Origin of the sequence: Methanosarcina sp. 2.H.A.1B.4, from assembly GCF_000979385.1 — an archaeon.
GTDB lineage: Archaea > Halobacteriota > Methanosarcinia > Methanosarcinales > Methanosarcinaceae > Methanosarcina.
Genome location: NZ_JJOV01000008.1, coordinates 1 through 57671, shown reverse-complemented (window position 1 = coordinate 57671; position 57671 = coordinate 1). Strand labels below are relative to the sequence as shown.

At 42.4% G+C, this 57671-nt stretch carries 51 protein-coding genes and 1 pseudogene (1 of these 52 running past the window's edge); 26 read left to right on the top strand and 26 right to left on the bottom strand.

Annotated features, from left to right (window positions below; genetic code table 11):
* Together EO92_RS01955 and EO92_RS01945 are read left to right on the top strand one after the other, a co-directional pair.
* Positions 1-117: the end of an iron-sulfur cluster assembly scaffold protein gene (locus tag EO92_RS01955; RefSeq protein ID WP_048136057.1), read on the top strand. It extends 546 nt beyond the left edge of the window; 117 of the gene's 663 nt are visible here — the last part of the coding sequence; the start codon falls outside the window, past its left edge; it ends in the stop codon at positions 115-117.
* 1111 nt (positions 118-1228) lie between these two features.
* Entirely contained in the window at positions 1229-1924 is a 696-nt protein-coding gene (locus tag EO92_RS01945; protein WP_048168905.1) for a class I SAM-dependent methyltransferase, read from the top strand.
* A 161-nt stretch (positions 1925-2085) separates the two neighbouring features.
* Here the strand turns inward: EO92_RS01945 and EO92_RS01940 are convergent, their stop codons facing one another.
* Positions 2086-2955: a winged helix-turn-helix domain-containing protein gene (locus tag EO92_RS01940; protein ID WP_048168904.1), complete on the bottom strand. Its 870-nt coding sequence runs from the start codon at positions 2953-2955 to the stop codon at positions 2086-2088.
* 1007 nt (positions 2956-3962) lie between these two features.
* Between EO92_RS01940 and EO92_RS01930 the strand changes: the two genes are divergently transcribed.
* A complete protein-coding gene (locus tag EO92_RS01930) occupies positions 3963-4295 on the top strand; it encodes a carboxymuconolactone decarboxylase family protein (RefSeq protein ID WP_048143026.1) in 333 nt (110 codons plus the stop codon).
* 168 nt (positions 4296-4463) lie between these two features.
* Here EO92_RS01930 and EO92_RS01925 read toward each other — a convergent pair whose 3' ends face one another.
* A complete protein-coding gene (locus EO92_RS01925; protein WP_048168902.1) occupies positions 4464-5408 on the bottom strand; it encodes a radical SAM protein in 945 nt (314 codons plus the stop codon).
* 234 nt (positions 5409-5642) lie between these two features.
* Between EO92_RS01925 and EO92_RS01920 the strand changes: the two genes are divergently transcribed.
* From EO92_RS01920 to EO92_RS01910, 3 genes are all read left to right on the top strand, one after another.
* Positions 5643-6788, top strand: a complete 1146-nt coding sequence (locus EO92_RS01920; RefSeq protein WP_048168901.1) for a radical SAM protein — start codon at positions 5643-5645, stop codon at positions 6786-6788.
* 96 nt (positions 6789-6884) lie between these two features.
* Positions 6885-7916 (top strand): L-histidine N(alpha)-methyltransferase, encoded by a 1032-nt coding sequence (locus tag EO92_RS01915; RefSeq protein WP_048168900.1) that lies wholly within the window; start codon positions 6885-6887, stop codon positions 7914-7916.
* A gap of 33 nt (positions 7917-7949) precedes the next feature.
* Positions 7950-8963 carry a dimethylarginine dimethylaminohydrolase family protein gene (locus EO92_RS01910; protein WP_048168899.1) on the top strand — a complete coding sequence of 338 codons (1014 nt, stop codon included), beginning with the start codon at positions 7950-7952 and terminating at the stop codon, positions 8961-8963.
* Positions 8964-8978: 15 nt separating this feature from the next.
* On the opposite strand, the gene EO92_RS01905 is transcribed toward EO92_RS01910, so the two are convergent.
* The 4 genes from EO92_RS01905 to EO92_RS18190 form a co-directional block, all read right to left on the bottom strand.
* Positions 8979-9872: a prenyltransferase gene (locus EO92_RS01905; protein WP_048168898.1), complete on the bottom strand. Its 894-nt coding sequence runs from the start codon at positions 9870-9872 to the stop codon at positions 8979-8981.
* 263 nt (positions 9873-10135) lie between these two features.
* Entirely contained in the window at positions 10136-10858 is a 723-nt protein-coding gene (locus EO92_RS01900) for an amino acid ABC transporter ATP-binding protein (RefSeq protein WP_048162624.1), read from the bottom strand.
* Entirely contained in the window at positions 10842-11360 is a 519-nt protein-coding gene (locus EO92_RS01895) for an amino acid ABC transporter permease (protein ID WP_235283124.1), read from the bottom strand. Before EO92_RS01895 ends, EO92_RS01900 begins: the two co-directional genes overlap by 17 nt.
* A 610-nt stretch (positions 11361-11970) precedes the next feature.
* Positions 11971-12306, bottom strand: a complete 336-nt coding sequence (locus EO92_RS18190; protein ID WP_048135860.1) for a hypothetical protein — start codon at positions 12304-12306, stop codon at positions 11971-11973.
* 377 nt (positions 12307-12683) lie between these two features.
* Between EO92_RS18190 and EO92_RS01885 the strand changes: the two genes are divergently transcribed.
* The 3 genes from EO92_RS01885 to EO92_RS01875 all read left to right on the top strand — a co-directional run bounded on the left by EO92_RS01885 (position 12684) and on the right by EO92_RS01875 (position 15678).
* Positions 12684-13313, top strand: coding sequence for a YigZ family protein (locus EO92_RS01885; RefSeq protein ID WP_369793105.1), 630 nt, complete (start codon positions 12684-12686; stop codon positions 13311-13313).
* 333 nt (positions 13314-13646) lie between these two features.
* Entirely contained in the window at positions 13647-14732 is a 1086-nt protein-coding gene (locus tag EO92_RS01880; protein ID WP_235283123.1) for a DUF5050 domain-containing protein, read from the top strand.
* A gap of 85 nt (positions 14733-14817) precedes the next feature.
* Positions 14818-15678 carry a GNAT family N-acetyltransferase gene (locus tag EO92_RS01875; protein WP_048168897.1) on the top strand — a complete coding sequence of 287 codons (861 nt, stop codon included), beginning with the start codon at positions 14818-14820 and terminating at the stop codon, positions 15676-15678.
* A 6-nt stretch (positions 15679-15684) separates the two neighbouring features.
* Here EO92_RS01875 and EO92_RS01870 read toward each other — a convergent pair whose 3' ends face one another.
* Complete coding sequence (locus EO92_RS01870) at positions 15685-15996, bottom strand: nucleoside triphosphate pyrophosphohydrolase (protein WP_048168896.1); 312 nt, start codon at positions 15994-15996, stop codon at positions 15685-15687.
* A gap of 115 nt (positions 15997-16111) precedes the next feature.
* Between EO92_RS01870 and EO92_RS01865 the strand changes: the two genes are divergently transcribed.
* The gene (locus EO92_RS01865) at positions 16112-17005 is read left to right on the top strand and encodes a DMT family transporter (RefSeq protein WP_048168895.1); all 894 of its coding nucleotides are present in this window, start codon (positions 16112-16114) and stop codon (positions 17003-17005) included.
* Positions 17006-17076: 71 nt separating this feature from the next.
* Here EO92_RS01865 and mtaA read toward each other — a convergent pair whose 3' ends face one another.
* Positions 17077-18102: a methylcobamide:CoM methyltransferase MtaA gene (gene mtaA, locus EO92_RS01860; protein ID WP_048168894.1), complete on the bottom strand. Its 1026-nt coding sequence runs from the start codon at positions 18100-18102 to the stop codon at positions 17077-17079.
* 168 nt (positions 18103-18270) lie between these two features.
* Between mtaA and EO92_RS01855 the strand changes: the two genes are divergently transcribed.
* Positions 18271-18579: a hypothetical protein gene (locus EO92_RS01855; protein WP_048168893.1), complete on the top strand. Its 309-nt coding sequence runs from the start codon at positions 18271-18273 to the stop codon at positions 18577-18579.
* A 99-nt stretch (positions 18580-18678) separates the two neighbouring features.
* On the opposite strand, the gene EO92_RS01850 is transcribed toward EO92_RS01855, so the two are convergent.
* From EO92_RS01850 to EO92_RS01835, 4 genes are all read right to left on the bottom strand, one after another.
* A complete protein-coding gene (locus EO92_RS01850; RefSeq protein WP_048168892.1) occupies positions 18679-20373 on the bottom strand; it encodes a histidine kinase N-terminal 7TM domain-containing protein in 1695 nt (564 codons plus the stop codon).
* A 314-nt stretch (positions 20374-20687) separates the two neighbouring features.
* Positions 20688-21806 (bottom strand): hypothetical protein, encoded by a 1119-nt coding sequence (locus EO92_RS01845; RefSeq protein ID WP_235283122.1) that lies wholly within the window; start codon positions 21804-21806, stop codon positions 20688-20690.
* A gap of 731 nt (positions 21807-22537) precedes the next feature.
* On the bottom strand, positions 22538-24292 hold the full coding sequence (locus EO92_RS01840) for a hypothetical protein (RefSeq protein ID WP_235283121.1): 1755 nt from the start codon (positions 24290-24292) through the stop codon (positions 22538-22540).
* Positions 24293-24937: 645 nt separating this feature from the next.
* Entirely contained in the window at positions 24938-25999 is a 1062-nt protein-coding gene (locus tag EO92_RS01835; RefSeq protein WP_048162635.1) for a hypothetical protein, read from the bottom strand.
* 475 nt (positions 26000-26474) lie between these two features.
* Between EO92_RS01835 and EO92_RS01830 the strand changes: the two genes are divergently transcribed.
* Positions 26475-27014, top strand: a complete 540-nt coding sequence (locus EO92_RS01830) for a GNAT family N-acetyltransferase (RefSeq protein ID WP_048168889.1) — start codon at positions 26475-26477, stop codon at positions 27012-27014.
* Positions 27015-27088: 74 nt separating this feature from the next.
* Here EO92_RS01830 and EO92_RS01825 read toward each other — a convergent pair whose 3' ends face one another.
* A complete protein-coding gene (locus EO92_RS01825; protein WP_048168888.1) occupies positions 27089-29671 on the bottom strand; it encodes a NosD domain-containing protein in 2583 nt (860 codons plus the stop codon).
* A gap of 465 nt (positions 29672-30136) precedes the next feature.
* Between EO92_RS01825 and EO92_RS17385 the strand changes: the two genes are divergently transcribed.
* Both EO92_RS17385 and EO92_RS18040 read left to right on the top strand, forming a co-directional pair.
* Positions 30137-30397, top strand: coding sequence for a hypothetical protein (locus EO92_RS17385; protein ID WP_235283120.1), 261 nt, complete (start codon positions 30137-30139; stop codon positions 30395-30397).
* A 14-nt stretch (positions 30398-30411) separates the two neighbouring features.
* A complete protein-coding gene (locus tag EO92_RS18040) occupies positions 30412-30570 on the top strand; it encodes a hypothetical protein (protein WP_162197435.1) in 159 nt (52 codons plus the stop codon).
* Positions 30571-31046: 476 nt separating this feature from the next.
* Here EO92_RS18040 and EO92_RS01820 read toward each other — a convergent pair whose 3' ends face one another.
* Positions 31047-32360: an NAD(P)/FAD-dependent oxidoreductase gene (locus EO92_RS01820; protein WP_048168887.1), complete on the bottom strand. Its 1314-nt coding sequence runs from the start codon at positions 32358-32360 to the stop codon at positions 31047-31049.
* 280 nt (positions 32361-32640) lie between these two features.
* Between EO92_RS01820 and EO92_RS01815 the strand changes: the two genes are divergently transcribed.
* Complete coding sequence (locus EO92_RS01815) at positions 32641-35355, top strand: calcium-translocating P-type ATPase, SERCA-type (protein WP_048168886.1); 2715 nt, start codon at positions 32641-32643, stop codon at positions 35353-35355.
* A gap of 132 nt (positions 35356-35487) precedes the next feature.
* Here the strand turns inward: EO92_RS01815 and EO92_RS01810 are convergent, their stop codons facing one another.
* The 3 genes from EO92_RS01810 to EO92_RS01800 all read right to left on the bottom strand — a co-directional run bounded on the left by EO92_RS01810 (position 35488) and on the right by EO92_RS01800 (position 39301).
* Positions 35488-36669: a cation:proton antiporter gene (locus tag EO92_RS01810; RefSeq protein WP_048168885.1), complete on the bottom strand. Its 1182-nt coding sequence runs from the start codon at positions 36667-36669 to the stop codon at positions 35488-35490.
* 250 nt (positions 36670-36919) lie between these two features.
* Positions 36920-37585, bottom strand: a complete 666-nt coding sequence (locus tag EO92_RS01805; RefSeq protein WP_048168884.1) for an HPP family protein — start codon at positions 37583-37585, stop codon at positions 36920-36922.
* 81 nt (positions 37586-37666) lie between these two features.
* Positions 37667-39301, bottom strand: coding sequence for a flippase activity-associated protein Agl23 (locus tag EO92_RS01800; protein WP_048168883.1), 1635 nt, complete (start codon positions 39299-39301; stop codon positions 37667-37669).
* A gap of 80 nt (positions 39302-39381) precedes the next feature.
* Between EO92_RS01800 and EO92_RS01795 the strand changes: the two genes are divergently transcribed.
* From EO92_RS01795 to crcB (EO92_RS01780), 4 genes are all read left to right on the top strand, one after another.
* Positions 39382-39687 carry a ubiquitin-like small modifier protein 1 gene (locus tag EO92_RS01795; protein ID WP_048162644.1) on the top strand — a complete coding sequence of 102 codons (306 nt, stop codon included), beginning with the start codon at positions 39382-39384 and terminating at the stop codon, positions 39685-39687.
* Between the two features lie 20 nt (positions 39688-39707).
* The gene (glp, locus tag EO92_RS01790) at positions 39708-40898 is read left to right on the top strand and encodes a gephyrin-like molybdotransferase Glp (RefSeq protein ID WP_048168882.1); all 1191 of its coding nucleotides are present in this window, start codon (positions 39708-39710) and stop codon (positions 40896-40898) included.
* Positions 40899-41069: 171 nt separating this feature from the next.
* A complete protein-coding gene (gene crcB / locus EO92_RS01785) occupies positions 41070-41450 on the top strand; it encodes a fluoride efflux transporter CrcB (RefSeq protein WP_048162646.1) in 381 nt (126 codons plus the stop codon).
* Between the two features lie 3 nt (positions 41451-41453).
* Complete coding sequence (gene crcB / locus EO92_RS01780; protein ID WP_048162647.1) at positions 41454-41822, top strand: fluoride efflux transporter CrcB; 369 nt, start codon at positions 41454-41456, stop codon at positions 41820-41822.
* 272 nt (positions 41823-42094) lie between these two features.
* Here the strand turns inward: crcB (EO92_RS01780) and EO92_RS18035 are convergent, their stop codons facing one another.
* Positions 42095-42268: a DUF5350 domain-containing protein gene (locus EO92_RS18035; protein ID WP_162197436.1), complete on the bottom strand. Its 174-nt coding sequence runs from the start codon at positions 42266-42268 to the stop codon at positions 42095-42097.
* A 545-nt stretch (positions 42269-42813) separates the two neighbouring features.
* Here EO92_RS18035 and EO92_RS01775 point away from each other — a divergent pair.
* A complete protein-coding gene (locus EO92_RS01775) occupies positions 42814-43533 on the top strand; it encodes a YkgJ family cysteine cluster protein (RefSeq protein ID WP_048162648.1) in 720 nt (239 codons plus the stop codon).
* Positions 43534-43762: 229 nt separating this feature from the next.
* Here EO92_RS01775 and EO92_RS01770 read toward each other — a convergent pair whose 3' ends face one another.
* From EO92_RS01770 to EO92_RS01755, 4 genes are all read right to left on the bottom strand, one after another.
* A complete protein-coding gene (locus EO92_RS01770) occupies positions 43763-44449 on the bottom strand; it encodes a 2,5-diamino-6-(ribosylamino)-4(3H)-pyrimidinone 5'-phosphate reductase (RefSeq protein WP_048168881.1) in 687 nt (228 codons plus the stop codon).
* A 223-nt stretch (positions 44450-44672) separates the two neighbouring features.
* Positions 44673-45527: a CBS domain-containing protein gene (locus tag EO92_RS01765; protein WP_048162658.1), complete on the bottom strand. Its 855-nt coding sequence runs from the start codon at positions 45525-45527 to the stop codon at positions 44673-44675.
* An 85-nt stretch (positions 45528-45612) separates the two neighbouring features.
* Entirely contained in the window at positions 45613-46065 is a 453-nt protein-coding gene (locus EO92_RS01760) for a universal stress protein (RefSeq protein ID WP_048135910.1), read from the bottom strand.
* A gap of 19 nt (positions 46066-46084) precedes the next feature.
* Positions 46085-47194 (bottom strand): amidohydrolase family protein, encoded by a 1110-nt coding sequence (locus EO92_RS01755; RefSeq protein ID WP_048168880.1) that lies wholly within the window; start codon positions 47192-47194, stop codon positions 46085-46087.
* An 831-nt stretch (positions 47195-48025) separates the two neighbouring features.
* Between EO92_RS01755 and EO92_RS01750 the strand changes: the two genes are divergently transcribed.
* Both EO92_RS01750 and EO92_RS01745 read left to right on the top strand, forming a co-directional pair.
* On the top strand, positions 48026-48352 hold the full coding sequence (locus EO92_RS01750; RefSeq protein ID WP_048168913.1) for a DUF167 domain-containing protein: 327 nt from the start codon (positions 48026-48028) through the stop codon (positions 48350-48352).
* Between the two features lie 67 nt (positions 48353-48419).
* Positions 48420-48854: a toprim domain-containing protein gene (locus EO92_RS01745; protein WP_048168879.1), complete on the top strand. Its 435-nt coding sequence runs from the start codon at positions 48420-48422 to the stop codon at positions 48852-48854.
* A gap of 286 nt (positions 48855-49140) precedes the next feature.
* Here the strand turns inward: EO92_RS01745 and EO92_RS01740 are convergent, their stop codons facing one another.
* Positions 49141-49557 carry a DUF356 domain-containing protein gene (locus EO92_RS01740; protein WP_048135917.1) on the bottom strand — a complete coding sequence of 139 codons (417 nt, stop codon included), beginning with the start codon at positions 49555-49557 and terminating at the stop codon, positions 49141-49143.
* 923 nt (positions 49558-50480) lie between these two features.
* Between EO92_RS01740 and EO92_RS01735 the strand changes: the two genes are divergently transcribed.
* From EO92_RS01735 to proC, 3 genes are all read left to right on the top strand, one after another.
* Positions 50481-51824 (top strand): glutamate-5-semialdehyde dehydrogenase, encoded by a 1344-nt coding sequence (locus tag EO92_RS01735; RefSeq protein WP_048168878.1) that lies wholly within the window; start codon positions 50481-50483, stop codon positions 51822-51824.
* A 138-nt stretch (positions 51825-51962) separates the two neighbouring features.
* Positions 51963-53120 carry a glutamate 5-kinase gene (proB, locus tag EO92_RS01730; protein ID WP_048168877.1) on the top strand — a complete coding sequence of 386 codons (1158 nt, stop codon included), beginning with the start codon at positions 51963-51965 and terminating at the stop codon, positions 53118-53120.
* A 222-nt stretch (positions 53121-53342) separates the two neighbouring features.
* A complete protein-coding gene (gene proC / locus EO92_RS01725; protein ID WP_048140838.1) occupies positions 53343-54155 on the top strand; it encodes a pyrroline-5-carboxylate reductase in 813 nt (270 codons plus the stop codon).
* 709 nt (positions 54156-54864) lie between these two features.
* On the opposite strand, the gene EO92_RS01720 is transcribed toward proC, so the two are convergent.
* From EO92_RS01720 to EO92_RS01710, 3 genes are all read right to left on the bottom strand, one after another.
* Positions 54865-55293 carry a hypothetical protein gene (locus EO92_RS01720; protein ID WP_048136071.1) on the bottom strand — a complete coding sequence of 143 codons (429 nt, stop codon included), beginning with the start codon at positions 55291-55293 and terminating at the stop codon, positions 54865-54867.
* Between the two features lie 80 nt (positions 55294-55373).
* Positions 55374-55721, bottom strand: a complete 348-nt coding sequence (locus tag EO92_RS01715; RefSeq protein WP_048135925.1) for a P-II family nitrogen regulator — start codon at positions 55719-55721, stop codon at positions 55374-55376.
* A gap of 1 nt (position 55722) precedes the next feature.
* Positions 55723-57132: an ammonium transporter gene (locus tag EO92_RS01710; RefSeq protein WP_048162653.1), complete on the bottom strand. Its 1410-nt coding sequence runs from the start codon at positions 57130-57132 to the stop codon at positions 55723-55725.
* Between the two features lie 370 nt (positions 57133-57502).
* Here EO92_RS01710 and EO92_RS17380 point away from each other — a divergent pair.
* Positions 57503-57671: pseudogene (locus EO92_RS17380) on the top strand (IS1634 family transposase); the annotation flags it as partial.

Sequence of the window (57671 nt, the reverse complement as noted above, 5' to 3'; positions counted from 1 at the left end):
GTGGTTGTTGACCTGCCTGCGGACCACCAGTTTGCTCCGGCAATAAAAGAGGATGTAATGGAAAAACTGGGAGCTTTGTGGGATGTGGAAAGAGTGGACGTAGTGTTTACAGCCTGAATAGGCTCTGCATTACACCTGTAGAAACACCAGTTGAAACACCAGTTGGGACGCCGGCCCAAATGGAAACCTTTGTTGGAGAAAGAAAAAATAAAGGGTACATGAGAGGAAGAAAGCAAAGCCACTTCCTGGAGGGTCTGGTTCCGAAAACACAGAAATTTAGTTCTTCCCGACTCAAAAAATGAATGGATATAAAGCCTTATTTTTTCTTTGCCCGGATAGGACTCACAAATCAGGACGTTAGAGATAAATCAGGATATTAGAGATAAAAACCAGATAGCTTGAGCTCATTATCTTCATAACTAAGACCTGTTACCCAAATCCGTACCCTTACGTAGTTTTCGAGTTTTAAATAAAGTGGATAGAAATTAATTCTCTATCCTGCAAAGCAAACAGACCTTCAATCAGCTGGCGCTTATCCCGGGAAGTGTGCAGCCCCGGGAGATGTCCATCAGGAGAGAAAAAAGAACAAACTCTTAAAACCGAGAGGTGAACCAGGGAGGAATAAGATAATTCAAGCTAAAGGAATAACTAGAGAACCGGAGATAATGTGGAATCTCAATATCAGCAAAGATGGAAAGTTTTACCAGGAAAATTACATGCTCTTATTTCCCAGGTATGTCAGTGCCATAGATGAAGAGTGAGAAAGTTTTCTCCTTTAAAAAAGAACTCAAAAACCAAACCAGTTTCAATATCCAATATAAAATGTCGCTCGAGGGAGAGATTTTCTCTCGGGTAAACCTCCATTTCATTTTATTCTGAAGTAGTGAGAAATAGGTTTACGTCCGTGAAAGCCTGAATGATTTACCTTTTTTATCAGGAATGGGTTTACATCCGCGAAAGCCTGAATGATTTACCTTTTTTATCAGGATAACTTAACCATCATTTAGTTCATTATAACTGAATCCTTTTTTCAGTTCAGAACAATTCACTCTTTTTTAGTTGAGAATACCTTAAGCCGTTCTGATTAGAATGATTATTAGAATGATTAACCCTTTCCGATTCGCTTTCTGTCCACTTGATAATAAAATAGACAGTTATATTAAAAGTCCGCGTATAAAATAGTAATAATGAAGATCAAAGGGAGCTCAACCAGAAGGAAGTGCATGAGATGACTCTGGAAGACACGGGTAGTGAAAAAATAGAATACGGCACGGAAAAAGAGATCCTTAACGAGCAGCAGCCTCACTGGGAGAAAGTGTTTTCAAACACCTGCTCGAGATTTGGGGACAAGCCAAGTTATCCTGCCAGAAAAGCGGCATATGTTTTTGAAAAAGAAGGAAAAAAGAAAATCCTGGAACTTGGAGGAGGTCAGGGAAGAGATACCTGCTTTTTTGCCAGCCGGGGTTTTTCAGTCCATTCGCTCGATTATACTGAAAGCGGGCCAAAAGCGATAAAAGAAAAAGCTGAAGAAGCGGGATTAGGGGAATATGTTACAGCCCTCAGGCATGATGTAAGAAATCCTCTTCCTTTTGAAGATGGGACTTTTGATGCGTGCTATTCTCATATGCTTTACTGCATGGCCCTGACCACAGAGGAACTGGAATTTCTCTGCAAGGAGATTAAAAGGGTACTCAAGCCAGGTGGAATAAATATCTATACAGCCAGGCACACCGGAGATGCCCATTACGGGACCGGAAAACACAGGGGAGAAGACATGTACGAAATTGCAGGCGGCTTTATAGTGCACTTTTTCAGCAGAGAAAAGGTTGAACACCTTGCAAAAGGTTACGGGAGCTTCGAGCTGGAAGAATTTGAAGAAGGCGAGCTCCCAAGAAAACTGTACCGGGTAACAATGCGAAAATAAGGGCAAAGAAAGACAGGCGGGGAAAAGGGGTAGAAGAACTCGATAAGACTGCCGAACACGGAAGGACTTTCTGCTATACCTTCTTTAAAGGCAGGAGAACAAAATCAAAAAACAGAGTTTCAAAGACGTCCCAGCCTTAAAAAAGAGCGAATCGAGAAAACTCAGAGAGAAAAAACCTGCCTGGAATTCTTTTTGTAATATGTAAAAAGTTCTTCTCCCCATTTTAGAGCACCGGGCTCAAAGCTTACAATGTATTGACGGTCAATTCGTTCATTTTTATCAAGCAGAGAAAGCGCAAAGACCTTATCGGTTACTACCAACATCATCGGTTTTTCTTCGCCCTCAGATACAAAAAAATGAGAATTTTCACAGTTCAAAAGAAGCTGTACCTTCTTCTTGTATTCCGGAAGAGCCATGTTAAGAACCGAACTGTCACTGAAAGGTGTGGCTGATTCAGAGAGGCACTCGTCCCGGATACTCTCGAAAACCGATTCCGTAAGGATAATTGTAACATCAATACCCATTTCAATTAATTCCAGACAGAGTAGATGATAAGCGGGATGAATGGCAGAAACAAATACCATAATGCGGGAAGAGGCCAGCATACATTTTACAATATCTTCCTGAACTTTGAATATATGAGATAGATCGGGTTTCAGGACCTTACACTGCCCCAATTCTCCGATTCTTGTGAGAAAATGAAAAGGAATTGAACTCAAATCATGTTCAGACCAGAAATCCCTGTTTTCCTCATATATCTTAAGGGTGTTTAGCAAAAACTGTGCATTTGTGGCTATAACTATCCCCATTTCAGAAAGAGAATATACCCCATCTGTCTGGATAACCAGACCCAAATCAACCAGTTTTTTGATCTGGGGAATCATTGACTTCCAGGGAAAATCAAATACATTTTTGATCTCGTCACTGCTTTTAGGACCCTCCTCTTTTAACAGCAGAAGAAGGTTCTTTCTTTTTTCAGAAAGGAAAATTGCGTCAAGCAACGAAGAACTGGTACCAGAAACTTGGCTCATGGGTTTGTCTCACTTAGAATATATTATAACAAAAAGTTATAAGTTCGCTGGAAAATCCTCAATAAATTCAGGATAAATCCCATACTATTCGAAACTCATAACAAAATGGATAGTTTCCAAGGGGAGTTGTCATGTCCAATGCCATTGGAATATTCTAATCGCAAAGTAAAAATCTTCATCGTTTTGGTTATATATGAATAGGAATTATATAAACTAGACAGATAGAAATATTATTCTATTGTCGTTTCGATTGGGTGAATTTTAAGATGTGGTAGATACGCTGTGGTTTTCTTCAAGAGCTGTCGAAAAGCAATATACTCCCTCCAAGGAAGATGCTGTTGATGAAAACGCCTTATCATCAATATAGTTCTAGAAGCTCTGAGGTAAAACCTACAGCTAATACACTTCCGATTTTAATACAATTCCGATTTTAATACAATTCCGATTTTAATACAATTCCGATTTTTAAGAGGGCTGGTAACTAGTCATCGGAATTGTCTCATGTAAAACATGAGGATTCAGAAATATAACAATAAAACAGACGAAATTCGGAACCTTTTTTCCAAATAAGATCATTTCCCGAATAAGTTAACAACTTCTGTTAACATTTCTCCGACAGGAGTTTTCTGTGGGCACTTATCTTCACATTACCCGCATTCCGTACAATTTGAAGCCTGGACTTCAAGACCACTGTACAGAACCTTTTCCCCTTCTGCATTATCAACCTGCTCACCAGTCCAGCGACGAGGGGTTCGGGATTCCAATTCTTGAAGCGATTTCAAAAAAGGTCCCTTTTATAGCAATGAACCACACGGAGTTTCGGACATTATTGAGCAAGGCGTAAATGGCTACCTTGCAGATAACCTCACTGAGTAGAAGAACGATTAAAGAGAGAATGATTTCAAAAAATTTTGAACTAATACTTAAATATAAAAAAATATCATAGTATATGTACCGTCTTAACAGTGTGAACCTGCAAGTTTGCAGGTAAAAAAGGAGCCGTATAAATGAAAATGCTGGAAGAATTTTTCCCTGAATTCACCCAGAAGCTGGACGAAATTGACCAGCTCTATGCCGAAAAACGGATGATCGATGAAAAGACCTACCAGTTCATCTGCTTTGCCCTCTCCATCAAAGGCAGGTCAAAGCCCTGCGTCCTGAAGCACTTCAAGGGTGCCCTCGAAGCAGGAGCTACGGTCAAGGAACTCTCATACATCTTTGCCCTGGTCATGAGGGAAGCCGCAGGAGCCGACGACTGCTGGACCCACGACGTGATAGGCGACTGGAAAGAGATCCTGAAAGGCAACATTTCCTGCAGCTGCGCAGGAGATGAAAAATAAATACTCAAACTCAAGATTTTTTTGGATATAACTTCCAACAGGGACATGATTTCAGGAATGCAGCTCTTATATCTCACCCCTAATCTTTTCAGGCTCAGAAATATGGAATGGGAAAAATCAAGAGCTTCATTTTCCTGTATTCGGATTCCCTAATTTAATAAATGAAGCTTAAAAATCATCTTTGGAAAAATCCGTGAGCTTGAGCTGTCTGGGGCGTAAAAGTTTTGCTCGCATTGGTTTCATGTAATCTCCTGAGAGCTGGTATTTTTCCATGAGAGGCCTGAGCACCCCGTAAAGCTCAGCCTGATAGGCCCCGTCAACCACTCCTTTTGCATACAAACGGCGGTAAGGAGCAGAAAGTTCAGGAAAATTGCAGGCAAGGAAATTGAAAAAATGCTTTCTGGTTTCACCCCTGAGGTAAAGGATACCCGTAAGAGCATAATCTACCTTACAGTCGGCTGCAAGAGAGAGAATTTGCTCAAGGTTCTGAGGGCTGTCCGTAAGAAAAGGAAGAACAGGCATCATATGAAGCCCGGTAACAGCGGCTGTATCTTTAAAAGCCCGAAGGACTGAGAAGCGCTTTTCCGGAGAAGAAGCCAGGGGTTCCAGCAGAGAGCTTAGCTTATCATCCATTGTAGTGACCGTGACTGCGACGTTTACATACGTCAGTTCAGAAAGTTCTTCAAGCAGGTCATAGTCTCTCAGGATAAGATCGGATTTTGTGGATATAATAACAGGGTTTTTGTATTCGATCATCAGCGCCAGGACTTTCCGCATCAAGCCGTACCTTGCCTCAGCGGGCTGGTAGCTGTCGCACACTCCACCTATGTTGATTACATCTCTTTTCCAGGACCGGGCTCCAAGCTGTTTTTCAAGGGCTTCTGCAATGTTGGTCTTTACGCAGATCCTCCGGAAAAAAGCACAGTTTTCCTTCCCTGTAGAAGAATAACTCTCCTCTTTTTCCAGATAGTTGTGAGAATACATTGCATAACAGTAATTGCAGCCGTGTTCGCACCCCCTGTAAATATTCAGGTCCCAGCCGAAAGGTAATTTGAGCCTGCTAGTTTCCTTTATATTATTCAAAGCTTTTTTAACCCGGATTTCCTCAAACATCTGGGAATAAGATTGGGTTGAAAGCTATAAGAAACTTGAGAACAGAGTATATTAGAAAAAAATCAGTAGAAAAAATAGGCAATTTCAATGAAAAAGGGGAAAAACATTGAAACAAAACTAAAACAAATAAGAAATAGAAAATCAAAAACATCAGAACAAAATAAACCATCAGATCTCGAAAATATCACTTAGTTTCTTGTAACTTGATAAAGGGTGATATATATACCTTTTAATATGTTGGGGGAAGAGTTAAAGAATTTCGATGCGTTGAGCCTGTTTTCACCTCCTCCGGTACTGAGGGGATACATGTACGGGGCACAGGAAGCCTATGAAGCGAGGAACTCAAACAGGCTTTTAGCCATACGACTTGAAACAAACACATCATGTAACCTCCGCTGTCGCTACTGCTATGCACAGAGTGGAGAGGATTCGGTAAAAATAGCTGATTTTAATGTCCTTAAACGCATAATATCCGAGGCAAAAGAACTCGGGATCAGGTCTGTGGTTGTGATAGGGGGAGGAGAGCCGACCCTGTACCCGAACTTCAGAGAATTGATTGCCTGCATTGATTCCCTTGGAATCGTCCCCATGATTTTTTCGAACACTGTTTTGATGACAGAGGAACTTGCAGGGTTTCTGTATGAACACAATGCCTCTGTTATGGGAAAGCTCGATTCCCTCAGGCCTGAGATTCAAGACTATCTGGCAGGCAGGGAAGGGGCTTTCGGGGATATAAAAACAGGGCTTGAAAATCTGATAAAAGCAGGTTTTTCAAACCCTGCCGAGCCTGGGAAACTCCGCCTGGGGATCTCTTTCGTGAGCAATAAAATGAACCTTGAAGAGATTGAGGAGATCTGGCACTTCTGCAGACAGAACAATATCTTCCCTAACATGGAGATTCTCACTCCAACAGGCAGGGCAAATGACGAACTTGAAGATAAGCTGCTTACAGCCGAAGAGATAAAAAAATACAAATTAAAACTGCTGGAAATAGACAGGAAATATTACGGATACGACTGGCTGCCCTATACCCCGATCACTGCAAGCGGCTGCCTTCAGCACCTTTACAGCCTGTACATCAATATAGAAGGAAATGTCAGGCCCTGTGCGCCTACAAAGTTGGACGAACATCCCGCACTAAGGGTTAACGGAGAATATCCCTATAACATAAACAGGATGAGCCTGAGGGAGATCTATGACTCCGACCTCTTCACATATGTCAGGAATATCGACAAAGTGCTCGAAGGCAGGTGCGGGAACTGCGAACACATCGAAGAATGCATAGGCTGCCGCGGGTATGCCTACAGCGTCGGAATAAATAACGGAGCCGACCCACTCGAAGCCCTGAAGATGGAATGTAAGCAGTGCTTCAAAGAATGATAAAACAATAAAAAGCGGTCCAGGCAATTAATAATAAATAAATTTATTAAGTGCGGGGCATATCTATTATGAAATGACCCTGGGAGAAGTGAGAAGTTGGACAGCACAGGAAAAGCGAGATTGGAGCAGGCTCCGGAGAAAGAAGAAAAGATCATAACTATCAGCGAGAAAGGCCCCGAAGAGAAGCTGTATGAGAGCCTGAAGAATTACGAACTGCCCGATTATCTTCTGTATACAGGCGCTGGAGGGGCAAATAACTGGCTGAAGCTGGATGAATCCAAAACGTTTCCTGTTGCCCGGCAACTCAAGATAATGCTTGAGGAGAATGTTGCTTCGATCGTCCGATTCATTCCTGCCTGCATGAACCTTGTGAGTGTGGGAGTAGGGAGCGGGGAAAAAGAAAGAATTCTTCTCGAAGAGCTAATAAAGAAAAACCGGGCTGAAAAATCAGCCTCAGAAAAAGTATCAACACACTATTATCCTGTCGACATAAACAGCCAGTTTGTAGATATAGCCCTTGAAAAGGTAAAGGACCTGCCTGTAGAAAAGAAAGGGATAGTCGGCTTTATCGAGGATATGCCTCTCCTTAAAAAACACTGGCGACCCCCAGTTCTGTTCTGCATTCTGGGAAACACATTTTGCAATTATGAGCCTGAATTCATTCTTCAGTTGATCGATGAAAACCTTGAGCAGGGAGACCTATTCTTCTTCGATGCCAATCTTCTTCCTTCACAGGGTTCGGGTGAAGAGGCACAGTCTTCAAGGAAATCTATCCTGGGCACATATGCCTCAAGAGAAAATGCGCTCTTCAATATGTACCCCCTGCTTCAGTACGGAATGGCTCCTGAGGATTTCGACTTCGAGCTTTTGCTTGCACATGTGGATTCCAGAATAGGGGCACTGTACAGGACCTGGAAGAGCCTGAATATCCTGAAGGACGCTGAGATAAGGATCGGAACAGAGACCATAGGCTTCAGAGAAGGAGATGTCATCCGCATGGGCTTTACCTATAAATATACATATGACCAGGTTATCGCTTTTCTAAACATCTGCGGATTTGAGGTTCTCAAGGCTTTCCTGAGTGAAGACAGGACAAATGTGATGATCCTTGCAAAAAAACGCATCTGAGAATGACAATAAATTAGAATGGAGGTTCTGGACATGGGTTGCCGGATAGAAAAATTGGATGGGGTGAAAAAAACCGGATCGAGTATTGCTTACGGCTGCGATGAACTGGGGAAGCTGAAAAGTGTACTTGTGCATACTCCGGGAGATGAACTCGCGCTGGTCAACGAATCGAACTATAAACACTGGCTTTACGATGAGGTCCCCGATGTTTCCGGATATATTGAAGAACACAGGCGTTACCAGGAACTGCTGGAATCAAATGGGGTCAGGGTCTATGAGCTTGCAGACCATGTGACAGAAAACAGAGACATGATAAGCAGGATGCCAAATATTACCTTCCTGCATGACACTGCGGTAATTTCCAGAAAAGGCGCAATTCTTTCAAAAATGCGTCCTCCTGCAAGGGAAAATGAAGAGGTTGTCGTAAAGGAAGCTCTGAACAACCTGGGAATTCCCATACTCAACGAGTTCAACGGGGAAGAAGGATTTTTTGAAGGCTGTCTCCTGCTCTCAAAAGAGACGATTTTTGTTGCTGATACGGAAAGGCATACCTATCCCTTTATCCGGGAATTTATTTTGAATATCCTGAGCGAGTTTGATGAAGTCATCTACGCCCGCATTCCTAAAGCCAGGCGCTACATGCACCCTGATACGGTCTTCAATCGAATAAGAGAAGACCTTGCCCTTGCTTACCTTCCAGCCTTTGAAGAGACCTGCCTGTTTACGAAAGACTCCAGAGAAAGAATAGATTTTAAAGAGTTCATGCAGGAGAAAGACATGGAGATCATACCTGTTTCAGACTCCGAGCAAAGCCGCCTTGCCTGTTCTTTTGTCCCACTTGAAAGCGGGACCATCTTCCACTATGACATTGCACTTGATCAGGACACAAGGAAAAGCCTTTCAGGAGAAGGTGTTGAGATAATTCCTTTCCACCCTGAAGCCCTGCTTGCGGGAGGAGGGAGTCTGCGCTGCCATACCCTGAGGCTCTGCAGAAGGAAAAACAAGATTAAGCTAAAAAAGAGAGTAAAAGCCGTGGAAAAGGCATGACGGATTTCACAAAATTTAATATAAGAAATCAAGGATGATCGAAACTGCATAGATTACAAGAGTTCCGTGGTAAACAGGCAGTATCCTCAAACCCGCACCTGGGCTCTTTTCTTTCCATAGATAAAGGTTTGCTCCTGCAAGGAGTGCAAAGCCTGCAAAAAAGCCGTAGTGAGCAATAGTCCCGAGCTCCCTGAGGAAGAAAATAGCTGTAAAGAAATGCAGGAGCGTAAAGCCTGTAACCCAATACATAGTCCCTTTTGCGCCATAAAGGACGGCTATCGAATTCATGCCTCTTGCCCGGTCATTTTCCAGGTCGATAAAGTCGTTCAATCCCAGGTGAGCCATCGTCCAGGGATAGAAAAAAACCATATAGAGCAGCATGGTCATATCCGGCTGCCCGTAGCAGAGATAACCTGCTGCCGGAAAAAGGGTGAAGTCAGTCCTTCCGAGAAGCTGGGCAATAGGGAGTTTCTGGGCTCTTTTTTTCACCTGATAAAAAGCTTCTATGCCGTAAGAGTACAGCATGATCGCAAAGACATAGAGTGAATTCGGATAGGGAAGGGTGAAGATCAGGGCTGAAGTAACACCTGCAAGCAGGATAAACAGCCAGAAGGCATTTTTTGAAGTGATCTTCCCTGAGGGAAGGGGTCTCTCTTTAAAGGGTCTCCAGTACTTTGTAAGGGTATTCTCCACATCAAGCCTGTCTCTTTTTCTGTCCACGTAATCGTTGAGCACGAAGCCGGCTTCGAACCCCAGCAAGCCTATCAGGGCAGCCTTGATAATTAGTGGCCAGGAAAAACCGCCGTAATTTTCAAAGGCGAGCACAAGGCCCGAGCAAAAAATAAGGGGCCAGGCGGGAAGGAAGTGAGCACGAGTGAGGTCGATGTAGGCTTTCAGGGTTTCTTTCATTTTTTGGCCTCAGTAACAATAGTGGTAAATAAGGGAGATCATTCCATAAAAATAATGAGTATAAATTAAAACCGTTGTAAAAAGGGAGAAAGTTAAGGAATATAAAATAGGTGTAGCGCCTAAAGTTTATTCCGCTCGAAACAAAAAAATCAGAATGAAAAAGGTAAGGTTTCTGTTTATCACAATGGATAGATCATTAATTTATAATGAGATACAGAATCTTATTATAGAATTTTATTACAGAATCTTATTACAGAATCTTATTACAGAATCTTACTCAAAAATGACTTTGTCCTCTCATTCTGAGCATTGTAGAAGATTTCATGGGGTGTGCCTTTTTCGACTATGATGCCGTCGTCCATAAAGAGAACGCGGTCCCCGACTTCTCTGGCAAAGCCCATTTCGTGGGTCACAACAACCATTGTCATGCCTTCTTTTGCAAGGTCTTTCATGACGTTTAAGACTTCTCCGACCATCTCTGGATCAAGCGCGGAGGTGGGCTCGTCAAAGAGCATTACCTTCGGGTGCATAGCAAGGGCCCGTGCGATTGCGACCCTCTGCTGCTGCCCTCCGGAAAGGGAACTGGGGTACACATTGGCCTTGTCTTCAAGCCCTACTTTTTTTAGTAGGTCGTGGGCGCGGTCGTAAGCTTCTTTTTCGGAAAGGCCGCGGACCTTCATAGGGGCAATGGCTACGTTTTTAAGGGCGGTCATGTGGGGGAAGAGGTTGAAGCGCTGGAAGACCATTCCGACTTCCTCGCGGATCTTGTTGATATTCACTTTAGGGTCAGTGACCTTTTCCCCATCGATCCGGATATCTCCCGAGGTAGGGGTTTCAAGAAGGTTCAGGCAGCGGAGGAAGGTACTTTTTCCGGAACCTGAGGGACCTATCACGCAGACCACCTCGCTATCTTCAACTTTTTCGGTTATTCCTTTAAGGACTTTCAGGCTTCCAAAATTTTTGTGGGGGTTATTCACTTCTATCACTTACGCCAAGCCTCCTCTCAATGTAATTAAGCACGCGGGAAATTCCCATGGTCAGGGCCAGGTACACAAGGGCAACTGAGATGTATGTCGGGAAAGTAGCAAAGGTCTTTGAGACATAAAGCATCCCGTTTTTGGAAAGCTCATGCACACTGATGATTGCAAGCAGGGACGAATCTTTCAAAAGGGCTATAAACTCGTTTCCGAGAGGAGGGATAATGAGCCTTACAGCCTGCGGCACGATAACTTCCCTCATAGCCTGCCTTTCAGTCATGCCTAGGGAACGAGCAGCTTCCATCTGACCCCGGTCAACGGATTTGATGCCTGCTCGTATAATCTCAGCATTGTAAGCCCCGCTGTTAATACTGCATACCGCAATACCCGCGATAATCGGGTCGATCATGAAAGGCTCTCCTGTAAGCCCGAAAATAAGGCCAGGGATTCCGTAGTAAAAAAGCAGGATCTGCACGAAAAGAGGAGTTCCCCTGATAAAATCAATATACATAATAGAAAAGCCTGAAAGTTAATGAAACTGAGTTAAACACTGAAGATTGCGGCAGGATGCAGCACCCGGTAAAAAACTGACATCTCTTTTGTAGTTCTCACGGGACAGGTAGATTCAATAAATTTACGAACATGTGTATTCATTTATTTATGGAGTAAACTGAAAAAACTCTGTATGCACCCAATTTTGAGTAGAAAGTTCAGTATAATTCAGGAGAAGGAAGAAAGTTTGAGCGTACACCGGAAGCAAATAAAAGAAATTTGTAATTCTTGCCGGAGCTCGAATGAGAAAAAATGTTGATGTTAATGTGGCTTTACCCAGAAACCTATTAGTAATATTTTATCTGGAAAACTGATATCTTCAGAAAATTTCAGTGAGCTTAATATTTACCATGTAGTTCCAATTTTTGCCAGATTATGTCTAGTACTTTTTGTTTAGCCTACTTTCCGGATTTGGGACAGAAAAGCAAGAGAAACTATTGGAGGAAATTTTGTAAAAATACCTTATTGAAATTTTACACGGCTATAAACTGATTATACCCGAGTGTTTAAAAAAAGAAATGTGTAGCCTTAAAAGGCTACGCGGATTGTTATTTTATTAATTATACTGCTTATTCAGTAATTGATTCATTTTCGTCAGTGACGTTTGCATCGTCAGTGACGTTTGCGTCGTCAGTGACGTTTGCATCATCAGTGACATTTGCATCGTCAGTGACATTTGCGTCATCAGTGACGTTTGCATCATCAGTGACGTTTGCGTCAACAGCTGCAACATCAGCTTCTAATTCACCTGCAGGTGCATTTTCTTCTGCTACTACGGTTTCATCGGTCACTTCTTCTGAAGCTCCTTCTTCTGCTGGTTCAGCGGCCTTGTCAGCACAGCCGGCTGCAAAAACAACAGTAGCAATAACAAGGAGCATTGCAATGATCTTAAACATTTTTTTCATTAATTTTACCTCTAATTAGTTCTCTTCCTTTTACACTTATCTCATACAAATTCATGAGACATTCATATGAGATATTTATGCATGAACCACCAATGAGATTAAAACTTTTCGATTTGGTAAAAAAATAAGAGAACGAAGAGCTCCAAAGTGCCCCAACAAATAAACATAGAAGAAAATTAGTGGTAATGGATTAAGTTAGATAGCCATCCCAGAGACATGATATAGAACAAAAGTCCGCGCGTAAGCTATGGTGGAAAAAAAATCGGCACTTGAGCGGAAAAACTGTGAGTCACCGGGAAGCAGAAAATTATTTAAAGATATCAAAATGTTCGTTGGGCGCGCAGCTGCAAAACTTTAAAGCCTCAAGTTAAAAACTAATTAAAAAAGAAGACGAGGATAAGACCCTGAATAATTATAAAACCCTGAAAAGCTCTGGCAGAGCCCAAAGAGAATTCAAAAAATCCATATTTATAGGATATGCCAAACAGGTAACAAATGAAACCGAAGCAAAAGCTTTCGTAAAAGAGATAAAAGAGCTGCATGAAGATGCAAACCATAATGTTTCAGCCTATTTTGTAAAAGAAGGGAGTTCCTTTGCCCTCAGATACGATGACGACGGAGAACCTGCGGGCAGCTCCGGGAAGCCCGTTTTTAAGGTCCTCGAATCAAAAGGGATCTATAATGCAGCTGTGGTTGTTACCCGGTATTTTGGGGGAATAAAGCTGGGCTTTGGGGGGCTGTCCAGGGCGTACAGGGAAACTGCAATTTCAGCTATTGAAGAAGCAGGTACTGTAGAGGTCTTTGAAGAGGTAAGGTTCAGGATATGTTTCGGATACCCGGAGATTCAGAAGATTAAGAATCTCATTGAGGAACACGGAAAAGTAGAGGAAGAAAAATATTCTGATGCCGTAGAATTTATTTTCCTTGTAAAAAAGAGTTTTGAAGAGAATTTTATTGAAAAACTGGCAAATCTGACAAGAAATAAAGTTGAGCTTGAGAAGATTTAACTTAAAGAAGTGGGGCTGGATCTTGAATTGAGCGCTGGATCTTGAGTTGAACTTTATGGAAGTGTCCCCTCAAATAAAGAAAACACTAAATTGCAGGAAACCGCTAAAAACTATGGGAGATATACATTATTTAGAGATTACCCAGCTATTGGAAATATTCTATGCTGGAAAATACTTTAACTGGAAAAAATTAGAAGTTTAAACCGAAATTTAATCCGAAGTTGAAAGTATCTATACTCAAAAAACCCACACTGAAGCTCGAGAGGGAATATTGGAAGTGTAATATTGAGGCACAACAAATTTTCAATTATACTTATTTCGGTTGTTTTATTCATGGTACTGAGCGCATGTGCAGGTTCAGCTGCCAGCGAATCATTGAAAGGAACCGAGCAGGAAGTTAACTCGGCTTTTAGCAACCAGATCAGCCCTGTGATCTCAGGAGACTACATTGTCTGGCAGGATGAACGGGACGGAAACTGGGATATATATCTGTACGATATGACCGTTGGGAGGACTGAATCTGCCCTGTTCGAGGACTCAAAAGACGAAATCGAGCCGGCAATCTCAGGTAACCGCATCGTGGTCTCGGACAACAGGAGAGGCAACTATGATATTTATATGTACGACATCGACTCCGAGACCAAAACCCAGATTACTTCGGACAGGACAGACCAGAAAGAACCAGCAATCTCAGACGACATAATTGTCTGGACGGACCGCAGGAATCAGGATACTGACATTTACATGTATGACATTACCTCCAAAAAGGAAACACGGATAACAACAGATAAGGCAGATCAGAGCCAGCCTGCAGTCTCGGGGAATATCATCGTCTGGAAAGATACGCGTGACGGTAATGACGACATTTACATGTACGATATCAATACAGGCAAAGAAAGCCCTGTGGTTACGGACCCTGCAGGGCAGACAAACCCCGTCATTGAAGGAAACTACATTGTCTGGGAGGACAGGCGTGCCGGAAACCTTGATATCTACATGTATGACCTTTCAAGCAAAAAAGAAATACCTGTTTGTATTGACCCATCCCCACAGAAAACCCCTGCTATCTCGGACGGAAGAATAGTATGGGCTGACGGTAGGATTAAGGGAACAAACATCTTTATATACAACATAGCCACGGGGCAGGAAAAGACAGTTTCCACTGCATCTGAATATGAAAGCAACCCTGCAATCGACGGCAACCGGATAGTCTGGCAGGACAAACGCAAAGGTACCATGGACATCTTTATGTTCACAGAAGATGCTTCCGAGACAGGCATAGCTGCCGAAGAAGAGAAGGGGACTGAAGACGAATCCGGAGCAAAAGAATCGCCTCTCGGCATCTATCCAGCATCAGCTGCAGTTATAGCGGCTTACCTTAGAGCAACTTCAGGGAAAGGCAGGAGAAGAAAAATTTAATCGCTGCAAACTCTGATATCAGGCAAAAAAACAGGTCAAGGGAAGATACTTAAAAAATAAATAGAAAGTGAGAATATAAACTGTCATGGATAAAGATTCGGAAAAAATAAGAGAACTGAAAATCCGAAAAATGCGCAGGGAAGAAGCCGGATTCGCAATTGAGATGGCAGCTGCGGAAGGCTGGAACCCTGGCATCCATGACGGAGAACTTTTTTACGAAGCCGATCACAAAGGCTTTTTTATTGCAGAGGTAGAAGGCAAGCCCGTAGGCTGCGCTTCTGCTGTCGCTTATGATGATTCTTTCGGATTTTTCGGGCTCTATGTAATCAACCCCGAATTCAGGAAAAAAGGCATCGGAATGAAACTGACCGAAAAATGCCTGGAATATCTGGAAGACAGGAACATCGGGCTTGACGGCGTTGTGGAAAATGAAAAGAAATACCAGCAGGTTATGAAATTCAGATCCTCCTATAGCAACCTGCGTTTTGAAGGCAGGGGAGGAGGAGAAGTTCCGGATGGACTTATGAAGATCTCGGAAGTCCCTTTTAAAAAACTGCTTGCCTACGACAGGGAGATGTTTCCTGCCCCAAGGTCCGGCTTTCTGGAGAAATGGGTGAATCAACCTGACTCTTACGCCTTTGCAGCACTGGAAGACGGAGACCTGAAAGGGTACGGTGTGATAAGGAAGTGCAGAGCAGGATATAAGATAGGCCCTCTTTTCGCAGACGACCGGGACACGGCAGAGAAAATATTCAGGGCTCTTAGAGCTTCAGTTCCTGGGGAAACCGTTTATCTTGATGTCCCCGAACCCAATAAAAAAGCAATGGAAATCGCAAAAAAATATCACATGAATGTGATGTTCAAAACTATCCGCATGTACAGCCAAAAAGAACCTGATATAGAGCTTGATAAGGTTTATGGGGTCACGAGTTTCGAACTTGGATAAGAAAGATTAAAGCAGTAGCAGGTTCTTTTCAAATCCTCCCGTTTCCAGTTTTTTCTGCAGCCTGAGAGCTTCAAGGCTCTCTTTTGAAGAACCCTGGAGTTCTGCGATTCGATAGATAATTTCAAGCAGGTCGACAAGCTCCTCAAGCTCTTTACTCTCAAGATACTCGGCTAGTTCTTCTCCAAGCTTCCTTCCCAGCTCAACAAGAAATTCAGGATCTGAAAGCTCTTTCGCGGCACATTCTCTGCCTGAATTCCGGATAATCTCCGGGATTCGATCCCTGACTGCTTTAGGGCGATTTTCTGCGGAAGACTTCATTTGAATTAGCCACCTTCACCCGGTCTTAACTTATAATAAATATATTTCAACAAATATATAGGAGACAAATACATATCCAATAAATATATAAGTGCTACACGTCTATCCATGCAGAATGTTTCTGGAGAAAAAAAAGGCGCATCTGGCAGTAATTACAGGCTGCGTATTCTACAGCATGAACGGGCTTTTTATTTCCCGTATCCATGATATGGCTATTTCTCCAGTAATCTTTTACAGGTTGTTCTTCGGGCTTCTGTTTCTTTCTATATATATAGTTGCGAGAGGGAAAACCTCGGACCTCAGGTTAAAGAAAAAGAAAGGAAGCCTGTTCCTGCAGGGAGTGCTCGTGGTTACGTGCATGCTGCTCTATTTTACCTGCCTGAAGATTACCTGTGTATCCATTGCAATTCTACTCCAGTATACAGCCCCAATCTATGTAATGCTGGCTTCCCCTTTTCTCCTGAATGAGAAAATCGGAAAGGAAAGTATAGCTGCCCTCTTCATCGCAATCACAGGAGTATTTCTGATAGTCAGACCCGAAGGTGGACTTTCTGGCATTGAACTTTCCGGCACTTACATGCTTGGAATGATAGCAGGGCTGCTTTCGGGAGTTGTCTTTGCGGCTCTGATCATGAACGTAAAAGTTTTAAAAGCGGAATACCCGGAGCTTGCAATCGTCTTCTGGCCCATGGGAATTGCTTTTTTGCTGCTGAGCCCGTTTGCATTTGAGGTTTCCCCGGCTGTCCTTTACAGCAACCTGAAAGTGCTTGCTGCTTTCGGGATAGTGTCCATAGGTTTCGGAGAGATCTTTACAATTCTAGGACTTGCTAACCTTAAAGCCCAGACAGGAAGCCTCCTTTCCCTGATAGAACCTGTAAGCGGAGTATTTTTTGATATCGCAGTGCTTGGAATTGCGCTGTCTTCAGAAACTCTTGCAGGTTGCGCCTTAATTATGGGATCTGCAGTAATTATAAGTCTGAATGATTCAGAGAAGCTTCCGGAAAAATAAGTGAAGAAACTCCCCGGGGCATTTTAAAAGAGCATCCTCCGCAGGTTCTTCCTAAAGCCCCTCCGAAAGATTCACAATGAGCAGTACTCATCCCTTGCCCTGAAAAGCGCTTTTATATTCTCGAGAGGAGTATGGGGAGCGAGCCCGCAGCCCGGAGCAAGAATATCGATTCCATCTTCAAGGCATGCTCGGGCTTCAATTATAACCTCTTCAGGTCCCTTTGTCAGCAGGGTATCAGAGGGGGATACATTTCCTATCAGGCATGCCCTGTTGCCCACAATTCTCTTTGCAAAACTGACACTCACCTTCTCTTCAATGCTTATTCCCTCAAACCCGGCATCTGCAAGAGGGTCAAGGACAGCTGTGGCGTCCCCACACATATGGAGGATTTTTAATCCCTGAACCTCCCTGCAGAATTTTCTGTAGAGTGGAAAAACAGATGTCTCAAACATCTGAGGGGCAATAATATCAGGACCGGCTTCGGAGTCTATGAGAACTACGGCATCTGCCCCTCTTTCCAGCAAACCGTTAGCGTATTCTATACAGGCTTCGGTCAGAGTTCCCATGAGTTCCTCAACAACTTCAGGGTTTGTCACAAACCACATTAGGTAGTTTTTCATCCCGGCAAGCATGGAAGCGAGTCCGGCAGGACCCACAAGCCCTGCAACAACAGGCACATCTTCCCCGACGTTATTCTTTATAATTTCAACCGCATCCAGTACTACCGATGTCCGCCTGCTTTCAAGAAGAGGATAGGGGACTGAAATATTCTTAACATCATTCTTTTTCTTGCAGGGGAAATCAGTCACGTAAGGCTGTATATCGACACTACCTTCAGCTACCGTACAACCCAGGGACTCGGCAAGCACCGTAGTGCAGAAAGGGCAGCGCACGTTTTCAAACCCTGCAATCTCATGGCCTGCCAGGGCAAGTGCCGCCATCTTGTGGGAGTCGTAATTAGCCTGAGGCCAGTAAGCTCCTGTCATATCCATGAGTTCGACAGTGCCTGTCTGGGTCACCGAACAGACAGGAACCATATCCGGGGATTCACCTTTCAGTGCCCTTTCAAATCTCTCTTTTAAGGTAATCTCACTCATTTTGTCACCAGATGTAAGTAGATATTATTTGAGATATAGTTGTTAACTCAAAGAATGATTTCCTGAGAATATTTACTTATTTTATAATATACTAAGAAGAAGATATAAAAAGATATAAATTAAAAAAACTTCACAGAGATTAGATAGAAGTTAACGGGTGAGAAGAAGATGGGAAAACAGAATGATCATAAGCAAGAAAAACAGTGGATGATACTAGCCTTTGCCATAGGTGCCGCCCTTGGAAGCCTTTATGGAGCTTTTATTCTTGGACCTGCGCTGGATAGTGTTGCGGAAGGGGCAGCTATAGGCATTGCAATGGGAATTGGAGCTGGAGTAAGTTTAGGAACTGTCCTGGAATTTGGGACCAGACCCGAGAAAAGGAACAAAAAAGAAAGTAAGCTACTGATCGCCGTGGTTGTTGCAACTTTAATTCTGGTCCTGTCAACTGTATTTATGGCTTATTCAGGTACTGCTTAATTTAATGAGGTCCGCCCTCTACATATTCTCACTTGCAGCAAAAACTAATTTAATTTTAGTTTCCAGTCTAAAAAATTCTCGTTTTAGGTTCAATACCTGTTATTGAGAAGAGGCTCTGCGCCAGTTTCCCGGTGGCACGCTAATTTCAAATCTTGCGCCTTCCCCTTCGATTCCTGTTTCATGAATTTCCAGGCCTGTAATGGAAAGTATACCTCTGACGAGGAAAAGACCAAGCCCGGTATTTCTACCTACGGATTTCTCAAAAATAAGTTCTTTCATGACAGGAGAGACCCCTATGCCATTATCCTTTACTTCGATTACAACACTTTCCCCGACTATATGAGAGCTTACATCAATCTCGCTGACGTGATCTCCATGGTTTCTTGCATTGTCAAACAGATTGTAGAAAGCTTTTTTGAGCAGGGGGTCGGCATATACATCAAGACCGTTATCCTCTATGGAAAACTTCAATCCCTGCCCGGAAAAGGCAAATGCCGCCTCTTTTGCAATGTTGCTTATAGACTGCCAGGTAGGGGAAACAACTCCAAGTTCCTGGTAATCCTTTGTGAAAATGATCTGGCTATGGATTGTTTCAATGCCTTTGTTAAGATTTCGGAGGTATTTTGAGATCCTGCGGTCTCCTTTTACATCCGGAGGAAGCATTTCCGAGATAAGCTCGGTATACCCTGAAAGTACATTCACCTGATTGAGAATATCGTGCCTGGTGATATTGCTCATGAGGTTTATCTTCTTGTTTGCCTGTTTCAAAGCTTCCTGGTACCGATGTATCTCCGTGATATCATGGATCATTACCAACTTGCCCTCTGAATCATCCCTTGTCATAAGGGGACTTACACTGACAGTGAAGAACCTTGTTTCCAAACCGCTCTTGAGTGAAATTTCCCTGCCGAAACTTCCCTCAGGCGAATCACCAAAAATCTCCACTCCCTCTCCGAAAATGCCATTTAAGTTTTCTCCCATGACCTCTTTTCTTACTTTTCCGGCGAGTTCAAGTGCTGCCTTATTAATATCCACTATAGAGTTTGAAAAGTCCACAACAATGTACCCGTCATTCATGGATTCTATCACACTCTCTCTGGCAACTGGAATAATGTTAAGGAACTCATGCTGGATTGTGCCCCAGAAGAGAATCAAACCGGTTATTGCAAAGGAAAAAGGAGTCGGATCAAAAAATTCAAAGGGCCCGATATCTGCTATGTGAAGTATATTTCCAATCACTGGAACACAAGCTGCAGTAAGAGCAATGGCTGCCTGGGTCCCATAAGGTGCGGTAAGGTGGACAAACTGCCTGATAAAGAAAAAGATTCCTGCGAAGATCAAAACAAAGGAGTAGATATAAAAAAACCAGAAAAATGGCCCATGCTTAAGTACAAGGAGAGGAAAGCCTCCTGAAGTATCAAGATAGAAACCTTCAAAGTACAACCCATGGATGCTATTTGTAAGCATCAACAGAATTGCAAGGCAGGGAAAAAGAAAAAGCAGTTTCTCATACTGTCGTGCAAACTGCCTGCATACCCCAGAGTATTCGGCTGCAAATAAAAACCACGCTACAGGAGCAAAGGCAATCCCCAGGTACTGGAGATGGGCAAATACATACTTATACTCAATATCCAGGAATCCGATTTCAAAAGCGTAATTCACGGACCAGAGAGCCATGCAGAGCATAATTAATATAAAATGCTTTGCAAAAGGCAAACTGCGGTAATTAAAGGCTTTGTATGCTTTGATTGCAAGCAAAGTGGATATAAGCCCTGAAAAAATTAATGCCCCCATATAGGGAAACGCAACGGTGTGTATTTGCAGGCTGATAAGACGACCTTCCTTTTTACAATTATTATTAGGCGAATGGGGAGAGTCAGGAAATAGAAGTAAAAAACACCAGACGTTTTAATAGTAACATAAAGACTATCTATATAAATTTATGCATTTAAGCAAAGAGAAATAAGATTACGAGTATAATGCCCGCGATATAAAATTCTCAGAAATAAACATTGGGAGGGTTCAATATAAAATTTATATTACCCGGACCCTGAAAGAAAAGGTGGAGATCCTTAAAGGAAAACTCCAGATAATTGCGATTTATTTGCTTACCAGACACCATTGTTTTTAAGAGTTGCAAGGATATTGGTAAATTCACTGTTGAACCTGCACTTTCCAAAATCAGGCGTGTCCAGGATTTTCTGCTTTACAGCCTGCAGCTCATTCATAAAACATCTGGAATCTTCAAAACCGGAGAATCCGGATTTTCCGCCTTCTGGACACTCTCCGAAATGCACGATATTTTCCTCCAGGATTTCCAGGAACCTGGGATCAAGATCTTTTGTAAAATAAGTGTCCAGCACAAGGAGATTTACGATTCTCTCATAGAATTTTAGAAGCTCGTAGTCTTCGCTTCCGGAAATGTAAGGAGAATCAGTCCGATAAATCTGTCCGTGTATATAGGTCAGATAGCTGGAAAGTGTGCTTATCAGAGATTCAAGGTTTTTCTCTTCAGGGAAAACAATAGGGAAACGCCTTAAAACTCCCGGATTCAGGCTCCCATTGTAAAGCCTGTCATTCTGGCAGATCTCGGAAAAGACCCTTGAAATTGAACTGTTAAGTGCAGCGAGGACGTAAAAATACCGGGAAGGGTCTTGAAGCACAATTCCACAACCTTTTTCAAAGAGATTGTTTCCTGCTGCGTCAAAAGAAGCCTGCAAGCTGTAATGATCCGAAACGACAATTTTCGGGGTATTGATATACTGCAACAGTTTGCAGTCTCCAACACTGTAATCTGCAGAAGAAAGAGATGTGGAATTGTGCTTAAAATTGTTTTTAAACTCCGTAATCCGGGCATATGTCAGGGGGTACCTTGCCTTCAATTCCTCAGGTTCAAGGAGTCGACACCCTTTCCTCAGACCATCGGCTTTAATTTCGTAAGGCAGCATGAAACAATAAGGAGAGGGATGGACCGCATATTCGTTAGAAAAGGCACTGTCTATAAACGGATATACAAGTTCTCGTTCGAGATTGATCTCCCTGTTCAGGCCCATACATTTATAAGGGGTTTCAGGAGAGTCATTTTCCGAAAGGCTTAACTTATGCAGATATTCGCTGTCAGTATTTATCCCGCAAAAAATATCTGCTGAAATATCACCCAGGGTGTTCGAAATCTTGCTTACTTTTTCTATAATACTGTTTTTGCTCCAGAACATGATAGGTTTCACTTCGTTATAATCGTGGAATTTATTTATGAATAGACTTATCCTTTCTATAAATAGACTTATCCTTAATCAGAAAATGATTTATTCCCGCCAGAAAAAAAAAATCATTCAGAGTTGATCCCGGAAACAAAAGGGTTAACGGGAAATGCATTTCTCGTAGATAAAAAACCCGGAAGGATTTGGACCATACATATTAACTTCTAATAAGTGGCTCCTTTAATCCGGCCCTGTAAAGGCTAAAAATTCTCTCAGGACTATCGTTTTTCGTTAAAATTTTCGAGCATTAAGGAGGGGAATAATCTGCCTGGATTGAGATCCATGCTCCCGCAGCATTAGGAGCCAGGGAAATTAATCCTTCTAAACAGCAAAGATCTGAACCTTTTACGGTCTCAGTGATTCCGACTGGAAAACTTGGCATTCTGCCCTGAGAGACTTTTACCCCGTGGGTTAGAAAAGGTCAATGTATATAAACATTTCACAAAAATCCAAAAGTATTGTATCCTGAAATGCTTTCGTAGATTCAAACCCATTGGGGAGTTCAATATATGAAGCAAATACAAAGTAGAAGTAGAATAGTGAGTCGTCTGTATCCGATATACAACTATATCCGAGATACAACTGTATCCGAGATACAACCTCAATAAAAAAAATTAAAAAAGGGAAATGATTCTGGAATAAATCACAATTGTTTTAAAAAACAACATCCATTGGTATTTCTGTTTCTAGTGAAATGATCACTGTTCCGTGCCCTCCGGATGTATGTTATAAGTGTGGTTATTTTCAACCTGGAATGTGATTGATCCGTCCCCTTCTACCCTGTAACCGAGTAATTCACCCGAGGTATTGTCGTAAACCTGCGTGTTGTCCCCGGCACTTATATTTACATTTATGAGTGCGCTGGCACCATTTGTGTTTGCCTTGAAAGTGAAATAATCATCCCTGTATTCCAGAGAATCAAAAAATGCATCGTAGGTATTGCTATTTACCATATAATATTCGTAAAACGACACTATGGATACATTATTTGAATCGTAGTTGTCAGCCCATTCCTGGAATTTTGGGTAGCTTATAGAGTACTTTATAGAGGGGTCTTTATCGGTTTGATGAGTAAAAACCGGATATGCCATCCCGGCCGATGATGCTGTTTCCCACCATCCCCAGGTATCGTCATCCAGGTTTCCGACACTTTGTTCAGCATGAACCCCCGAGTTTCCATTTCTCCAGACCATTCCCAGGTTTTCATATGCATAAATTGCGTGTGTAATGTTATCACTATTTCTCAACGAACACCAGTTTGTCGGCTTCTCCCCTATTGTTTCATAGACGTACCAATACTCCTCATCCATTAATCTGTATGCTTCTTCGAGGGGAAGGATGGTCAATTCTTTGGAATAATGTATGCCAGTATCCCAGGAATCGTTTTCCACCAGACCCCGCAGGTATTCAATTTCCGTTTCATTGCACTTCTTGAGAAGTCCTACATCAAACCATATTGTGCCTTTATCCCCTCTGCTATTAAGGTAGTTGATGCCCTGCTCCGTCGTATTTTTCGGATGCGGCCCATCAAGTCCAAAGGCAAGCATTCTGTTATCTCCAATTGCTGTTATGAAATTTCTGTCCGCATACTGGTCTATGCTATGTATATTCACATCAAGGAATGTTCCTTTTCCGATGACAAAGCCCGTGAACTTGATGTACCCGTTTGAGAAATCCACATAAGGCAATTTCTGCCTCTCAAGATCATAAAATGGAGTTACTATGTATGTGCCATCATTTATGGCGATAGTATTTGTTTTGTTGTATCCGTCAAATATTATTTTGAAATCGGATCTATCACCGGCATTTTTCAGGTATATGGTTTCATATTTAAGTTCGCCGGAAGGACTTTTGTAATAGCTTTTTAGGACGGATTTGTTACCTATTTCGGTAATTATCATCCTTGAACCCGGACTATTGAGTTCAACGAAACTTTCAGGGTCGTCCGTATTTATATCCATTGAAATTTGATAAGTGCATTTGGCCATCGGCGTAAAGCCGCAGATATAAAGTGATCCTACCTGTTTCGATTGTTCAAGATAGTGAATCAATGGAATGGAAGCACATTTACAAAAATTGAATGTCTTTGAAGAGCTCCTGAAATATCCTACATATGTATCTGTTCCAAAATTAGTGATGGGATCTACAACCGGAAGTATGAAGTAAGAAACTGGAGAGCAGTCTCTTGTAGTTGTATATTTTAACCTCATCGAGGAATTATCAAAAATGACTTTTGATTCATGGGTCCCGTAAATTGTTGAATACAGTATATCGGAAGTCCCATTCTGGAGTTTTGCGACAAAGGCATTTCCAGGAACACCATTATTCTCTGAATAGTTGCCCGTGAAAAGTAGAATATTACCTTGATTAATATTGTTGAGAGTTTTTGAACTGTTTGTGTCCCGGGAAACTCCGAGTTCTCCGGCACATGAGTAATTTAATATCAAGAACATAAAAAGAAATATTTTTATCTGATATGACCTCTCCATTTGCCCCCCTCTTCCTAATGATTTTCGAAATTTGCGTTAATTCTTTTTCATATGCAGTCCCGTGTGTGCAAAATATATAATATTATTTGTATTTATTGCCCATTAATTCAAAAATTAATAAACTGCGTTTTAGTATAGTAAATATTGCCTATAAAAACTTTTGTTTTGTGGTAAAAAGAAGTACGGAAAAAAAATTACATGTACAACAAAAGTAATTTATCTCAGTTCCTGTTGTAGTTACCACGCAGCTACTGTCAGGAACAGTTTAAGCCCGGACCTGAGCTTAACAAAATTCTAAAATAGCCTTCTCGGAGATTTCCTCTGGATTAAATGCTGACAAAGCATCTTCAGTTCGAAACACAAATTCATCAGAGGATTTTATGCCTATTCTTTCTTCCGTCTTCTTTTGACTGATAATCCATCTGATCTTCTTAGCATTTAGTTTCACAATAGAGAATCATCCCAGCTAACATAGTATGCGAAATATTTTCGGGATAAAGGGTCAAATCTTAAAAAATAGCAGGTAGAATATTGGAAATGCCGGAGAGAAAATAGTAAAAAGTGAGATTCTGAATACCTCAAATAGAAGTTATTCAGATTTCCTACTTATTAGAGGAAGCTAAGAACTCCAGAGAATTCGGCATCAAATGCGTACTTTTTAAAGTTAGAGGTTTCGAAAATCTTCTGCTTTATGTAATAGAGTACACTCAGAAGGCTTTCACTGCTTTCAGATTCCATATCTCCTGCATATGGGTGGATATTATCTTCAAGGGCACCCAGAAGCTTCGGGTCAATGCCATCTTCAAAGTAGGCATCCATAACCAGAAGGTTTGAAATCTGCTCATAAAAGCCCGTAAGCTCATCAAGCCAGCCCGCAACACCATTTCCTGCTGCATATTTCTGCCGGTTAAGGAACATGAGATAGCCGGAAATAGTGGTGATCAGGTCCTCAGTCAGCCTGTCTTCAGGAAATACAATTGGGAAGCGTTTCATTACTGCAGGGGTTACAGAGCTTGAGTACACCATCTCAGACTCGCAAACTGCTGGAAAAAGTCTGGCAATCTGGCTGTTAAGGACTGCAGTTACATAAGGGTATTTTTCCGGTTCTTTAAGGACAATACCACAGCCGCCCTCAAATACATGGTTTCCGGAAGCGTCGTAGGCTGCCTGCAAACGGTAGCCTTCGGTAGCAATGATTTTCGGAGTGCCAAGGTACTCCAGAAGTTTCTTGCCCCTTACACTATAGTAGTCTGCGGAGTCAAGAGGAGAGTTGTCGTGATCGAACTGATTTTTGAATTCCAGGATTCTCCCGTATGCCATAGGGAACCTGACTTTCAGATCCTCTGGAGGGATTATTCTGCCCTCCTTCCTGTTGCCTTTGTCTGACAGCTCATAAGGCAGCATAAAACGGTAAGGTGAGGGGTTAAATGCAAATTTTTCGGAAAATGCGCCTGAGACGTAGGGATAAATAAGTTCAGGCTCTAAAATTACGGGTTTACAGAGGCCTTCACAAAGGTAAAGCGAGTCAGAATCGCTTCCTTCTGGAACTGCAAGCCTGTGCAGCAACCCATTTTTGGTGCTAATGCCTCCAAAGATGCTTTCGGAGATGTCTCCAAGTTTAGTCGGAAGTTCACAGATCTTTTCTACAATTCGGTTTTCATTCAGGAACATCTATTTTTCACTTCTTAGAAATATATTGAGAAAATTCCTTTTCTCTTGTTTTTACTCTCAGAGCTGGATCTTGTCTGAGTTGTTGAAAAATAATTTTATCTCAGCACTCTGAACTCTGATGTCCCATTAAAACAATCAAAATCCGGTCTGAAAACGCAGGATAGGGTTTGTATAATTACCTGCAGGAAATAGTAGAATAGCATAAGTATATAAATATATTCGCACTGAAAATTAATTATAAATATAAATCATGACAAATAGCCAAAGTAAATACAGATCAATACAAAAACGTGGAGCAGCGACTCGTATTATTAAGAGGAGAACTATTAGAAGCAGCTCTAAGTAGAATAAAAAATAAGGAGGTGGAGAAATAAATCTCTATTTGATGCAAAGTTTCAGGCATATAATCTGTTATTCAAGGAAATGCCGAGACTGACCAAATAAATTTAAATACTGATTTTCAGACTACTTATATATGCAAGGAAGCAAATATTCCGAAAAGTATTTAATAAGAGAAGCTACAGCCGAAGACATATCCGGAATGCTTAAGGTCTTTAACTATTACGTTGAGAATAGTTTTGCAGCGTATATCGAAACTCCGGTTGACCCCGAGTTTTTTCAAGCTGTTCAGAGTCAAAATGAGCAGGATGGAAATGAGCATTTTCCTTTTTATGTTATTGAAGAAATGGGAAAAATAATAGGACTCGGAGCCCTGAGACCATATTTTCCATTCCCGAATTTCGGGCACACAGGTGTGGTTTCCTATTTTATCCTGCCGGGGCACACAAGAAAAGGCCTTGGGTCCGGGATGCTGGACAAACTCTGTACGAAAGCCAGCGAAAAAAAGATGAAAAGCCTCCTTGCAAATGTGTCCTCAAAAAATGAAGCCAGCCTGAACTTTCATCTGAAACACGGTTTTATTGAATGCGGGAAGTTCCGGGAAGTCGGAACTAAATTTGGGAAATATTTTGATATCGTATGGCTGCAGAAGTTCCTTGAGGAAGATCGGGAGTAAAATCAGATAAAATCAGATAAAATCAGATAAAATCAGATAAAACAAGAGTAAAAAAGAGAATTGGAAAAGGAACATTAAAAAGAACCTGCAAGGGGCAGATAATCAATGTTTCCTTTACCCATATCGTAAGCTGTCTCACAAATACCATCACCATCGGCGTCTGGATTTGACTGACTGAAACCATTCCCTTCAGGTGAAGCCCAGAAGTTCCCACCCAGGAAAGATTTTCCAACAATATTGGTGCCTGAGTTTTTGCTTACATTCCAGACATTGCCTGAACTTTTGCCTTCGGAATATAGATTTTTCGTGTTGTTAAGGTAATTATTATAGATAATATTGTTATTTGAGTCCAGAATGCAAATGCCATATCCTGAATTCAACTCTACAATATTGCTGTTAAACGTGTTATTGCCGGAAGAGTTCATACAGATACCGTACTTTGCATTCAGATTCACACTATTGCCGATCAGAACATTTTTGTCGGAGGCTTTCAGGTAGATGCCAATTCTATTGTTTGGTGCCCTGTTGTCACTCAATGTGTTGTCATTGCTGAAAGAATCAAGCCAGAAACCATAACTGCTGTCAGATGCGGTATTGTTGGCAAGCACGTTTTTGCTGGCGTTATGCAGAAGAATTGAGACATCACTGTAAGAAGCTGTGTTGTTTCCCAGTTCGTTTGCAGCAGAATCCCACAGACTGATGCCATACTTATTGTTGTTTAATGCTATATTGTTGTCAAGTACATTTTCGTTTGAAGTTTTCAGGTAAATACCCACTTTATTATATGACGCCCTGTTCTCATTCAGAGTATTGCCGTTACTTGACGAGTCCAGCCATATGCCATAATTGCTGTTAAATACCGTGTTATTGCCAAGGATGTTTCCGCTGGAGTTATGCAAAATAATACAGACATTGCTGCTGTTTGAGGCTGTATTGTTACTTAATGCGTTTTCGCTGGAGTCCCACAGATTGATGCAGGACCCGGAGTTATCGAACGCCGTACTGCCGGTAACTGTGTTTCTGCTGGAAGCTTTCAGATATATGCCGATCTTATTGTTTGCTGCAGTATTATTTTCCAGTACATTGCCGGGGGAAGAATCCACCCAGATACCGTAACTGCTGTTGGAAACCCTGTTATTAAAAAGTATATTTTCGTTTGAGCTGCGCAGCAGGATACAGGCATTGCTATATGAGACTATGTTGTTGCTAAGAGTGTTGTTGCCTGAGAAATCAAGACGGATGCCGAATCCCGGATTTAAGTAAAAATTGTTTCCTTGAATATAGTTCCCGACAGCGTTCTGAAGAATACCCTGGTAGTTAAATAATTCGTTGTTTTCAATGCGGCACTCTTCAACCCCATAAAGGTGAATTCCGGAATTGGGGGAACTTATATTTCCTGTAACATTGAACCCACTAATAACCACTCCATCAGCTGTGACAGAGAAAACATCCTCCGAGCTGCGGACTGCCTGAACTCGGGTATCCGAAGGGCTGCCAGATGCCGAAACAACAACCAGGTCTTCCACATTTATTTCTACGTTTTCCACATAGATGCCCGGATAAACAAGAATAGTATCCCCTGGATATGCACTGTATACCGCAGCCTGGATAGAGGTGAAATCGGCAGCCTGGTCTGCACTGTTGCTTACGGTAATTACCGTGGACTTCGATTCTTTGAGCGGGAGATAATCAATGAACCCGCTGCCTTCAATATCATACATGGAATCAAAGATGCCGTCAAGGTCAATATCCCTGACACCCATCGGATAGACAGTTCCGTCAGGTCTTCCCCAGAAGTTACCACCAAGGTGAGACCCGCCTACAATATTAGTGCCTTCGGATCTCGTTGTATTCCAGAGATTTTCCCCTGCGGCCAGTTCAGATTCCACGTTCACTGCATTATAAAAATAGTTGTTATAAATGAGGTTACTGGAAGTCTCGTAGATTTGCAGGCCCACTTTTGTGTTAGACTTTATAGTATTGCTGACCAGAACATTACCGTTTGACACACCTGTAAGAGAAATACCCCCATCATTTTCCGAAACCGTGTTATTTTCCAGTGTGTTGCCAGGAGAATCAAAAAGTGAAATTCCACTGCTACAGTATGAAACTGAGTTATTTCTCAGAATATTGTTCTGACTGTCACCAAGGCTGATGCCTGTCAGGCTATCCGAAACATCATTATCAATCAGGGTGTTACCTGAGCTAAACATGTAAAAATCGATGCCACAGCTATTATTCGAGAGTATATTATGCTCAATGCGGCAGTCAGCAACTCCATATAAGTGAATCCCGGCAGCTGAGTCCGATCCTCTTATGCTAAAGCCCTTAATGCTCACTTCATTTGCCCAGATACCGAAAACGTCTTTAGAACTATCAGCTGCCTGAATGATTGTATCTGAAGAGTTGCTGGATTCGGAAAGAATGGTCAGAGATTTGGTAATTTCAATATTTTCCTCGTAAATGCCTGGTTTGACAATTATTTCATCGCCTGGATTTGCAGCATTTACTGCAGCCTGAATGGATGTAAAATCAGCAGCCAGACCTGTATTGTTATTTACCGTAATTGCGATAGCTGCTGCATTTCCTGTGATCACGAGATTGAACGCGAGAACTGCTATGAAAACGATTATGCTTTTTCTTTTTGTTTGATACATGGTAAACTCCGTAACAAAATTCTTGAATTCTGTAACGAAACCTATTTTTCGGACAATTATCGGAATTAATAGTCGGATCTCAGAGGTTTAGGGGAGAGACCTTCTCTAAAGCGCTACAGGTGACCTCGAAAAATCTAAAAATTAACACGGCTACCTCGCTGCTCTCATGGATATAAGAACAATGTTTTAAGCCTGGACACCTAATATTTGAAATTTAATTAGTATGTTAAAAAATAGTACAGTTATATAAAATTAACTCAAATGTTAGGAAGTTGGGTATTTGAATACTTCATTTCCTCATCAATCAGGATTGATTTTGTGTAAATTTGTTATAAATGGCGACGTTTCCAGCAAAATTACATCCTAAAAAGTTAGAGAAATCCAGGGTTTTAAACATTCTTTTAGAAAAACAGGAATAATTAAAATAGAATAATCGAAATATAAATAGATGGGGGGAGAGTTAATTTGATGGGTAGGAGAGCTTTGCTGCTATTAGTATTCATTCTATTTATTGTACTTCCGGCTGCAAACATAGATTGGATGAAGTGTATGGAAAATTCCGGTTCTGCAGCCGGAGATTTGCCAACGGACCTGACAGAAGGAGAGATAAACCGCAGTAATGACGGAAAATACAGGGATGGCGTGGTTGATAATTATGATTATTATTTAAATCCGGGATACCCAGCGGGATTCACCCACGCTACTGGAAATAGAGGGAGTGGATAAGTACGCTATACAGAGTGAACCTGAAGAGATGCGTAAAAAGCAAAATAAAGCAATTATGCTGCGGGGATGAGTTCTCAGGTTATGGAAAACCCGGGATGCCAGAACCTTTAGCCCTGGCTCAGGTTCTCACAGGTAAACACATAAAGGGGGATGCCCGTGACAGGATAAAGTGAATAAGGATCGCGATTAAATAGATAGTATTTTGATATGAAAATATTAAAGAGGTCCAGATTTATGAGTTTGGCGGACCGGAGGTTATGAAATACGAAGATGCCCACGAGCTCCGGCCAGGCCCGGGGAAGAGGTCTTTGTAAATTACCGATAAACCAAATTGCACGCGGCTACCCCGCCCTAAACAGGCTGTTCGACAATTATTTTCAGTAATAACGGAATTTCTTCGGTCTCGGTTATACACTCAGAATGGATGAAACGAAGGCTTTTCTTGTGAACAATTATGGAAAAATTGAAAATGAGTGAAAGTAGTCATTCGGACCTACAGCAAATCAGAACTACTGTTTGAGTCAAAATGATCTTAGCTTTGGATCTTAGCTCTGGATAATTATTTTAGTTAAAAGCTTTGGAAATCGCCCTCCAACCCGAATATAGACCATAAACTTAATGAATGTCTTAACTTAGTTTTTACCTGAGTTTAATTTCCTTTTTCTTTGATCAGCAGTTCAGCCGATTCAAACCCGGCTTTTACCGAGCCGTTCATACTCCTTTCCGGATAGTTGGTTGATGAGAACATACCTGCAAGGTAAAGTCCGGATGGGCCTGCAGTAAAAGGAAGCACATTTTTAAGATACCCCTGTTCGTATACAGGAGCAGTATCTATTCTACGGTAGAGTTTCGTCCAGTGAACCTCTTCTCTTGAGAATCCGGGAAACATTTTTTCGAGCCCTCTCAGATAAGAATCAATGAGCTGTTCTTCTTTTTGCGTCCAGAGAGCACTTTTTTCATCCTGGAAATAGGACGTCACATAGACCAGATGCTCACCATAATCTTCAAAAGGCAAATAATTAGTGTGCTCGATTATGGCTCCAAAAGGCACATCGGCTTTTATGTTCAACCAGTAATTCCCATCTTCCATAAGCTTTCTGTCAAGCCCGATCAAAGCACACGCCGTCCCTTGATAACGGATATTTTGTAAGGAATCATGCAGGGCTCCAAGCTTGCCTCCGGTGATTGCGTCCAGTATCATTGGTTCTACAGTTGAAATAACTGCATCGCAGGCTATAAAATCCCCACCAACTACCACTCCCTGTACGGCATTGCCTTTGATCACAATTTCCGTTACTTCCTTAGTTGTTTGAATCTCTCCCCCATTTGCAGTTATTTCCCCTGCCAGAGCTTCTATAAGGGAGTTAAAACCTCCTCTCATGTACCCCAGTTTCTCTCCTTCTTTTCCCCTATCCGACCTTATTTTCACTCGCCCGATTAGCCAGGCAGCAGAAACGTTTTCAGCATTGTCTCCGAATTTGCTTTTCATCAGGGGAGCAAAAAAGTTTTCATACACCGACTTTCCTGCAGTATCGAGGATCCAGTCCTTTGCCTTTATTTGATCATAGGGCACCGTGTCTTTTATCAGTCTTATCCTGAAGACCAGCAGGCCAAGTTTTACCAGGTCAAGAATAGAAAGAGGGCTAAAGTGTAAGATCTCAACAGGGGTGTTCATAGGATAGTTCTTACCGTCCACGAAATAGGCGTTTTTTGCTTCCAGCCATAGCATCTGCTTTTCAAGCCCAAGTTCCCTTATCAAGGCAAGAAGTTCCGAATCGCTCCTGAATATATGGTGGTAGTACCTTTCAATAAAGTATTTTTTTCCGGAGTGTTCCAGACAGTAGCTTGCTGCCATTCCTCCAATATCCGGATCTTTTTCAAAAACGATTACTTCGTTAGATTTACAGAGCCTGTAACCTGCTGACAAACCGGCAAGTCCGCTTCCGATAATTACTATCTTCATGTATATTTTTCCCTCTGTTCGTTAAATTTTTAAGTTAATTTTTGAGAATTGGCATTTACAACCTTGCAATTTCGATATAGAGAAACAGATAGATTCTAGAGAAACAGATAGACCCCACATCTTTTTACCAGGAAAGGTTTTGTAGAACTGCAAATTACGTAAACTACCCCTTTGCATATCGATATGTCTAACCGCTATATATACATTAAACTCATTTATATTATAGCACAGTACATACTGAGTGCAGAGCTATCGGGTTACAAAAAGACGAGGGTCAGGGTTGTACTACGATCAGAAAATTAGCTCGGTTTTTGAGGAGCTGAAGACATCCGAGGAAGGGCTGAGCTCCGGAGAAGCTGAAAAAAGACTGGAAGAGTATGGGAAAAACGAACTTAAAGAAAAAGAAGAAATCTCTGTCTTTCGCCTCTTTATCTCACAATTTAAAAGTATTTTAATATTTATCCTGATAATTGCTTCCATTGTTTCGGCTTTACTTGGGGAATCCATTGATGCAATAGTGATTTTATTTACTGTTTTTCTTGCTGGAGTTCTCGGTTTTGTGCAGGAGTACAGAGCTGAAAAAGCAATTGAGCTTCTCAAATCCCTGACGTCTCCGGAAGCAGTTGTAATAAGAAATGGGACCGAAAAAAAAATTCCATCAACAGAACTGGTTCCCGGGGACATTATTCTGCTTCAAACCGGGGACCGCATTCCTGCAGATGCCAGGATAAGTAAAGAGTTCAACCTTAAAGTGGACGAATCCTCGCTCACCGGGGAATCCGTGCCTGTCCAGAAAATTACCGATTCTCTGCCTGCAGACACCCCAGGAGCTGACAGGAAGAACATGGTCTATGCAGGGACTGCAGTTGCCTATGGAAGAGGAAGGGCTGTTGTCACGGCAACTGGCATGAAAACCTCTTTTGGAGAACTTGCCGGGCTTCTCGGGACAATAGAAAGGTCCAGAACCCCTCTACAGGAAAGCCTGGATAAATTCGGCAGATTGATTGGCGGGGCAACTCTTATAATTGTAGCTTTTGTTGCAGTGCTCGGTGTATTTTCCGGCTTTCCCCCTCTTGACATGTTTCTCTGGGGTGTTGCGCTTGCAGTTGCCGCTATCCCTGAAGCCCTTCCTGCGGTTGTGACAGTAGGGCTCGGGCTTGGAGTAAGGCGCATGGTCAAAAGGCATGCCCTTGTAAGAAAACTGCCTTCCGTAGAAACGCTAGGTGCTACAGATGTTATCTGTTCTGACAAGACGGGCACACTTACTCAGAACAAAATGACGGTTGAAAAGATATATGTTAACGGGCAGACCCTCAAGGTCACAGGAAACGGGTATAACCCTGAGGGAAAATTTCAAAAAGGAGATTCAGAAGTACCGGAGGACGATACACATCTTCGGATTCTTTTGCTTGGGGCTGCTCTCTGCAACGATTCAAACCTTCATGAAGAAGAAGACGGATGGAAAATTACAGGAGACCCGACAGAAGCAGCTCTTGTGGTCGCTGCGGCAAAGGCTGGATTTGAAAAATCCGAGCTTGACCGGAAATATCCGCGGCTTGGAGAAATCCCTTTCTCTTCCGAAAGTAAGAGAATGACTACCTTCAATAAACTGGAGGACAATCCGGGTAACTTTTTTGATTCCGAGCTTGTGACTTTTTCAAAAGGGGCTCCAGAGGTCATCCTTGCCTCGTGTACGAAGACTTTCCTCAACGGCGAAATGAAAGCTTTAACCCCCGAGCACGAACAGGAGATCTCCGAGCAGGTTAAGGAGCTTGCTGATCAGGCGCTGCGGGTTATGGCCATTTCTTTCCGCCCGCTGGAAGAAAACTTTTCTCCCGAAAAAGTTTCGTTCGGGGAAATCCCTGTAGAGAAGATCGAAGAAGACATGGTCTTTTCAGGGTTAATTGGCATGAGAGACCCTCCCAGGGAAGAAGTGAAAGCTGCAATCAAAACCTGTGAGGATGCCGGCATCAAGACTGTAATGATAACAGGAGACCATAAGGTTACAGCAGCTGCAATTGCGCGAGAACTCAGGATTTTGAAAGAAAACGACCTTACACTTACTGGTTCTGAACTTGACAGCCTTGAAGAGAGTGAATTTGAAGACAAAGTTGAAAGGGTCTCGGTTTACGCCCGGGTCTACCCTGCCCATAAACTGAGGGTAGTAGAAGCTCTAAAAAAGAAGGGCCATGTTGTGGCGATGACCGGAGACGGGGTAAATGATGCTCCTGCCCTGAAAGCTTCGGATATGGGCATAGCAATGGGCATTACAGGCACTGATGTGAGCAAAGAAGCCTCAAGCATGATCCTGACCGATGATAACTTTGCGTCCATTGTCTCGGCAGTTGAAGAAGGACGAAATATATTTAAAAATATCAAAAATTTCATCACCTACGGGCTCACAGCCCATATAGGGGAAGTCCTGATCGTCCTCATAGCAATTTTGGGCTGGCAGATCCTGCCTTTACTTGCCGTACAGATCCTGTGGATCAATCTGATTACAGATGGTCTCCCTCCTATGGCTCTTTCTGTTGAACCTCCTGACAGGGGGCTTATGAAACAGAAGCCGAGGAACGTTGAAGAAGGGCTTATAACCCGCCGTGAAGTCGCTGCCGGACTGGGGCTGGGAGGGCTTATAGCCTCGCAGGCACTGATAATTTTAGTATGGGCTCTGGACAGCGGTTTTCCCATTTCGAAACTGCAGACTATGATCTTCACACTTGTGGTCTTTTCAGAGATGTTCAACGCCTTCAACTGGCGTTCGGACAGGTATTCGGTTTTTTCACTGGGACTTTTTACAAACAAGCCTCTGGTCTACGCTGTCCTGACCACAGTAATTCTGCAGTTGATGGTGGTTTACGTCCCGTTCCTTCAATTTGCTTTCGGGACAGTTCCCCTTTCACTTTCTGAGTGGGGAATCATACTGGCTCTAGCTTCCACCACACTCATCTCGATGGAGATTGTAAAGTACCTGAACGCAAGGAGAGCACACTGATCAAAAAGTAAATTGAGTTTGTCCGGTTCTCTGATTCAAGCAGTCAGGCCCAGATTCCTTTTTCCGGATTAAAACAGTCATTCCCCTGTTCCGAACAGTCATTTCCCTGTTCCGAATTCCAGAATTAAGCAGTCAGGCCCTGATCCTATCATCGGTTTTCTTTTTTCTTTCAGTTTTAATCGCAAACTTCAAAAGCGGAGGTGAAACCAGAATAGATACAACCACCATAAGCACTATCCCCGAAAATATTTCCTGGTTGATAATCTCCAGTTCCCTGCCTATGGTTAGTACCACAAGTTCTACCCCTGCCCTGGGCATGACTCCTATCCCGAAGATAAGGCTTTCATAAAAATCAAAACCTATGGCTTTTGACCCTATGAAACCCCCTATTAGCTTTCCTGAGAGGGCAAAGAGGACAACCAGAAGGGCAAAAATACCTGTGTTTCCCAGGGTGGACAGGTCAATTGAAAGGCCTATAAATGCAAAAAAAAGAGGGATCAAAATCCCGTAAGCCAGTCCTTCTACTTTACTCTGCACGTCCTGGATTTTGGCAAGGGGAATTTCCGAAATTAATATCCCTCCTATGAACGCTCCTATTGTTGCATGAAGCTCAAAAAACTCTGCAAGATAGGCAGAAAAAAGGGCTACCATGACCACAAAAGAAAATACGGCTTCTTTTGCATGCATTTTCTGAGCATAGACAAAAAGCCTGGGAAAAAGATACTTTCCGAGGACATACATAATCAGCAGAAAGAGCAGAATTTTTCCTGCAATCGTAAGAACGCCCAGAACTGAAGGCACGCGGTGAAAACGGGAAAAGGTAACCACCACAGAGAGCAGAAATATCCCTATAATATCGTCCAGGATTGCCGAGGAGAGTATTACTGTCCCTGGCCTGCTGGAAAGGTAGTTCAGGTCTATAAGGGCCCTGAGCACCACTCCTATGCTTGTAGGGCTGAAAGCAACTGCCATAAAGAGGCTTTGAAGAAAACTGAACTCAAAGATTTTTCCAAGCCAGAAACCGAAAGCAAAGGCAAAGGCGACCTGAAAAAGTGTAGGAACAAGGGCAGCCAGCGCTGCAGGTTTCAGGTCCCTTAAGCTCACTTCTTTATATCCTGCAGTGAAAAGCAGAAAAATAGCCCCAAGCTGGGCAAAGAAAGTAATTACACCGGTTTCTACGTTAAGAAAAAGCACTCCAAGTAAGATACCTGCCAGAATTTCTCCCATGACTGAGGGGACACCTACTCTTTCTGCCACCTCACCCAGAATTTTCACACTGAAAATCAGGAATAGTATCTGAAACAGAGCACTCACTGCTGTTAGTCCCCCACTCTTTGCTTTTTTACCCCAAACTCCTTTTTCTCAGGACTTATCCAGAGCTTTTTAGATCTCAATTTCCGTTTCCAGCTTTATCCCTCTGTTTTGTTCTCCGTTTAATCTCTCAATTTCCGTTTCCGGCTTTATCCCTCTGTTTTGTTCCCCGTTTAATCTCTCGATTTAATTTTCCGGATTTATCCCCTCTACTTTAGCCTCTGTTTTATCCCTCAATTTAATTTTCCTGCTTTCATCCATTCATTTTTTCGTCCCCTATTCTTTCCTTCTTTCTTCTTCTACAAATCTCCTTTACGAGATCTTTCTTGGAGATAATTCCTGCCAGTTTTCCATTTTCGCTGACACATACGCGGTCAAACCTGTGCTTCATCATAAGATCCGAAGCGTCTTTGAGTGTAGCGTTAAGAGAAATTGTCACAGGATGCGTAATCATTACGTCTCCCGCTTTTCCTCCAAGAGACCTTATAGCTGTAAGAGGAGTATGTTTTGCTCTGGGAACCAGACACAAAAGCAGGATTTCAAGAACGATGTCAAGATCAATAATTCCCACAAGCTCATTATTCTTATTCACTACCGGGAAAGTATGGTAGGGAAGCTTCCCAAAAAGCGAAAAGACTTCTTCCAGAGGAGTGTCTTCCTGGATTGTTACTACCTCTCTGGTCATAAGTTCTTTAATTGTTATCCAGAGGCAACGCTCAAAAATTTCGACGATCTGTTCGGATGGAGGACCAGCTTCCAGAAACCCTTCAAGAGAATCAGGTAATTCTTCTCCCTTTTCAGAAACCTTTTCCAGCTGTTTATCTTTTCCTTTTTCCTTTTCTTCCCTCTCTTCGTTGCTGCTTCCTTGAGAGGAGTTTCTTCCTGCAAGATTATTTGCCAGAGAGAATATTTTGTCCATAACCAGCCCCCATTTTATAGAACTCTCCCCTTTTTACATATTATTTGTGTTCTCCGGCACTTTCTTCTCTGTATATGGGGTTTATCCGTTCATTTCAAGTTTCTTCTTATAATAGAGGGTGAAATCCCTCCCGGGGCGCAGGGTAAAGTTGTAAGAGGAGTACTCTTCTGCAGAGATTTCCCTGTACATATCATAGGACATGGGCACAATAATAGCATCGTACTTACTGCTTGCAGGAGGTTTTGAAGAATACCCCACTTTATCATAGTCCTCCAGGTACCAGGGCAGAGGCCAGTACAACTTATTCGGGTCAACCACATAAAGCCTTAGATTTTCAGGCCTTCGGTCTAAACCTTCTATCTTTTCCATGAGCTCCCGAATATCCGGAGAGGCCTGTGTATACGTCATCAGCTCTGCCGGCTCCATGCTCCTGTAGTAATTTACCGAGATACACTGGCCCAGAGAGATTAGCAGGGCGAGCGCCAAAATTCCTGCTGTTAAAGTACGGGCTTTTCCGGGATGTTTTGCCCGGAAAGACGGTTTCGACCCTGTCAGAGGGCTTAGATTTCCTTCCAGAAGCTCCTGTTCCGGCATTACAGATTCAGTATTTCGGGAAAATAGTTCTCCCAGATAAGCTCCTGCCAGGATTCCAAAGGGCAGGACAATATGTACAACAAGCCAGGGAACTTTTTCCTGAAGGTAGGAATAGAGCAGAAGGCTGGTAAATGCCCAGTAACAGAGGAAAAGGAAAAATGGAACATTTCGACCTTTACTTTTCAGAAAATGGAAAAATCCTGCAGTCCCAAAGAGTATAACCGGAATCTCGTATCTGAAAAGGATGGGGATATAATAATAAAATGGACCTCCGATCCTCTCTATCCTGTGCATTGCCAGCCAGTGGGTAAAAGCCCTTTCTACGATTGAGAAAAGGGAAATATCGTTCCTGAAAAGGCTTGTATAAAAAAACATTATAATGAAAATGGAGAGAGCCCCTGAAAGAAGAATTTCAGGGAGGAAGGGTAAAAGTACCGAAGCTTTGCGGAGGAGGGTCTTTTGCAAACTCAGGTTTTCTCTCTTCCAGGTGGAATAAATCCAGTATAGTAAGCCCATCCCGGCATAAGCTCCGAATATAAGTATGATAACGTAGGCGTTTTCCTTTGCAGTTACGGCAATGGCAAGGGAGGAAGCTGTCAGGATAAGGTAAAGGTATCGCTTTGAGTTGTGAATATTGTCGAGATAGCGGAATACACCTGTAACAGCAGCCAGAGTGCAAAACACAATTATCATATCATTTCTGAAGAACCTTGAGAAGTAGACCATGCTTGGAGAAAATGCAAGCAGAAACATTGCCCAGAGCACTCCGCTTTTTCCCAATTCTTTCTTCAGCAAAAAGAGCAACAGAATAGTTGCCACTCCGAAAAAGACCGGGACCAGGCGAGCTGTTGTATCGTTTATTCCCAGGAAATGGAAGACAGCTGCAGTAGAATGGAAAAGAAAGGGACCGTGGTAGGCTGGATTATAACTGTAATCCCCGGTTTCAAGCAGTTTGAGGGTAAAACTGCCGTGTACGCTTTCATCATGATGAAAAACCCTCTCTCCAAGCTCAAATAGTCTGAGGGCTAGGGCAAAAAAAACGATCAGAAGCCCGAAAAGCCTGTACTTTTTATAAGAGAGCTTCGGTGAATTTACGGGGTCAGAATCTGGACTTTGCTGCATTGTTTCCCAAACCTTCCGGTGATGGCTGTTCCTTATAAGGCATAGGTATATTTAAGGAATAGGATGAAATAGTCTTCCTCATGGCTGAAGTAAAAATTAAGTTATTTGCAAATCTGCGTGAGGCAGCAGGCACACCAGAACTCCTGCTTTCCGGAGAAAAGGTCATTGATGTCCTGTTATCCCTCACCGACAAACATCCGGAGTTAAAAAACCTTATTTTTGAAAAAAGCGATGACAAAAGTGATGAAAAAGGCGAGACCCCGGTCCTTTGCGGCTCAATTAATGTCCTGGTCAACGGAAACAATGTCCGGCACCTGGAAGGGCTTGATACTCTTCTAAAGGACTCGGATGAAATTGGAGTTCTACCTCCCGTTTCAGGAGGCTAATTTTTTTAAGGGGCGAGTATATGGGCAGAATATTTAAAGAACGCACTTCAGTTGATGAAGCTTTACGGCTTTTCCTTGAAAGCATTTCCCCTCTCAGGCACACAGAAGAAGTACCACTTGAAGCCTGTGCAGGCAGGGTACTTGCAGAGGCTGTAGTTTCCGGAAGAGATGTCCCTCATTACAGGCGTGCTGCAATGGACGGATACGCTGTCAGAGCATCCGATACTCCAGGTGCTTCCCCTGCAAATCCCGTGCTCTTACAGCTTTCCGAAAGTATAGAGGAAGGAACTTCTATGTGGGTTCATACCGGAGCCGCACTGCCGGAAGGAGCCGATGCGGTTGTAATGGTTGAGGACACTGTTACAGCCGGGGACCTGGTTGAAATCAGGGCTCAGGTTTATCCGGGAAGGAACGTCGGGCAGATTGGAGAGGACATAAAAAGAGAAGATCTGGTTTTTGAGGAGGGGCATCTCCTTCGCCCCTGTGACGCTGCAGTACTTGCATCCCTTGGACTGGATAGGGTGAAGGTTTTCCGAAAACCGGTGGTTGCGGTCATCCCCACAGGAGACGAGCTGGTAAGCCGTGAGACTGCCGGAGAAGTCCCTCCACCGGGAATGGTGCTTGAGACCAACGGGCTTATGACTGCCCTTTATGTGAGCAGGTGGGGCGGAATTCCCAGATATACAGGGATCGTGCCTGACCATCCTGAGAGCATAAAAGAAGCGGTGGAAGCAAATCTGGACGCCGATATGATCCTCCTCTCAGGCGGGACTTCGGTTGGTAAAAGAGACCATTCCCCTGAGGTTGTCGAATCCCTGGGAAAACTGCTTATACACGGTGTAGGAGTCAGCCCTGGAAAGCCTACAGCCCTTGGAATTATAGATAAAATTCCTGTGGTTTGCCTTCCAGGCTACCCGGTTGCCGGGCTTGTTGCTCTATACTTTTTTGTCCGACCCGGGATCCGTAAACTGGGTTCGATCCCTGAAGTTCCGGAAATTGTCCTTAGAAAGCGCCTGGCTGCAAAAATAAGTTCGAAAATAGGATATGTTAATTTTATCCGTGTTGTTTTTGAAGGCGATAAGGTGCGCCCACTTATGGGAAAGGCAGGAGTCCTGAGCTCGGTTGCAAAGGCTGACGGTTACGTGCTGGTTCCTGAGAACGTGGAAGGCTATGAGGAAGGACAGGAAGTGAATGTTTTCCTGATCGAGTGAAGGAAATGGATGTCTTCCAGGTCGAGTGAAATTGATATACAGAACGGATACGGCTAGCTTTTTGTATTTTTTCACTCTCTGGAAATGAATAAAATTTTATACTACCACGGGCTATTGGGACTGGAAAAAACCGTCCCTTACTCCAATTTTTAGATAATATAAGTGAAAAAAATGCCCTCTCCAGATAAAGAAATGGATAAGATTTTTCTAATAGGAGTTGGCGGCTTTCTTGGAGCCGTTTGTCGATTTTTGCTCTGCGAACTTGTGGAAGGGCAGCTTGGCATCCTATCTGTAAACGTACTTGGGAGTTTCATGCTGGGCATGATAATGTACGACACTGAGTACCTGGGTTTCATAGGTCCTAAAGGGAGGATTGCATTTGGCACAGGGTTTATGGGAGCATTTACAACTTTTTCCACATTTGCAGTCCAGTCTTTCAGCATGCCTTTCATTCCAGCCCTTGGAAATATCAGTGCCAATATCTTTCTTACCCTTACAGGCGTATTCTTCGGTAGGAGTGTTATAAAAGCCCTCTCAAGCAAGGAGATCTGAGAAATGTTTCCAGTTTCGGGCATCGGAGAACTCTTTTTAATAGGCACTGGAGGTTTTATAGGGGCATCTCTCCGCTATACGGTTTCAAGCCGCGTGCCAAAAATCCGGAATATCCCGGCAGGGACCCTGACAGTAAACCTTCTGGGTAGCATAGTGCTTGCACTCTTAACTTTTTCCTCTGAGCCCGAATCCATGGTATATCTGTTAAACATAGGAATTCTTGGCTCCTTTACAACCTTCTCCACCTTTGCCTACGAGACTTTCAAGTTGCTTGAGGATGGGAAAAACGTTTCATTTTTTCTCAATATCTTTCTAAATGTTATGCTCTGCCTTCTGGGTGTAAGCATCGCATATCTTGCCCTCAGGCTTTGATTTTGAAGATATCCCCTGGAAGAGGTTACTTAGGGCAGATTATAAAGATTGTTTTATGGTTGTTTCAGATATCTTCCAGGTTGTTTCAGGTATTTTCTCGGCTTTAAGTTATTTGTTTAAAGCATCAGCTGTTAGAGCAGCGAATTTAAAACACCATTTAGAAATCTGGCTACCTGGAGTAAAATAGCCCGGATTAACGGATTTAAAAAAGACTATGAAGTAACTTAAAATATAGAACTAAAAAAAATGGTAAAATAGAAAAGCCCTTAAAATCACTTTACAAGGGCTTTTGCAGATCTTCTTATGAAGCGCCTTTTATGACCTGAAGAGGTGAAGCGCTGTGAAGGTCCGGGGTGTGCTTTCTGAGCTTTCGATTTCGGAACCTTAATTACTCTGCCTTTTCTGCCTTTTACCTTTACCCAATCAATGCTGCCGGTTTTGCCCATTATCATTCCTCGTTAATTTTGATTTAAATATATTCTGTATTTGCTTAAATTTATAAGTGATTTATTCACATACCATATTTGCCTTATCGCCGACCACTGCTGTTTGCCGCAGCTTTTTCCTTTCGCAATGTTTCAGCAAAAAGGTATTTTGATTCGAGGATCTGTCAAATCGATAATATTTCAATGATCTTAATTGGAATGTTTGATATTCCTTGAAGCCTGAAAGTAAGGAATTATGAGTTTCATCAAGCCTTGAGTTTATTATAGAGAGAAATGCTAGTAATTAAATGTTATGGACATTGCCCGAAATCCAGGCATAAAATGTGGAGATATGCGTAAGATATAAATAATTCAACCTCTGGAAAATGCGTATAGATCCACTTGAAACTGTACAGATACCTTAAATGATACCAGAAAAAGGGTCAACTACCCCTTAATTAAAGACCCTGGGGTTTCCTGCTGAGGTTTTATGAATAGCAGGAATAGATAAATAGAAGGAATAAACGAATAAAAGTACAAATGCCTCATTATTCTTTTCTGAAAAGGTGATTTCCGTAAAAAATAATCCTATTGAAACCAGGCTTGCCGAAGTGCGAGAAGAACTTAGGGACTTAAAAAGCTTCCCGGACTCTGAATTTGTCGGCATAATCAAAGAACTGGGATTCAGCTGTGAACTCTGCGCCCGCTGCTGCACTAAAGAGTTTAACGACCATGTATTTCTGCTTGATTCAGATCTGGAAATAATAAAGCAAATCGATCCGGATGCCATCACTCCTGCCCCATATTACGAGTTTTGCGACCAGAACGGCAGGTTCTACGTTTCAGGCTATGCCCTGAAAACAAAACCTGATGGTTCCTGTATTTTCCTGGAAAATAAGAGGTGCAGAATTTATGAGAGCCGCCCTTCAATCTGCAGGGTATATCCCCATATGCTTCACAGGGAAGCCGATGAAACAGGAAAAGTAGACTGGCGGCAGATAAGCGGCTTAAACGAGCATGGAAGCTATAATTCAGAACTCGGCAATTTGACGTGTGAAGCAATTGCAAAGGAGACCAGGGTTTATGAAGAAGCTTATCTCAAACAGATGATTGACTTTTTCGAAGTTGTGGGAACTCATTTCAGGAAGAACCACTTAAAACACGTCCAGAGTATATATGACCGCAGAATGCGGGAATTCCTTAAAGGGGAATGCGAACTGGAAGTTTTTGTATACTGCAGCAGCGGGCTTGAAATGAAAAAACTCAGGTATGAATCGGACAGGTAACCAGCGGAACTGCTTTAATCCGGGGAACGAGCTCGTCAAGGTAATAGAATTTAAAAAAACAAACATGAAATTCTTCAAAATAACAGGCACAAAGAAATGAAAGTACTTTTCAAATCACATTACTTTCATGCCAAATAAAAATGGCTAAAAAGTTCATTTTTAGATAAAAAAGACAGACTTTTGATAAAATAGTAAGAGAAGAAAAAAGGAAAAGAAAGGAAGGAAAATTTCAGTTTCTTTTACCTTTAACCTTCCACTTAAGAAGTATCCCGTCTTCAATTTTTTCAGCCGAAAGCAATTCAAGTCCAAAGAGTTCGGCTTCTGTGAAACCTTCCCCATCCGTAAAAGTCGGGGCTGTTTTTCCTCCTATGATGAGGTTTCCAACGAAAGTATAGACCTCATCAACAAGGCCTGCAGAGAGCATACCCCAGTTCAGGGTCGCGCCTCCTTCGACCATGAGGGTGTTTATGCCCATTTCCTTTAATTTTGCCGCCAGCTCTCCAAGGTCAACTTTAAGGGCTCCTGTTTTAATGACCAGAGCTTTTTCTTCGAGGCTTTTGATATTATCTGCAGAGGCTGAATTTGAAACAGCAATTATCCTGAGCCCGTCTCCTTTTTTGAATATATCGGCATCCAGAGGAGTTCTTGCGGCACTGTCCACAATAATCCTTACCGGATTTTCGTTTTTTCCGGCGATTTTTCTGGCGGCTTTCCTTTCAAGAGATTTTACAGTCAGGCTGGGATCATCGGCAAGTACGGTTCCTATCCCTACCATGATTGCATCTGCCTGAGCTCTGAGTTCATCCACTCGCTCAAAATCGAGTTTTCCGGAGATCTTTACTTGCTTCCTCTCTTTTGTTGAGAGCTTGCCGTCAGCTGACATAGCAGAGTTTATAAAAATGAAGGGTCTGTCCATGTTATGGCTCCTGAAAAAAGTATTAAATTGAGAGGCACTTTGTCTAAAAGTAGCCTTTCAGCATTAGAATTATGGAATAGACCTGGCACTTTACTTTAAGTCTGTTTTTCTTTCCGGATTTTTCAGGTTGTTTTTATTTTTAGACTGAAATAAGTTTGAGCAGGAGCTTGAACTATTTCTGACCTGGCTCAAAACTGTTTTCAGTCCGGCATTTCAACCTGGTTTATTCCGATTCAATCAGGGGCTTCAGGAGATCGTGGTCTCTTAAGAGGCCCTGAAGTTTGCGGTTTGAATTAATGATTGGTATCTGATCGATCCTGTTACGTTTCATTTTTCTTGCGCAGTCACTGACAGATGCAATGTAGGTAGCTGTGATCGGTTCCCGGATCATGACGTCACTTCCAATCAGATTTGGAACCTTAATCCTGGAAACGCTGTAGTAGATGCTCATGGTATCCCGCATTGACTCCCAGGTCCACGCATCATCATCCTGGCCTGCGGACATATCAGACATCTCCACACTGTCTTCAATAACACTTGCAGAGATAACGTCCCTGTCCGAGATTATCCCTATGAGTTCCAGGGCAGCATCGAGCACCGGAACGGCTTTGACACTGGCAAGTTCCATGATCCTGGCTACAACAGGTAAAGGCGTTTCACTGTAGATTGCAACTACTTCCTTTTCCACATAGTCCTTGATAGGAATATCGATATTCATATCCGCAATTGTGCCCACGACATCTGCAACCGTAACAAGTCCCACAAGTTTTCCACCATCGACGACCGGAAGTCTTCTGATACCGTGCTGCAGAAGCAGGCGTGCGGCCGTCTGCAGGTCCGATCCAGGGGATATGGTGATCGGATCTCGTGTCATAAGAAGGGCCAGCTGTTCTTCTTCAGGGTTTTGTAACAGGTTTGTCCGGGTCACGATTCCTACTACTTTGGAATCCTTGAGTACCGGGACTCCCGATATATGTTTATTCTTAAGAATTTTAAGAACCTCGTCCCTGGAACCTGGCAAGGTCGCGCATGCGACGTCCCTTACCATTATATCTTCTATGAAGATGTTTTTTGGCATATGATTTACACCTGTGTTGTCCTCTGAATCCTGGATTTTTTTGTTTATCACTTCTTCTTCAAAAGGCTTCCAGTTGATAGCAATATCAGCTTGTTTCTACACTACGAACGACCATTACCGGAACTTTTGAGCCTCTGACCACCTTTTCTGCAACGCTTCCCATGAGGAATCTGTCAAGCCCGGTTTTTCCAAGTGTCCCCATAATTACCAGGTCAGCATTGTTATTCTCTGCGAACTCGAGAATCGCATTACTCGGGTGCCCTTCCTCAAGTACCTCCTTTACATCCACGCCTGCAATCTCTCCTTGTCTCTTCACTTCAGAGACTGCCTTTTCCCCCTCTTTTTTCAGGATTTCGTACATTGCTTCCCATCCGGCATCCATTGGTATTGACGAAAAAGAAGATGTGTCCACTACGTAAAGTGCGTGAACCGTAGCCCCACTGAGTTTTGCAATCTCAATTCCGTAAGAAATTGCCTTCTTGGTATTCTCAGATCCGTCTGTTGCAATTACTATGTTCCGGTAAAATTCGCTCGTCATGTCTCGCTCTCCATTTGCTTTACGAATGAAGCACCGCTAATATATCGTCAGGTCTTGCCCTTTTGGTGATTCCACTTATAGGGTCCTTTATCCCGGCCAGATTATTTGAACTCCCATTCAGGACCATCAAATTAGCTTTATTCCCCTTTTCTATCGACCCCGTGGAGTCTGGCCCCATTACAAAAGAACCATTAAGTGTGCAAATTTTAAATACTTGCCTATCTTCGATCGAAAAGACTTTGGACATAAATTCCATTTCAGCAAACATATTTACAGAGTTTAACATTACATTGTCTGTACCTGCTGCCACCCGGATTCCAGCCTCTAGCATTTCAGCTATCGGTGCCATTCCTACTCCTGTTACGAAGTTTGATCTCGGGCAGACAACAACTGGAACTTCTGTCTGAGCGACTTCATCAAGGTCTTTTTTTGTGGCTTGTGTTAGATGGATCAACAAGTCGGGCTCCAGAGAGAGGGCTTTTTCAATGTCACTTCTGCTCTTTTCCCCTGCATGAATTGCAAAGAGCTTTTTTCGATCTCGTGTGCAGGCTGTAATCTCCTGCAAGAGTTCCATATTGAGATCATTTGCTCCGCTCATTCCAAGCCCATCGGAATTCAATAAAACCCTTCTTACTTCGGCAAGCACCACTCCCAGAGGAAGCTGAGGTTCTGTGGGTCTACCAAATATAAGGGAATGTAGTTCCAGCCCCTCAAGAGCTTTATTCAGGGCTGCAATTCCTACAACCCCCCCTTCTCTAAAATCCGCAAAAGCACAGGTTCCTGTCGCAATCATATCAAACAGAGACTTTCTAATGTACTCAATAAGTGTTTTATAGGAAGTTTCCCTGAGAATTCTGTGTTTTAGTCCATCTGGCGGCTTTACCAGGGAATCAAGGTCTCTCTTAACCCGAAAACCGATAGTGTTTCCCAGGGGAGGGTCTTTGCAAACTGAATCTCCGAGATGGGTGTGGGCATTGACAAAACAGGGCGCTATTATATTTGCAGAATATGTGTGCTCCTCTCCAATTTCCGTGATAATCCCGTTTCGTACACAGATGTACCCAACTATGGGATCCAGTTCGGGACCTGCAATGATTGTTCCGGGAATTATCTGTTCAGCGCCGTACATATATACGCACCCCTGCTGCTCATCAAACGCCTGTGCTCAATTAATGAAAGACCAAACATATACATCATATATAACTTTTCCTTATGCTCCTTTTGTGCTGCCCGTACATTTTTCTCTGATTGGGAAATGCCAGAATATTTAGTCTTATATTTTAAGCGGTTGTCCCCAATTATATATGCATGACGAAGGGCATTCTTACCGGCATATTTATAAGTTAGAAAATATATATAGTCACATGTCGCATTGTATAGGTCCTTGCATGAGATAATGGTAAATCCTAACTATGAGTGTATAGACAACCCCAATGCGGTACATCAATAGTGTGACACTGCTCGGCACGAGGGTAACTGAAAGGGACTGCGGAAAACCAGAGGATGAACTTTCGGAGTTAGTGCGTCCGGGCTACAGCACTATTTTACACGAATCTATTTTTATAAAACTCATATTTACACAAATCTATTTTCATAAAACTCATATTTACACAAATCTATTTTCATAAAACTCATATTTACACAAATCTATTTTCATAAAACTCGCTTTTAATAACTTTGACATATAATTTAGAAATGCATATTTAGGAACGATTCAAATATAATACCAAGGATTTTTGTTGCCAAGAATGATTATTTGGGGAAATGGAACTATAGAGCAATTCCCGAACTGAAAATTTGAAGTTATATTTTATCATTCCTTAATTAGCTGACTCCGGCTGTCTTTCAGCCCGTTTTTGATTATAGCTTTATTCGTTTCGGGCTATTTTTATTGATTGATGATTATTGCCACCATTTGTCGGTTGTCTAGTTACTCATTTATATATATACATTCAAAATGATGACACATATGTCCTTCGAAGAGGCAATAAAAGCTCTGGATTCCGGTATTATTATTGATATTGAAGTTACCCCGGGTTCCAGGTCACTTTCCGTCCCCAGCGGCTATAATGAATGGCGCAAGAGAATCGAAGTAAAACTTACTAAAAACGCCCAGAAAGGAAAAGCAAATGAACAACTTATTGAGAGCCTCGCCAAACTCTTCGGGATAAGCAGTTCGGATATCCAGATAAACAGCGGAGCTACAAGCAGCAAGAAGTCCTTACTGGTAAAAGGGGTTTCCTATCAACGGGCAATTTCGGTTTTTGGAGCCCTTTTAAAAGGATAAAGACAGGATTGCGGGAAACGGCTTTCAAACTAGACCTATTGTTTAAAGAAAAAGGTTGCAGATTAACGTGACTGATATTGAAATATACAGAAAACGGCTGGAAAGGATAGAAGAACTGATCGCAGAACTTTCAGAGCACTCTGAAAGAGGGGCAGTGATTATTGTTGAAGGAAAAAGAGATATTATTTCCATGAAGCGACTCGGTATTGAAGGCAGCTTTGAACTTGCAACCCACCAATCTCTTTTTAATTTTTCAGAGAGAATCGCGAAACTCGGCTGCGAGGTAATCATACTCACGGACTGGGATCGGAGAGGTGACCTGCTTGCCGCCAAACTTTCAGAATACTTTGATAACTTTGGAGTAAAGCCTGAACTCCAGATCCGGAATAAACTGAAACTAATAACGCAGAAAGAAATTAAAGATGTTGAAAGCCTGTATACTTACATTTCCAAGCTAAGGTCAAAGACGGGCTCATCTTTCAATCAGGAATATGAAATATGAGACTCGAAACTAATGGACCGCCTGAACACTCCAAAAGTATGAACCAATCAAAAAGGGGAAAACTGATCTGAAAGGGAAAACTGTATAATAAAAATAATAATTAATTAGAATAGAACCGGAGCAAAAATTCTGCAAAAAATCAGCTATATAATTCTGCAAAAAATCAGCTATATAATTCTGCAAAAAATCAGCTATATAAAAAAGAGAGTTTCCTTTTTCTCTACCTATTTCAGAAAAAGAAAAAAATAAAAGTTAATTTGTATTCTAGCCTTAAAAAGAGGAAGTATTATTCTTTATGCATTGGATTGGATGATTCTGCGTTATCCGGAATCAGATCCATACTTTGCGGGTTTTTTTGATGATTGAATGTCCTGTCAAATTCCGGATATTTTTGAAATTTGCCAGCCAGCTCTTCAAACATTTTATGCCTTGGACTGATAATAATTATATGCGCAGGGGGATGAATTTTCTTCAACCTGCTAATAGCCGCTCCAGCGTGATTATTCAACTCCACAAGGGCTGCAGAGTTGCATTTTGACTTGAGTGATACGCCCATTACATTTACAAGAAGCTCATCAGCATAGTTTGGTTCAATACATTTCGGAGTCGCTGAAAATTGAATATGTCCGTATCGTTCTAGGTCATGTAATGCTATTTTTACTTTATCCGAGTCGTCTGCCCGGACTAACGCGAATGATTTCATTTTTTACACACCACCAATCAACTGAAGTTATCCCCATTTCGATATAGATCTACCCCTATAATAAACTTTGTTTATGAAACGGCTTAGTGGATGACCATGATTTTCCAGGCGGATATGGCATCCTCATCATATATAATAATGTTAAATAATAATGTTAAAAATGGCCAGTTTCGGGGCCTTAATATTTGTCCGCCTTCCTTCTTTGCAAAATATACTCAAAAATTACAGGGGGTTCTACAATTTCTTTTTTCAAGATATCGTATGCGCTTCCATGAAATGAAGCCGCATATTCTATAGTTATATGCATCGTATATATATTCGTTTTGAAATAATATTTTGATAACAGGAGAACTTTACCTTAAATCCTATTTAGTTGAGTTATTTAAGAAACGAGTTTTTTATTTTTAGTAATATAATATTCTCTTGTTGGTCCTGTAAACTACATTTTTTAATTCCCAATTTCAGCATGAATGGAGATATTTCTCCGGGCGAATTATGAAATCAGGAAATATTCCAGCTTCAAGCGGATTTATATAAACCCCATAAATATCGTTATAAATTGAATAAAAGAAGAATGATATAAACATAACTATTTGATTCTGTCACAGGGACCAAAAATTACTTCGCTAAATGGTATCTTTTATTTAGAACCTTGCCATATCATATACCGAGACGGCATACAAAAATATTTATCATAGGACTCTCTTGATTCTTTTTTCATCTCCATGCATGAAAAAAAATCAAATATTCTATTGATTTAGTTCTTCCTCTTATAATCTCAATAAATTACATTTTAAGTATTACATCTTAAGTAGATCTTTGACCCGGTAAGTCTGGTTCAATAAATTGGATTCGGTTAAAGAGCATGTTACCAGCTGATCCGGTTGAAGCGTTCAGGGTTATTACATAAAGACGGTGAATATATGGCCAAAGATATTGAAACTAAAGTGGTTAAGGCAAAAAAAGCTTCAATTGAGCTTTCCGATGTAAGCGAAGAGGTAAAAAACAGGGCTCTTGAGGCTATGGCAAAAGCTCTGGATAGAGAAAGAAAATCTATCCTTGAGGCAAATTTAAAGGACCTTGAATATGCAGCCGGACTAAAAACCGCCGGGAAGCTCACCCAGGCCCTTGTAGACCGGCTTAAGGTCACTGACTCAAAGGTCGACGGGATGATAGCAGGAATCAGGGATGTAATCAGGCTCAAAGACCCTGTAGGGGATACTCTTTCCACACTCGAACTGGACAATGATCTGGTCCTCTATCAGGTTAGCTGCCCTATAGGTCTGATAGGAGTAATTTTTGAATCCCGGCCTGACGTGGTGCCTCAGGTAATGTCCCTTTGTCTGAAGAGCGGAAATGCAACAATTTTCAAAGGCGGAAGTGAAGCCAGGGAGTCAAACCGCACAATTTTCGAAATTCTTGTAAAAGCCATAGAATCCACCGAGGGTATGCCGAAAGGGGCCTTCCAGCTAATGGAAACCAGAGAAGAGATCATGAGCCTTCTAAGCCTTGATGCGTATGTAGATCTCCTGATCCCCAGAGGCTCCAATGAGTTTGTCAAGTTCATTCAGGATAATACAAAAATCCCGGTACTCGGGCACACAAGCGGGATCTGCCATATCTATGTGGATGAGTTTGCAGCTCTGGACACAGCCTGGAAGGTCTGTTTTGATGCCAAGGTCCAGTACCCTGCAGTATGCAACGCTATTGAAACTCTTCTTATAAACCGCGGGATTGCGGAAGCTTTCCTGCCGAAGATGGCAGAAATGTACATAGAGGCCGGAGTGCAACTGCGCTGTGACGAGGACAGCTATTCTCTGCTTGCAGAAAAGGGGCTTTCTCCTCTCTCAAGGGCTACCGAAGAGGACTGGAGTCTTGAATATAACGACCTTATCCTTTCAATAAAGCTCGTAGATACCATAAAAGAAGCAATTGGTCATATAAACACCTTCGGCTCCCACCACACCGATGGAATAATCACGGAAAATGCATCCCGGAGAAAAGAGTTCATAGGGCTTGTCGACTCTTCAAGCGTTATGGTGAACGCCTCGACCCGTTTTGCAGACGGCTACCGTTATGGAAAAGGCGCGGAAGTCGGAATCAGTACGAACAAGATTCACTCCCGTGGACCTGTTGGAATGGAAGGGCTACTGATTTACAAGTATATTCTTATGGGTAAAGGTCAGGTTGTTGCCGACTATGCAGGAGAAAACGCAAAACCCTATACTCACAGGAAGCTTGACCTTAAGTTCAAGGATGTAAATTAATACATCCTTGAATATTTATGATATGTTTATATATTTGAATTGAAATACCAGCGCAGGTTAAGTGCAAAAACCGGAAATCCCGGCTGCGGCTGAGATCATCTGCAGCCATTTTCCAAATAACCTTAAGAGGCACTTCCATTGACAGATAGAGAACAATTCTTCCGTGATGTTAATAAAATTGTTATTAAGATTGGAACTTCTTCGATCACCAGAAAAGGCTGTGACCATACAAAGGAAAACTGCAACATTGACCCGGCCTTCATGGAAAGCATCGCAGCTCAGGTATCCGAGCTTCGAAAACAGGGAAAAGAAGTAATCCTTGTAAGTTCGGGAGCAATAGGCGTCGGGCTTAACGAGATGGGCATAGCCCCTAAACCCCGTGAGATCCCTATAAGACAGGCAGCTGCAGCTGTGGGGCAGAGCATACTGATGCAGGACTGGATCAAGGCTTTTTCCAGGCACGGGATGAAAGTAGCCCAGATACTTCTTACCTACGAATTCTATTCCGATCGCGTAACCTACCTTAACCTGAGAAACAGCATTTCAACCCTTCTGGAGTATGGTGTCGTCCCGATAATAAACGAAAACGACTGTACCTGTACAAACGAGATTGAAGCAATCTTCGGAGACAATGACAAACTCTCTGCAATGGTTGCAAGCAAAATTGATGCCGATCTACTGATCATCCTTTCGGACATTGACGGCCTCTTTGACAAGAACCCAAAAACGCATAGTGATGCAAGACTGCTGACCCTCGTAAAAAAGATCACGCCTGAAATCGAGAGCTATGGGGGTGACCCTACAAGCTTCAAGGGTGTGGGGGGAATGCGGACCAAGATAAAAGCTGCAAAGATCTGCAGCATGGCAGGCTGCTATGTCGTAATCGCAAACAGTGAAATAGAGGATATTATCCTGAAGATTCTCTCCGGAGAAGATATCGGAACTCTCTTCCTTGCTGAAAGGCATATTCAGAAAAACCGCGCCCGCTGGATTATTCTCGCCAGGGCTTCAGGAACTGTCCGTGTGGACGCCGGGGCAAAAGCTGCTGTTCTGGGAAAAAACAGTCTCCTTCCGGCAGGCATTGTGGGTATTGAGGGAACTTTTGATAGGGGAGACGTCGTGAAACTCGAGTGTGAAGGCAGGGTCTTTGCAAAAGGAATTACAGACTATAACTCCGAAGAACTTATCAAAATCAAAGGAGCCCACACAAATCAGATTGAAAATATTCTGGGCTATAATAATTATGATAATGTTATAAAGAAAGAAAATATCGGCATACTGGAAGAGTTAAACTAAATCCATCGAACTCAGGAAGATTTCCCGGATCTCCTCTGGTCCTGGAAACAGTATTATCGATCCGGGGAGTCTAACCGGTGCTATTGAGTTTCCGAAGCTTCAACAGGTAATAAATGCAGGTATGCTTTGAAATTAGCCTCTTGCAGGTGAGCTTCGGAAGCAGTTCATTTCAAATTTAAAGTTAATTTACAATTATTTTCTGGAAATAAGGAGATTTCATATATGACAGATCAAAAAATAGGATTCATAGGAGCAGGAAAAATGGGCTCTGCTCTCATGCAGGGCATCATTAAAGCCGGAATCGTAAAGCCTGAAAATATAGGTGCAAGTGATGTATACGAGCCCTTTTTGAAAGAGCTGCAGGCAAAACTGGGAATAAGGGTGTCAACGAACAACGCTGATATCGTCCGGGATTCGGATATTCTTATCCTTGCAGTAAAACCCCAGACCCTGGGCTCGGTGCTCGCAAATATGAGGAATGATATAACTTCAGAAAAACTCTTAATATCAATTGCTGCAGGAGTACCTATCTCCACCTACGAAGCTGCTCTCCTCGAAGGCACCAGGGTTGTGCGCGTGATGCCAAACATAGCAGCGACAGTTTCTGAAGCTGCTTCAGGAATTTCCCCAGGAAAGAATGCCACTCCTGATGATCTGAAAGCTGCCCTTGAGATCTTTTCTGCGGTTGGCACAGCCGTCCAGGTGCCGGAATCTCTGATGGATGCAGTTACAGGGCTTTCGGGCAGCGGACCTGCGTTCATTTTCCCGGTTATTGAAGCAATGGCTGATGGGGCTGTCCTTGAGGGGATGGATAGAAAGAGCGCCCTTGCTCTTGCAGCCCAGACTGTGCTCGGAGCCGCAAAAATGGTGCTTGAAACAGGCATGCACCCCGGAGAACTCAAAGATATGGTTACCTCTCCTGCCGGAACTACCATTCAGGGGGTTCACGCCCTTGAAGAAGCCGGAATCAGGGCTGCCTTTATGAATGCCGTTATAAGGGCAAGTGAACGCTCAAAGGAACTCGGGAAAAAATAAAATCCGATTCCTCCCTTCTCTTTAATTTTATATAATTCATTTTCTTTTTTATAAATTTTCAAAACGTAAATTTATTTAGATAAAATTGGGTTTCAAGACACTTTATTCTTATTTCTGCTTGACCTTTTTCCTGCTATTTACCTCTAATTTTCTTCCGATAGTTCATGATCAATGATTACAAATAGAGGTGAATTTTATATATCAGTGGTTTCAATATTACTTTCTACCTGACAATTAAGCCGAGCATATGTGACTGAGGTTGACGGGGGTCATACTTCATATCTCATGCATGACTTTCAATTATGGAATAATTCGTAATTCTAAGGCCTGGTGATATACTCTTAAGGCTGAATTTATTCCATAACTATTATGGATGTCAGGAATGAATACTAAAGACAAATGGGAATGGACAAAAATCGGAAATCGCGATGAATTGTGGTGAAACGGAGTTTTGGACCTTCTTCGTTCGCCATAGGAGGAATCTTTTATGGGGGTAAGAGGTTCCTCTTCAAATTCTTTTAATTTAATCCTTGCCTAAACCCTTACTCTCTGCGAGATTACGATTTAAAAAAGGTAACGATTTAAAAAAGGTAACGATTTAAAAAAGGTAACGATTTAAAAAAAGTAATTATTCAGGGTATAGTTACGAAAAAAGTATTGAAAGATTCCTGTGTAAGGAAAATCTTTTTCAGAGTTAGGAAAATCTTTTTCAGAGTTTCAGGATTCCCAGGTCAAGGCTCAGGGACAGGGCAATTGCTATTACTGAGAACACTGAAATTACAAGGTAATTTGCACGCTCTTTTGATACGGAAAGGCTCCATAGCAGATATTCCATTCCTTCAAGATCTTTTTCTGAAAGTTTCTGTCTGGCCCTTACCTTTTCAAGCAGGCTCAGGTCTTTAACCACACTAAACCTTCGTTTTGCAATATGGTATCTGTGTGTGAAGAACCAGAGGTAACCTGCGACTCCAAGATACCATATTGCCTTTCCCCAGAAAACACTGTAGTGGTCAGCTATGATTATACCTCTTAGCAGGATTGCGGAAACCAGTCCTACCCAGAAATATAAATTAATTACAGGCATGCTGTATCCGCGGGGAATCTCAAAAGTAGGAGTTTCGGATTTGAATTCGGTCATCATGGTATCTGCCTTATTCCTTGAATCGTTTCAGTATTTGAGAATTAATTAGGTTAAAATGGAAAAAAAGAGGTGCCTGGTTAAAGCGCATCTCCATTCCGTTCTCCGGTTCTTATCCTGACTACGGTTTCAATAGGTATTACGAAGATTTTTCCATCTCCTATTTCTCCAGTATAGGCCGTGCTCTGGATCAACTGTATGATTTCTTCGACCTTATCTTCCGCCACAACTACTTCGACTTTGGTTTTTGGAAGAAGATCCACGCAGTATTTTTTGCCTCTCCATTGCTGCACGATCCCTTTTTGCTGGCCACGCCCTTTAACATCGATAACTGTCAGGCTTGGAAAACCGGCCTCTTCCAGGGCATCCTTTACCTGATGCAGTTTCAGGGGTTTTATGATCGCTTCTACCTTGCATATTTTAGCCATGTTATTCCTCCCTCATCAGGTACTCAGGGTATGCTCTGATTCCGTGTTCGCAAATATCCAGACCCATAATTTCTTCTTCTGCAGATACCCGAAGTCCTATTACAGCGTCCAGGATTTTGAAGATTATGAACGAGAGCCCGAAGCCCCAGACAATGGTTGCTATAACTGCCACGAGCTGGATCAGAAGCAAGCTGATTCCTCCTCCGTAGAAGAGTCCGGGAACTGCAGCAGCGTACGAAGCGTCTGCAAGGATTCCGTTTCCAATTCCTATAGAGAAAAGCCCGACCGAAATCAGTCCCCAGCTTCCACAGTATCCATGTACAGCAATTGCACCTACAGGATCGTCCAGTTTTAGTCTGTTTTCATTGAACATGACACCGGCATAGATAATTACTCCGGCAATGGCTCCGATTAACAGAGCTGCCCAGTTTGAGACCGAACCACAGGGAGCAGTAATTGCTACAAGCCCGCCAAGAAGCCCGTTTGCACTCAGCGAGGGATCTGGTTTTCCGGTCGTCATCCAGGTGATAGCCATGGTCACGACTGCGCCGGCAGCACCTGCCAGGAAGGTGTTGGCTATTACAAGGTTCATGTAAGCATCGTTTCCACTAAGGGTACTTCCACCGTTGAATCCTATCCATCCGAGTGCAAGGATAAGAGTTCCCAGGAAAGCAAAGGTAAGGTTGTGACCCGGAATCGGCACAGCTTTTCCATCTCTGAATTTACCTATCCTTGCACCCACCAGAAGCACACCTGCAAGAGCTGAATATCCTCCAATTGAGTGCACAACTCCGGAACCGGCAAAGTCATGATGAGCTACCCCGATTGCTTTTACGATCGGGCTTTCGGCTCCGCTCAGGAGGGCAAGGTCAGAGCCGCTCCATACCCAGTGACCATACACAGGGTAGATTACAGCTACCATCAGGATGCAATATACAAGGTATGCCTTGAAGTTAGTCCTCTCAGCCATTGCTCCAGAAACTATGGTAGCTCCAGTGGCTGCGAAAACCATCTGGAAGAACCAGGAGTTCCACGTTGCATTGTCCGCACCTGCAAGGAAGAACTGGTTCGTTCCTACAAGTCCTGCTGCGTCAGCTCCATACATTACTCCCCAGCCTACAGCCCAGTAGATCAGGATCCCGAGAATTACCGTCATAAAGTTTTTCATCAGGATATTAGCCGTATTTTTACTTCTCGTAAGCCCGGTTTCTACCAGAGAGAAACCTGCGTGCATGAAGAATACCAGTCCGCTTGCCAGAAGTAGCCATACGAATGTAAGTGAAGTTTGTAATCCTTCAATAGCTTCTGCATTTTCCTCTGCCGTTGAAGCAAATGCCGGTGAGGACAGCGCTATAAGTATCATACAAATAATTATCAGTAATTTCCCTATTTTTTGTATATTTTTCAACATACTGTTCTTTTGCCTCCCTGTGTTTGGCCGGCCACCGGTAAGTGTTGGTCTACTTTCAAATATTTAAATGTTTCGCTACGGTATTTAATTCATAATTTGGCAACTATCCAGCCCACCAAAAATCAGTTGTTTGATATCGATTTAGACGTAATAGACACGTCTGGTAACTAACTAATGAAAAAAGAAAAACCGAATCTATCGCCAACAATTAAAGAAAATAAGCTCACTGAAATTTGCCCATTGAATCGTAATGAAGATGACTATTGACGTTGTTTTACCCAGGCTGGATAGTTATCATTATTTTGGTAATTAACCTGACTTTGACAGTTATATAAAAATAAGTGCTCTTTGTTTTGTGTTATCCGGTCAAATGAACATCATAAAACAGAGAGCATTCCCTACAATTTCTAACAAGAATATATGTGTTTCTATCGGCTCGATCCTTGCCGTCCAACTCTTTTATGAAAAGCTTAATTTCGGTGATATTTTTGGCAAACATAAAAGCAAAGGTCTTGATCTCAATAGTTTACTAATCGGTT

Excerpts from the sequence above, each read along its gene's own strand:
- EO92_RS01945 (WP_048168905.1), top strand. The coding sequence starts at position 1,229 with ATGACTCTGGAAGACACGGGTAGTGAAAAAATAGAATACGGCACGGAA.
- EO92_RS01940 (WP_048168904.1), bottom strand. The coding sequence starts at position 2,955 with ATGAGCCAAGTTTCTGGTACCAGTTCTTCGTTGCTTGACGCAATTTTC.
- EO92_RS01930 (WP_048143026.1), top strand. The coding sequence starts at position 3,963 with ATGAAAATGCTGGAAGAATTTTTCCCTGAATTCACCCAGAAGCTGGAC.
- EO92_RS01925 (WP_048168902.1), bottom strand. The coding sequence starts at position 5,408 with ATGTTTGAGGAAATCCGGGTTAAAAAAGCTTTGAATAATATAAAGGAA.
- EO92_RS01920 (WP_048168901.1), top strand. The coding sequence starts at position 5,643 with ATGTTGGGGGAAGAGTTAAAGAATTTCGATGCGTTGAGCCTGTTTTCA.
- EO92_RS01910 (WP_048168899.1), top strand. The coding sequence starts at position 7,950 with ATGGGTTGCCGGATAGAAAAATTGGATGGGGTGAAAAAAACCGGATCG.
- EO92_RS01905 (WP_048168898.1), bottom strand. The coding sequence starts at position 9,872 with ATGAAAGAAACCCTGAAAGCCTACATCGACCTCACTCGTGCTCACTTC.
- EO92_RS01895 (WP_235283124.1), bottom strand. The coding sequence starts at position 11,360 with ATGTATATTGATTTTATCAGGGGAACTCCTCTTTTCGTGCAGATCCTG.
- EO92_RS18190 (WP_048135860.1), bottom strand. The coding sequence starts at position 12,306 with ATGAAAAAAATGTTTAAGATCATTGCAATGCTCCTTGTTATTGCTACT.
- EO92_RS01880 (WP_235283123.1), top strand. The coding sequence starts at position 13,647 with ATGGTACTGAGCGCATGTGCAGGTTCAGCTGCCAGCGAATCATTGAAA.
- EO92_RS01875 (WP_048168897.1), top strand. The coding sequence starts at position 14,818 with ATGGATAAAGATTCGGAAAAAATAAGAGAACTGAAAATCCGAAAAATG.
- EO92_RS01870 (WP_048168896.1), bottom strand. The coding sequence starts at position 15,996 with ATGAAGTCTTCCGCAGAAAATCGCCCTAAAGCAGTCAGGGATCGAATC.
- EO92_RS01865 (WP_048168895.1), top strand. The coding sequence starts at position 16,112 with ATGTTTCTGGAGAAAAAAAAGGCGCATCTGGCAGTAATTACAGGCTGC.
- mtaA (WP_048168894.1), bottom strand. The coding sequence starts at position 18,102 with ATGAGTGAGATTACCTTAAAAGAGAGATTTGAAAGGGCACTGAAAGGT.
- EO92_RS01855 (WP_048168893.1), top strand. The coding sequence starts at position 18,271 with ATGGGAAAACAGAATGATCATAAGCAAGAAAAACAGTGGATGATACTA.
- EO92_RS01850 (WP_048168892.1), bottom strand. The coding sequence starts at position 20,373 with ATGGGGGCATTAATTTTTTCAGGGCTTATATCCACTTTGCTTGCAATC.
- EO92_RS01840 (WP_235283121.1), bottom strand. The coding sequence starts at position 24,292 with ATGTTCTTGATATTAAATTACTCATGTGCCGGAGAACTCGGAGTTTCC.
- EO92_RS01835 (WP_048162635.1), bottom strand. The coding sequence starts at position 25,999 with ATGTTCCTGAATGAAAACCGAATTGTAGAAAAGATCTGTGAACTTCCG.
- EO92_RS01830 (WP_048168889.1), top strand. The coding sequence starts at position 26,475 with ATGCAAGGAAGCAAATATTCCGAAAAGTATTTAATAAGAGAAGCTACA.
- EO92_RS01825 (WP_048168888.1), bottom strand. The coding sequence starts at position 29,671 with ATGTATCAAACAAAAAGAAAAAGCATAATCGTTTTCATAGCAGTTCTC.
- EO92_RS01820 (WP_048168887.1), bottom strand. The coding sequence starts at position 32,360 with ATGAAGATAGTAATTATCGGAAGCGGACTTGCCGGTTTGTCAGCAGGT.
- EO92_RS01805 (WP_048168884.1), bottom strand. The coding sequence starts at position 37,585 with ATGGACAAAATATTCTCTCTGGCAAATAATCTTGCAGGAAGAAACTCC.
- EO92_RS01800 (WP_048168883.1), bottom strand. The coding sequence starts at position 39,301 with ATGCAGCAAAGTCCAGATTCTGACCCCGTAAATTCACCGAAGCTCTCT.
- EO92_RS01795 (WP_048162644.1), top strand. The coding sequence starts at position 39,382 with ATGGCTGAAGTAAAAATTAAGTTATTTGCAAATCTGCGTGAGGCAGCA.
- glp (WP_048168882.1), top strand. The coding sequence starts at position 39,708 with ATGGGCAGAATATTTAAAGAACGCACTTCAGTTGATGAAGCTTTACGG.
- crcB (WP_048162646.1), top strand. The coding sequence starts at position 41,070 with ATGCCCTCTCCAGATAAAGAAATGGATAAGATTTTTCTAATAGGAGTT.
- crcB (WP_048162647.1), top strand. The coding sequence starts at position 41,454 with ATGTTTCCAGTTTCGGGCATCGGAGAACTCTTTTTAATAGGCACTGGA.
- EO92_RS18035 (WP_162197436.1), bottom strand. The coding sequence starts at position 42,268 with ATGGGCAAAACCGGCAGCATTGATTGGGTAAAGGTAAAAGGCAGAAAA.
- EO92_RS01770 (WP_048168881.1), bottom strand. The coding sequence starts at position 44,449 with ATGGACAGACCCTTCATTTTTATAAACTCTGCTATGTCAGCTGACGGC.
- EO92_RS01765 (WP_048162658.1), bottom strand. The coding sequence starts at position 45,527 with ATGCCAAAAAACATCTTCATAGAAGATATAATGGTAAGGGACGTCGCA.
- EO92_RS01760 (WP_048135910.1), bottom strand. The coding sequence starts at position 46,065 with ATGACGAGCGAATTTTACCGGAACATAGTAATTGCAACAGACGGATCT.
- EO92_RS01755 (WP_048168880.1), bottom strand. The coding sequence starts at position 47,194 with ATGTACGGCGCTGAACAGATAATTCCCGGAACAATCATTGCAGGTCCC.
- EO92_RS01750 (WP_048168913.1), top strand. The coding sequence starts at position 48,026 with ATGACACATATGTCCTTCGAAGAGGCAATAAAAGCTCTGGATTCCGGT.
- EO92_RS01740 (WP_048135917.1), bottom strand. The coding sequence starts at position 49,557 with ATGAAATCATTCGCGTTAGTCCGGGCAGACGACTCGGATAAAGTAAAA.
- EO92_RS01735 (WP_048168878.1), top strand. The coding sequence starts at position 50,481 with ATGGCCAAAGATATTGAAACTAAAGTGGTTAAGGCAAAAAAAGCTTCA.
- proC (WP_048140838.1), top strand. The coding sequence starts at position 53,343 with ATGACAGATCAAAAAATAGGATTCATAGGAGCAGGAAAAATGGGCTCT.
- EO92_RS01720 (WP_048136071.1), bottom strand. The coding sequence starts at position 55,293 with ATGACCGAATTCAAATCCGAAACTCCTACTTTTGAGATTCCCCGCGGA.
- EO92_RS01715 (WP_048135925.1), bottom strand. The coding sequence starts at position 55,721 with ATGGCTAAAATATGCAAGGTAGAAGCGATCATAAAACCCCTGAAACTG.
- EO92_RS01710 (WP_048162653.1), bottom strand. The coding sequence starts at position 57,132 with ATGTTGAAAAATATACAAAAAATAGGGAAATTACTGATAATTATTTGT.